The sequence below is a fragment of the Pseudomonas parafulva genome, assembly GCF_000800255.1.
GTDB classification, from domain to species: Bacteria; Pseudomonadota; Gammaproteobacteria; order Pseudomonadales; family Pseudomonadaceae; genus Aquipseudomonas; species Aquipseudomonas boreofloridensis.
On the sequence record NZ_CP009747.1, the window covers coordinates 3,823,313 to 3,880,983 of the forward strand.

General features: G+C 65.3%; 48 protein-coding genes (2 of these 48 running past the window's edge). 21 read left to right on the top strand and 27 right to left on the bottom strand.

From position 1 onward, the window contains the following. Positions 1 to 1,027, top strand: the 3' portion of a protein-coding gene (gene pqqE, locus NJ69_RS16730) for a pyrroloquinoline quinone biosynthesis protein PqqE (RefSeq protein WP_039581190.1). Its footprint begins 122 nt before the window's first position; 1,027 of the gene's 1,149 nt are visible here — the last part of the coding sequence; its start codon lies beyond the left edge, outside the window; the stop codon is at positions 1,025 to 1,027. Then, entirely contained in the window at positions 1,020 to 2,813 is a 1,794-nt protein-coding gene (locus NJ69_RS16735; RefSeq protein ID WP_039581193.1) for an alpha/beta hydrolase family protein, read from the top strand. Before pqqE ends, NJ69_RS16735 begins: the two co-directional genes overlap by 8 nt. A gap of 36 nt (positions 2,814 to 2,849) precedes the next feature. Here the strand turns inward: NJ69_RS16735 and NJ69_RS22470 are convergent, their stop codons facing one another. The 8 genes from NJ69_RS22470 to bioB all read right to left on the bottom strand — a co-directional run bounded on the left by NJ69_RS22470 (position 2,850) and on the right by bioB (position 10,052). Continuing rightward, positions 2,850 to 3,008, bottom strand: coding sequence for a YqaE/Pmp3 family membrane protein (locus tag NJ69_RS22470; protein ID WP_033727371.1), 159 nt, complete (start codon positions 3,006 to 3,008; stop codon positions 2,850 to 2,852). Between the two features lie 152 nt (positions 3,009 to 3,160). Continuing rightward, entirely contained in the window at positions 3,161 to 4,966 is a 1,806-nt protein-coding gene (locus NJ69_RS16745) for a phenylacyl-CoA dehydrogenase (protein WP_039581197.1), read from the bottom strand. A gap of 208 nt (positions 4,967 to 5,174) precedes the next feature. Beyond that, positions 5,175 to 5,471, bottom strand: coding sequence for a hypothetical protein (locus NJ69_RS16750; protein ID WP_029614020.1), 297 nt, complete (start codon positions 5,469 to 5,471; stop codon positions 5,175 to 5,177). Between the two features lie 130 nt (positions 5,472 to 5,601). Next, a complete protein-coding gene (gene bioD, locus NJ69_RS16755) occupies positions 5,602 to 6,282 on the bottom strand; it encodes a dethiobiotin synthase (protein ID WP_039581200.1) in 681 nt (226 codons plus the stop codon). Between the two features lies 1 nt (position 6,283). Beyond that, on the bottom strand, positions 6,284 to 7,102 hold the full coding sequence (gene bioC / locus NJ69_RS16760; protein ID WP_029614018.1) for a malonyl-ACP O-methyltransferase BioC: 819 nt from the start codon (positions 7,100 to 7,102) through the stop codon (positions 6,284 to 6,286). Further along, positions 7,095 to 7,826 (bottom strand): alpha/beta fold hydrolase, encoded by a 732-nt coding sequence (locus tag NJ69_RS16765; RefSeq protein WP_029614017.1) that lies wholly within the window; start codon positions 7,824 to 7,826, stop codon positions 7,095 to 7,097. Before NJ69_RS16765 ends, bioC begins: the two co-directional genes overlap by 8 nt. Then, the gene (gene bioF, locus NJ69_RS16770) at positions 7,819 to 8,991 is read right to left on the bottom strand and encodes an 8-amino-7-oxononanoate synthase (protein WP_039581204.1); all 1,173 of its coding nucleotides are present in this window, start codon (positions 8,989 to 8,991) and stop codon (positions 7,819 to 7,821) included. Before bioF ends, NJ69_RS16765 begins: the two co-directional genes overlap by 8 nt. A gap of 2 nt (positions 8,992 to 8,993) precedes the next feature. Further along, complete coding sequence (bioB, locus tag NJ69_RS16775) at positions 8,994 to 10,052, bottom strand: biotin synthase BioB (RefSeq protein WP_029614016.1); 1,059 nt, start codon at positions 10,050 to 10,052, stop codon at positions 8,994 to 8,996. A 90-nt stretch (positions 10,053 to 10,142) separates the two neighbouring features. Between bioB and NJ69_RS16780 the strand changes: the two genes are divergently transcribed. The 5 genes from NJ69_RS16780 to NJ69_RS16800 all read left to right on the top strand — a co-directional run bounded on the left by NJ69_RS16780 (position 10,143) and on the right by NJ69_RS16800 (position 16,214). Further along, positions 10,143 to 10,880, top strand: coding sequence for a ComF family protein (locus NJ69_RS16780; protein WP_039581206.1), 738 nt, complete (start codon positions 10,143 to 10,145; stop codon positions 10,878 to 10,880). Between the two features lie 57 nt (positions 10,881 to 10,937). Beyond that, positions 10,938 to 11,702, top strand: coding sequence for a TOBE domain-containing protein (locus NJ69_RS16785; RefSeq protein ID WP_039581209.1), 765 nt, complete (start codon positions 10,938 to 10,940; stop codon positions 11,700 to 11,702). Between the two features lie 72 nt (positions 11,703 to 11,774). Continuing rightward, positions 11,775 to 12,749 (top strand): serine/threonine protein kinase, encoded by a 975-nt coding sequence (locus tag NJ69_RS16790; RefSeq protein ID WP_039581212.1) that lies wholly within the window; start codon positions 11,775 to 11,777, stop codon positions 12,747 to 12,749. Positions 12,750 to 12,788: 39 nt separating this feature from the next. Further along, positions 12,789 to 13,676: an EamA family transporter RarD gene (gene rarD, locus NJ69_RS16795; protein ID WP_039581213.1), complete on the top strand. Its 888-nt coding sequence runs from the start codon at positions 12,789 to 12,791 to the stop codon at positions 13,674 to 13,676. A gap of 360 nt (positions 13,677 to 14,036) precedes the next feature. Further along, entirely contained in the window at positions 14,037 to 16,214 is a 2,178-nt protein-coding gene (locus tag NJ69_RS16800) for a malate synthase G (protein WP_039581215.1), read from the top strand. 43 nt (positions 16,215 to 16,257) lie between these two features. Here the strand turns inward: NJ69_RS16800 and NJ69_RS16805 are convergent, their stop codons facing one another. After that, positions 16,258 to 16,701, bottom strand: a complete 444-nt coding sequence (locus NJ69_RS16805; RefSeq protein ID WP_039581218.1) for a response regulator — start codon at positions 16,699 to 16,701, stop codon at positions 16,258 to 16,260. A gap of 215 nt (positions 16,702 to 16,916) precedes the next feature. Between NJ69_RS16805 and NJ69_RS16810 the strand changes: the two genes are divergently transcribed. The 8 genes from NJ69_RS16810 (at position 16,917) to NJ69_RS16840 (ending at position 27,910) form a co-directional block, all read left to right on the top strand. Continuing rightward, the gene (locus NJ69_RS16810; protein WP_039581220.1) at positions 16,917 to 18,854 is read left to right on the top strand and encodes a putative nucleotidyltransferase substrate binding domain-containing protein; all 1,938 of its coding nucleotides are present in this window, start codon (positions 16,917 to 16,919) and stop codon (positions 18,852 to 18,854) included. Further along, positions 18,851 to 19,561 (top strand): 3'-5' exonuclease, encoded by a 711-nt coding sequence (locus tag NJ69_RS16815; RefSeq protein WP_029614011.1) that lies wholly within the window; start codon positions 18,851 to 18,853, stop codon positions 19,559 to 19,561. The genes NJ69_RS16810 and NJ69_RS16815 overlap by 4 nt, the downstream gene beginning before the upstream one ends. Positions 19,562 to 19,676: 115 nt before the next feature. Beyond that, complete coding sequence (locus NJ69_RS16820; protein WP_039581223.1) at positions 19,677 to 20,195, top strand: RNA polymerase sigma factor; 519 nt, start codon at positions 19,677 to 19,679, stop codon at positions 20,193 to 20,195. After that, on the top strand, positions 20,192 to 21,148 hold the full coding sequence (locus tag NJ69_RS16825; protein WP_039581226.1) for a FecR domain-containing protein: 957 nt from the start codon (positions 20,192 to 20,194) through the stop codon (positions 21,146 to 21,148). Before NJ69_RS16820 ends, NJ69_RS16825 begins: the two co-directional genes overlap by 4 nt. A gap of 114 nt (positions 21,149 to 21,262) precedes the next feature. Then, positions 21,263 to 23,695: a TonB-dependent siderophore receptor gene (locus NJ69_RS16830; RefSeq protein ID WP_039581228.1), complete on the top strand. Its 2,433-nt coding sequence runs from the start codon at positions 21,263 to 21,265 to the stop codon at positions 23,693 to 23,695. A 63-nt stretch (positions 23,696 to 23,758) separates the two neighbouring features. Beyond that, the gene (locus NJ69_RS16835; protein WP_039581231.1) at positions 23,759 to 24,871 is read left to right on the top strand and encodes a PepSY-associated TM helix domain-containing protein; all 1,113 of its coding nucleotides are present in this window, start codon (positions 23,759 to 23,761) and stop codon (positions 24,869 to 24,871) included. Then, entirely contained in the window at positions 24,868 to 25,044 is a 177-nt protein-coding gene (locus NJ69_RS22785) for a hypothetical protein (RefSeq protein WP_167335974.1), read from the top strand. The genes NJ69_RS16835 and NJ69_RS22785 overlap by 4 nt, the downstream gene beginning before the upstream one ends. Positions 25,045 to 25,117: 73 nt before the next feature. Then, positions 25,118 to 27,910, top strand: coding sequence for a dermonecrotic toxin domain-containing protein (locus NJ69_RS16840; protein ID WP_039581234.1), 2,793 nt, complete (start codon positions 25,118 to 25,120; stop codon positions 27,908 to 27,910). On the opposite strand, the gene NJ69_RS16845 is transcribed toward NJ69_RS16840, so the two are convergent. The 8 genes from NJ69_RS16845 to glnE form a co-directional block, all read right to left on the bottom strand. Further along, positions 27,883 to 29,325 (bottom strand): lipopolysaccharide kinase InaA family protein, encoded by a 1,443-nt coding sequence (locus NJ69_RS16845; RefSeq protein ID WP_039581236.1) that lies wholly within the window; start codon positions 29,323 to 29,325, stop codon positions 27,883 to 27,885. The genes NJ69_RS16840 and NJ69_RS16845 overlap by 28 nt on opposite strands. Then, positions 29,325 to 30,077, bottom strand: coding sequence for a lipopolysaccharide kinase InaA family protein (locus NJ69_RS16850; RefSeq protein ID WP_039581239.1), 753 nt, complete (start codon positions 30,075 to 30,077; stop codon positions 29,325 to 29,327). Before NJ69_RS16850 ends, NJ69_RS16845 begins: the two co-directional genes overlap by 1 nt. After that, entirely contained in the window at positions 30,074 to 30,808 is a 735-nt protein-coding gene (locus NJ69_RS16855) for a lipopolysaccharide kinase InaA family protein (protein WP_029614008.1), read from the bottom strand. Before NJ69_RS16855 ends, NJ69_RS16850 begins: the two co-directional genes overlap by 4 nt. Continuing rightward, a complete protein-coding gene (gene rfaP / locus NJ69_RS16860; RefSeq protein WP_039581242.1) occupies positions 30,808 to 31,614 on the bottom strand; it encodes a lipopolysaccharide core heptose(I) kinase RfaP in 807 nt (268 codons plus the stop codon). The genes NJ69_RS16855 and rfaP overlap by 1 nt, the downstream gene beginning before the upstream one ends. Further along, the gene (locus NJ69_RS16865; protein WP_039581245.1) at positions 31,611 to 32,732 is read right to left on the bottom strand and encodes a glycosyltransferase family 4 protein; all 1,122 of its coding nucleotides are present in this window, start codon (positions 32,730 to 32,732) and stop codon (positions 31,611 to 31,613) included. Before NJ69_RS16865 ends, rfaP begins: the two co-directional genes overlap by 4 nt. Next, a complete protein-coding gene (gene waaC / locus NJ69_RS16870; protein ID WP_039581248.1) occupies positions 32,732 to 33,790 on the bottom strand; it encodes a lipopolysaccharide heptosyltransferase I in 1,059 nt (352 codons plus the stop codon). Before waaC ends, NJ69_RS16865 begins: the two co-directional genes overlap by 1 nt. Continuing rightward, a complete protein-coding gene (waaF, locus tag NJ69_RS16875; RefSeq protein ID WP_039581251.1) occupies positions 33,791 to 34,840 on the bottom strand; it encodes a lipopolysaccharide heptosyltransferase II in 1,050 nt (349 codons plus the stop codon). Positions 34,841 to 34,976: 136 nt separating this feature from the next. Further along, positions 34,977 to 37,907 carry a bifunctional [glutamate--ammonia ligase]-adenylyl-L-tyrosine phosphorylase/[glutamate--ammonia-ligase] adenylyltransferase gene (gene glnE / locus NJ69_RS16880; protein WP_039581255.1) on the bottom strand — a complete coding sequence of 977 codons (2,931 nt, stop codon included), beginning with the start codon at positions 37,905 to 37,907 and terminating at the stop codon, positions 34,977 to 34,979. A gap of 383 nt (positions 37,908 to 38,290) precedes the next feature. Between glnE and aceE the strand changes: the two genes are divergently transcribed. The 5 genes from aceE to NJ69_RS16905 all read left to right on the top strand — a co-directional run bounded on the left by aceE (position 38,291) and on the right by NJ69_RS16905 (position 46,955). Beyond that, positions 38,291 to 40,936 carry a pyruvate dehydrogenase (acetyl-transferring), homodimeric type gene (gene aceE / locus NJ69_RS16885; protein ID WP_039581258.1) on the top strand — a complete coding sequence of 882 codons (2,646 nt, stop codon included), beginning with the start codon at positions 38,291 to 38,293 and terminating at the stop codon, positions 40,934 to 40,936. Between the two features lie 13 nt (positions 40,937 to 40,949). Beyond that, the gene (aceF, locus tag NJ69_RS16890; RefSeq protein WP_039581261.1) at positions 40,950 to 42,599 is read left to right on the top strand and encodes a dihydrolipoyllysine-residue acetyltransferase; all 1,650 of its coding nucleotides are present in this window, start codon (positions 40,950 to 40,952) and stop codon (positions 42,597 to 42,599) included. Positions 42,600 to 42,867: 268 nt separating this feature from the next. Beyond that, on the top strand, positions 42,868 to 45,561 hold the full coding sequence (locus NJ69_RS16895; protein ID WP_039581264.1) for a GGDEF and EAL domain-containing protein: 2,694 nt from the start codon (positions 42,868 to 42,870) through the stop codon (positions 45,559 to 45,561). A 104-nt stretch (positions 45,562 to 45,665) separates the two neighbouring features. Further along, positions 45,666 to 46,331 (top strand): peptide-methionine (S)-S-oxide reductase MsrA, encoded by a 666-nt coding sequence (msrA, locus tag NJ69_RS16900; protein ID WP_039581267.1) that lies wholly within the window; start codon positions 45,666 to 45,668, stop codon positions 46,329 to 46,331. A 9-nt stretch (positions 46,332 to 46,340) separates the two neighbouring features. Beyond that, positions 46,341 to 46,955 (top strand): glutathione S-transferase, encoded by a 615-nt coding sequence (locus NJ69_RS16905; protein ID WP_039581269.1) that lies wholly within the window; start codon positions 46,341 to 46,343, stop codon positions 46,953 to 46,955. 247 nt (positions 46,956 to 47,202) lie between these two features. On the opposite strand, the gene creD is transcribed toward NJ69_RS16905, so the two are convergent. The 4 genes from creD to NJ69_RS16925 all read right to left on the bottom strand — a co-directional run bounded on the left by creD (position 47,203) and on the right by NJ69_RS16925 (position 51,393). Then, positions 47,203 to 48,531: a cell envelope integrity protein CreD gene (gene creD, locus NJ69_RS16910; protein WP_039581272.1), complete on the bottom strand. Its 1,329-nt coding sequence runs from the start codon at positions 48,529 to 48,531 to the stop codon at positions 47,203 to 47,205. 92 nt (positions 48,532 to 48,623) lie between these two features. Continuing rightward, entirely contained in the window at positions 48,624 to 50,057 is a 1,434-nt protein-coding gene (gene creC / locus NJ69_RS16915; RefSeq protein ID WP_039581275.1) for a two-component system sensor histidine kinase CreC, read from the bottom strand. Further along, positions 50,057 to 50,737, bottom strand: a complete 681-nt coding sequence (creB, locus tag NJ69_RS16920; protein WP_029615274.1) for a two-component system response regulator CreB — start codon at positions 50,735 to 50,737, stop codon at positions 50,057 to 50,059. Before creB ends, creC begins: the two co-directional genes overlap by 1 nt. A gap of 152 nt (positions 50,738 to 50,889) precedes the next feature. Next, positions 50,890 to 51,393: an ATP-dependent zinc protease family protein gene (locus NJ69_RS16925; RefSeq protein ID WP_029615273.1), complete on the bottom strand. Its 504-nt coding sequence runs from the start codon at positions 51,391 to 51,393 to the stop codon at positions 50,890 to 50,892. A 252-nt stretch (positions 51,394 to 51,645) separates the two neighbouring features. On the opposite strand from NJ69_RS16925, the gene NJ69_RS16930 reads away from it, so the two are divergent. Continuing rightward, complete coding sequence (locus NJ69_RS16930; RefSeq protein ID WP_039581278.1) at positions 51,646 to 52,533, top strand: acyltransferase; 888 nt, start codon at positions 51,646 to 51,648, stop codon at positions 52,531 to 52,533. A gap of 12 nt (positions 52,534 to 52,545) precedes the next feature. Here NJ69_RS16930 and NJ69_RS16935 read toward each other — a convergent pair whose 3' ends face one another. The 6 genes from NJ69_RS16935 to NJ69_RS16955 all read right to left on the bottom strand — a co-directional run. Continuing rightward, a complete protein-coding gene (locus NJ69_RS16935) occupies positions 52,546 to 53,109 on the bottom strand; it encodes a DUF2780 domain-containing protein (RefSeq protein ID WP_029615271.1) in 564 nt (187 codons plus the stop codon). Positions 53,110 to 53,341: 232 nt separating this feature from the next. After that, positions 53,342 to 53,527 (bottom strand): hypothetical protein, encoded by a 186-nt coding sequence (locus tag NJ69_RS22670; RefSeq protein ID WP_155290544.1) that lies wholly within the window; start codon positions 53,525 to 53,527, stop codon positions 53,342 to 53,344. A 214-nt stretch (positions 53,528 to 53,741) separates the two neighbouring features. After that, positions 53,742 to 54,941, bottom strand: coding sequence for a formaldehyde dehydrogenase, glutathione-independent (gene fdhA, locus NJ69_RS16940; protein WP_039581282.1), 1,200 nt, complete (start codon positions 54,939 to 54,941; stop codon positions 53,742 to 53,744). 262 nt (positions 54,942 to 55,203) lie between these two features. After that, positions 55,204 to 56,061: a formyltetrahydrofolate deformylase gene (purU, locus tag NJ69_RS16945; RefSeq protein WP_029615232.1), complete on the bottom strand. Its 858-nt coding sequence runs from the start codon at positions 56,059 to 56,061 to the stop codon at positions 55,204 to 55,206. Positions 56,062 to 56,073: 12 nt separating this feature from the next. Further along, positions 56,074 to 56,706: a sarcosine oxidase subunit gamma gene (locus NJ69_RS16950; protein ID WP_029615231.1), complete on the bottom strand. Its 633-nt coding sequence runs from the start codon at positions 56,704 to 56,706 to the stop codon at positions 56,074 to 56,076. A gap of 127 nt (positions 56,707 to 56,833) precedes the next feature. Further along, positions 56,834 to 57,671 carry the final stretch of a sarcosine oxidase subunit alpha gene (locus NJ69_RS16955; RefSeq protein WP_039581286.1) on the bottom strand. Its footprint extends 2,180 nt past the window's final position, so the window shows 838 of its 3,018 coding nt (coding positions 2,181-3,018); the start codon falls outside the window, past its right edge; the stop codon is at positions 56,834 to 56,836.

Genomic DNA, 57,671 nt, shown 5'->3' on the forward strand with positions numbered 1-57,671 from the left:
CGAACAAGGCAAGGAACTGAGTACCGAGCAGTGGTTCAAGGTGATGGCCGAAGCCCGCGAAATGGGCGCGGCGCAGATCGGTTTCTCCGGCGGTGAGCCGCTGGTGCGCCAAGACCTTGCCGAGCTGATCGGCGAAGCTCGGCGCCTGGGCTACTACACCAACCTGATCACCTCCGGCATCGGTTTGACCGAACAGAAGATCGCCGCCTTCCGCCAGGCTGGGCTGGACCACATCCAGATCAGCTTCCAGGCCAGCGACGAGCAGGTGAACAACCTGCTGGCCGGCTCGAAAAAAGCGTTTGCGCAGAAGCTGGAGATGGCGCGGGCAGTGAAGGCCCATGGGTATCCGATGGTGCTCAACTTCGTCACGCACCGGCACAACATCGACCGCATCGACCGCATCATCGAGCTGTGCCTGGCCCTGGAGGCCGACTTCGTCGAGCTCGCCACCTGCCAGTTCTACGGCTGGGCGCACCTCAATCGCCTCGGCCTGCTGCCGACCCGCGAACAGCTCGAACGCGCCGAACGGATCACCAACGAGTACCGTGACCGGCTCAAGGCCGAAGGTCATCCGTGCAAGCTGATCTTCGTCACCCCGGATTACTACGAAGAGCGCCCCAAGGCCTGCATGAACGGCTGGGGCAGCCTGTTTCTCACCGTCACCCCGGATGGCACCGCGCTGCCCTGCCACGGCGCGCGGCAATTGCCGGTGCAGTTTCCCAACGTGCGCGAGCATGACCTGCGCCACATCTGGTACGACTCCTTCGGTTTCAACCGCTTCCGCGGCTACGACTGGATGCCCGAGCCTTGCCGGTCGTGCGACGAAAAGGAAAAGGACTTCGGCGGCTGTCGCTGCCAGGCCTTCATGCTCACGGGTGATGCCAGCAAGGCCGATCCGGTGTGCGCCAAGTCGCCGGACCACGGCATCATTCTCAAGGCGCGCGAAGAGGCGCAGACCGCGCAAATGGAGATCGAGCAGATGACCTTCCGCAACGAGCGCAACTCCCGGGTCATCGCCCGTGGCTGAGTTCAGCGCCGCCCAGGCCGTGGCCGCTGGCACCGACTTCGCCGAGCTCAAGGTGAGCGCGCAGGGGCTGTTCTGGAACGAGTTTCGGCCGGCGGATGGCGCCTGCCGGATCTGGCGCTGGCACCAGGACCAGGCCCAATGCCTCACGCCGGACGGGTTCAGCGTGCGCAGCCGGGTGTACGAATATGGCGGCGGCAGCTTCTGCCTGGCGCATGACGCCGTGTTTTTCGTCAATGAACAGGACCAGCAAGTCTACCGACAGGCGCTCGACGGCGCGGCGCCGCAGGCACTCACCTCCATGGCGGACTGCCGCTACGGCGACCTGCTGTGGCACGACGGTCAACTCCTGGCAGTTGAGGAACGGCATGCCGAGCGCGTCGAGCATCGGCTGGTGGCGTTGACGGTCGAGGGCCGCGAGGTGCTGGCCGAAGGCGCAGATTTCTACGCCTCGCCGACGCTGAGCGCCGACAGTAAACGCCTGGCCTGGATCGAATGGGATCGGCCCGCGCAGCCTTGGACCGTGACGCGACTGATGTGCCGCGAACGGCAAGAAGCCGGACATTGGGGCACGCCACGCTGTGTCGCTGGCCTGGACGAATCCTTGCAGCAGCCGCGCTTCGACGCCGAAGGTCGCTTGTACTGCCTGTCGGACCGCCACGGCTTCTGGCAGCCCTGGGGCGAAATCGACGGCCGCTGGCAAGCCCTGCCAGCGCTCGCCGCCGACCACGCCGCAGCGCCCTGGCAACTGGGAGCCTCGACTTGGCTGGTGCTCGGCGCGCAGCAGTACGTGGCCACCTGGTTCGAGAACGGTTTCGGCGTGCTGGGCCTGCGCGAGGGCAACGATGTCCGGACCTTCGCCAAGCACTACACCCGTTTTCGCAGCCTGGCGCTGGATGCGCAGCACGTCTACGCGATTGCCGCCTCACCCACGCGGCCTCCAGCGGTGCTCGCCATCGCCCGCGACGGCTCCGACTGCCATTTACTGGCCGGCGGCAGTCAGATACTGCCCGATGCGCACATCAGCCAGCCGCAACCGATCAGCTATCCCAGTGGGGACGACCAGGCCCACGGTTTCTTCTACCCCGCCCAGGGCGGCGACCCCCTGCCGCCGCTGGTGGTCTTCATCCATGGCGGCCCAACCTCCGCCTGCTACCCGGTTCTCGACCCTCGTATCCAGTACTGGACCCAGCGTGGCTTCGCCGTCGCCGACCTCAACTATCGCGGCAGCAGCGGCTATGGCCGCGCCTATCGCCAGGCCCTGCACCTGCGCTGGGGCGAAAGCGACGTGCAGGATGCCTGCGCCGTGGTCGACTACCTCGCCGGCCGTGGATTGATCGATCCGCACAAGGCCTTCATCCGCGGCGGCAGCGCCGGTGGCTACACCACCCTGTGCGCATTGGCCTTCGCCGACGTGTTCCGCGCAGGCGCGAGCCTCTATGGGGTCAGCGATCCCATCGCCCTGGGCAAGGCCACGCACAAGTTCGAAGGGGATTATCTGGACTGGCTGATTGGTGACCCACAGGCCGACGCTGACCGTTACCGCGCACGCACGCCGCTGCTGCATGCAAGGCGAATCAAGGCGCCGGTGATTTTCTTCCAAGGTGAACTGGATGCGGTGGTGGTGCCGGAACAGACCCGCAGCATGCTTGAGGCCTTGCAGGCCAACGGCGTGGAAGCGGTCGGGCATTTCTACGCAGGCGAGCGTCATGGCTTTCGCCAGGCAGGTAACCTGGCCCATGCGCTGGAGCAGGAATGGGTGTTCTATCGCCGGGTGCTGCAACGCTGAAAACACGCCGGGGCCGCAAGACGGCCCCGGCTTCGTTCAGCGCTTGGCGATGATGTACACCGCATGCACGATGCCCGGGATGTAACCAAGCAAGGTCAGCAGGATGTTCAGCCAGAACGCACCGGCGAAACCGACCTGCAGGAAAACACCCAGTGGCGGCAGAAGAATAGCGATGATGATGCGAATGAAGTCCATGGGAATCTCTCCTGAATAGTCTTCAACACAGACTAGCCCGGCGCCCCGGAGGTTCAACCGCTGAAAGCGAAGCGGGTTGAAGACCTGAAATAAAAAAAGACCGCCTGCCGATCAACGGCAGGCGGTCTTTTCGTTTCAGGCCGATTCGGCTATCAGCACGACAGGCCGAAGTCTTCCTCTTTCATCGCCATCAGGTTGTCGGCACCGGACAGGATCGCTGCCACGTGGGCACGAGTGCGCGGCAGGATGCGCTGGAAGTAGAAGCGCGCGGTCTGCAGCTTGGCGGTGTAGAAGGCTGCTTCGCCGGTGCCGGCGGCGAGCTTCTCGGCGGCCACACGGGCAATGTCGGCCCAGAAATAGGCCAGGCAGGCGTAACCGGAGTACATCAGGTAATCCACCGACGCCGCCCCCACTTCCTCGCGGTCCTTCATGGCCGCCATGCCGATCTTCATGGTCAGCTCGCCCCATTCCTTGTTCAGCGCCGCCAGCGGCTCGACGAACTCTTTGGTGGCGTCGTTGCCTTCCTGGCCCTGGCAGAACTTGTGCACGATCTTGGTGAAGCCCTTGAGCGCCTCGCCCTGGGTCATCAGCACCTTGCGCCCGAGCAGGTCGAGGGCCTGGATGCCGGTGGTGCCTTCGTACAGCATGGAGATGCGGCTGTCGCGCACGTTCTGCTCCATGCCCCATTCGGCGATGAAGCCGTGGCCGCCGTAGATCTGCACGCCGTGGTTGGCGGCCTCGAAGCCGACTTCGGTCATGAACGCTTTGGCGATCGGGGTCAGGAAAGCCAGCAGGGCGTCGGCCTTCTTGCGCGCCTCTTCGTCCTGGCTGTACTTGACGATGTCCACCTGCTGGGCGGTGAAGTACACCATCGCCCGGTTACCCTCGGCGAAGGCCTTCATGGTCAGCAGCATGCGGCGCACGTCGGGGTGCACGATGATCGGGTCTGCGGCTTTTTCCGGGGCCTTGGGGCCGGTCAGCGAACGCATCTGCAGACGCTCGCGGGCATACTTCAGGCCACCCTGGAAGGCCACTTCGGCGTGGGCCAGGCCTTGCAGCGCGGTGCCCAGGCGTGCGGTGTTCATGAAGGTGAACATGCAGTTCAGGCCCTTGTTGGCAGGGCCGATCAGGTAGCCGGTGGCCGCGTCGAAGTTCATCACGCAGGTGGCGTTGCCGTGGATGCCCATCTTGTGTTCCAGCGAGCCACAGCTCACCCCGTTGCGCTCGCCCACGCCGCCCTCGGCGTTGGGCAGGAACTTCGGCACGATGAACAGCGAAATGCCCTTGGTGCCGGCCGGCGCATCGGGCAGGCGAGCCAGGACGATGTGCACGATGTTGTCGGCCATGTCGTGTTCACCGGCCGAAATGAAGATCTTGGTGCCGGACACTTTGTAGCTGCCGTCAGCCTGAGGCTCGGCCTTGGTGCGCAGCATGCCCAGGTCGGTGCCGCAATGCGGCTCGGTCAGGCACATGGTGCCCGTCCATTCGCCAGACACCAGCTTGGTCAGGTAGACCTGCTGCTGCTCAGGCGTGCCGTGCTCGGAAATGGTGTTCATCGCGCCGTGGGACAGGCCTGGGTACATGCCCCAAGACCAGTTGGACTCGCCGACCATCTCGCTCAGGGTCAAGCCCAGCGATTCAGGCAGTCCCTGGCCGCCGTGATCGACATCGTGGGCCAGGCTCGGCCAGCCACCTTCGACGAACTGCTTGTAGGCTTCCTTGAAGCCGGTCGGCGTCTTCACGCCCGACTCGCTCCAGGTGCAGCCTTCCAGATCGCCGACGCGGTTCAGCGGCGACAGGACCTGCTCGCAGAACTTCGCGCCTTCTTCAAGGATGGCATCGACCATGTCCGGGGTGGCGTCCTGGCAACCCGGCAGGCTCTGATAATGCGCTTCATACCCGAGCAGCTCGTCACGGACGAAGCGAATATCACGCAAGGGGGCTTTGTATTCGGGCATGGCGATGAACCTCTGGCTAGTTCGTTGGGGACCGCAGGCACCGACCAGCTCTTGGCGGCTTTCGGTCAAACAGTTGTTTGAAACTTACGTTTAGCCCGGAACAATGTCAAGGAGGGACCATGGTGCCAATTTGGTCGCGCAAGAGGGCGTTTCGGTCATGGCAAGGCGGCAGCAACGCCCGAAGAGCGGGCGCGCTGGGAAAGAGGGATCAGGCGTAGGTATCGATGAACTTGCCGAGCATTTCGTCGGATGCCTTGGCGACTTTCACGCCCAGCTCGACCTCGTGCTTGCCCAGGGCGAGCTGCACGGTGCTGGTGGCCAGGTCTTGCTGCTGGCTGCGATCCACGCCACGCAGACGCTCGGCCTGGAAATCGGTGGACTGGTTGCTGGTCGCGCGTTCGACGCCATTGCTGGCGATCTGATTGGCGGCCTGGTCGAGGCGGTTCTGACCGTTCTGGATGGCGCCCAGACCTGCGTAGAAAGCAGAGCTGCCGTTGATTTCCATGTCAGGACTCCACATGACGGATTGAGAAACGAGCCCTGATTAAACCAGCCTGGCGGCAAAAAGGCCCGTTTAAATCCCTAATAGCCCAGTGCCATCCAATAGAGAGAGGGCATTTGCCCGCCCGCGACCGCTATAGCAGCACGTCCAGATGCAGATATTCGGCCACCGTCTGCGCCTGGGCCGTTTTCAGCCAGGGCACGCGCCCCAGACACGGCGCGGGCAAGCGCTCAGCGAGGCTGGCGAGGTTGTCTTCCAGCCGTGCCGTTCGCGGATCCACCACATTGGCCACCCAGCCGGCCAATTGCAGACCGTCGCGGGCGATAGCCTCGGCGCTGAGCAGGGCATGGTTGATACAGCCCAGGCGCACACCCACCACCAGGATCACCGGCAACTTCAGCGCAACCGCCAGATCGGACAGGTTGGCCTGGTCGGACAACGGCACCCGCCAGCCACCGGCGCCTTCGATCAGGGTGAAGTCGGCGCCCTGTGCCAGCACCTGTCGCATGGCGTCGCGCAGGGCTGGCACGGCCAGCGCCACACCTGCCTCGCGGGCGGCCACGTGCGGCGCGATGGCGGGCTCGAAGGCACAGGGATTGACCTGCTCGTACGGCAGCTTGATCGAGCTCTGTTCGATCAGCGCCAGCGCATCGCTGTTGCGCAGGCCCTGGGCGCCGAGCACGCAACCGGAGGCCACCGGCTTGGCGGCCAGGGTGCTCCAGCCCTTTCGTTGCGCGGCATTGAGCAGGCCGGCGGCGATGGTGGTCTTGCCGACATCGGTGTCGGTGCCGGCGATGAAGTAGGCGTGGTTCATGTCAGTGCTCTTGATCGTTGCGCAGGACGCCATAGACCACTTGGTACGTGGCGGGCAGCCCTTGGGCGTCGCGGAACTGTTCGTAGGCCTGGAGCATGCCCTGCACCCGCGCCCGCCCTGTCAGGCCCGAAGGGCGTCCGGGATTGAGGTTGTGCGCACCGAGGGCCTTGAGTTCGTGGGTCAGGCTGCGCACGTCCGGGTAATGCAGCACATGGGCGCGACGCTCCAGGCCAAGCACGGTCAGGCCACTGTCGGCGCACAGGCGTTGGTAGTCGTCGAAACGGCGGAAGCGGTTGACGTGCACCTGCCCGTCCACCGTCTGCCAACTGGCGCGCAGTTCCTCCAGCGTGCCGACGCACAGGCTGCTGAACGCCAGCACCCCGCCCGGGCGCAACGCCCGCTGCGCCTCGGCCAGCACGCTGGCAAAGGCGTCGCACCATTGCACTGCCAGGCTACTGAAAATCAGGTCGAAGACCTGGTCGCGCACCGGCAGGCGCTCGGCATCGCCCGCCGCATGATGATGCGCCCCGCCGTGCTGACGCGCGTGCGCCAGCATGCCTTCGGCGATGTCCAGCGCCAGGCCGTGGGCGCCCGGGAAGCGTGTGGCCAGGGCTCGGCTGAAATGGCCGGTGCCGCTGCCCAGGTCGAGCCAGCGCGCGGGGGCCAGCGATGCCGGCAGGCGTTCGAGCAGCGCCTCGCCCACCGCGCGTTGCAGCGCAGCGACGCTGTCGTAGCTGGCCGCTGCGCGGGAAAACGAGGCCGCCACCTGGCGCTTGTCGGGCAAGGCGCCGGGCAACGGCGGATGGGAAAGGTCAGTCATCGCCACTCTCATGCAAAAAACTCTTGATGCCCGACGCCAGCTCCTGCGGGTACTCCAGCAGGAACGCGTGGGAACTGTCTTCGACCAGGCCCACTTCGACGTCTGGCAGCAATTCGCTGAGGGCCTTGGCCGCATCGGCCGGCACCAGCGCGTCGCTGCCGGCGTACAGGTGCAACTGCGGCCCGGCGTAGTGCTCCAGGGCCTGTCGGGTGTCCAGTTGCGCCAGCACCTCCAGGCCATTGGCCAGGTACAGCGGGTCGGTGTCCGGCACGCCCACGCCGAGTTGACGCAGCAGCGTGCGCGGCTGCTGTGCACCTTCGCTGCACAGGCTGCGAAAGCGCTTGAGGGTCACCTGCGGATGGCTGCGACAGCCGTCGAGGAAGGTGCCGAAGGTGTCCTCGGCCATGCCATGGGGCCAGTCGGGGCGCGCCACGAAACTGGGGTTGCTGGCCAGGGTCAGCAGGCCGCAGCAATGATCGCCGCGTTTATGCGCCAGGGCGCTGGCGAGCATGCCGCCCAGCGACCAGCCGCCCAGCCAGACATCGGTGGGCAGCTTGCGGTCCAGGTAGTCGATCCAGACCTGCGCACTGGCCTCGGCCAGCTCGGGCAAGGGCGCCAGTTCGACGTGCAGGCGCGGGTCCTGGGCGCGCAGGCTGGCGGCCAGGGGTTGCAGTGAAGCGGTGCCCAGCCCCCAGCCGGGCAGGAGGATCAGTCGATTACGCATGGGCGGACTCCAGCTGTGCATGACACTCGGCCAATGCATTCAACAATAGCTGGACCTGCGCCTCGCTGTGCGCCGCACTCAGGGTCACGCGCAGGCGAGCGCCGCCAGCCGGAACCGTGGGCGGACGAATCGCGGTCACCAATAGCCCGCGCTGGCGCAGCATCGCCGACAACTTCAACGCCCGCGCCGCATCGCCCACCAGGATCGGCTGGATGGCCGTGGGACTGTCCATCAACACCAGGCCGATCTGCTGCGCGCCCGCGCGGAACTGGCCTATCAGCGCCGCCAACTTCTCCCGCCGCCAGGTTTCGTCGCGCAGCAGTTGCAGGCTTTTCAAGGTGGCGCAGGCCAGCGCCGGGGGCTGGCTGGTGGTGTAGATGTAGGGCCTGGCGAACTGCACCAGCGCCTCGATCAGGTCGTCGCTGCCGGCCACGAAGGCGCCAGCCGTGCCGCAGGCCTTGCCCAAGGTGCCGATCAGCACCGGCACCTCGTCCACGCCCAGGGAGAAGTGCTCGACGATGCCGCCGCCCCGGGCGCCCAGCGTGCCGAAGCCATGGGCGTCGTCGACCATCAGCCAGGCGCCCTTGGGCCTGGCCACGGCCGACAGCGCGGGCAGGTCGGCCAGGTCGCCGTCCATGCTGAACACGCCGTCGGTGATCACCAGCGTGTCGCCACTGGCCTTGCCCAAGCGGTTCGCCAGGCTGGCCGCATCGTTGTGCAGGTAACGGCTGAAACGCGCGCCGCTGAGCAGCCCGCCATCGAGCAGTGAGGCGTGGTTGAGGCGGTCGTGTAGCACCGTATCGCCCTGGCCCACCAGCGCCGTGATGGCGCCCAGGTTGGCCATGTAGCCGGTGCTGAACAGCAGCGCACGCGGGCGTCCGGTGAGTTCGGCCAGAGCTTCTTCGACCGCATGGTGCGGCGTGCTGTGACCGATCACCAAATGCGAGGCTCCGCCGCCGACGCCCCAGCGCTCGGCGCCGTCGCGCCAGGCCGCGATCACGTCGGGGTGATTGGCCAGGCCCAGGTAATCGTTGCTGCAGAAAGCCAGCAGGCGCTGGCCATCGACGATGACCTCCGGGCCTTGCGGGCTTTGCAGCAGCGGCCGTTGCCGGTACAGGTCCGCGGCGCGGCGTTCGGCCAGACGCGCCGCCAGATCGAACGCCATGTTCAGGCCGATGCGGCGTCGTAGAACAGTTCGCTGCTGCGCTGCTCGACCAGTGCCTGCTCGATGGCCGCCTGGTGCACCTCGTCGGCGTGCTCTTCGCGCGCTTCGGGCTTGATGCCCAGACGGGCGAACAGTTGCATGTCCTTATCGGCCTGCGGGTTGGCGGTAGTCAGCAGTTTCTCGCCGTAGAAGATGGAATTGGCCCCGGCCATGAACGCCAGCGCCTGCATCTGCTCATTCATCTGCTCGCGACCGGCGGACAGGCGCACGTGCGACTTGGGCATCAGGATGCGCGCCACGGCCAGCATGCGGATGAAGTCGAACGGATCGACATCGGCCTCGTCGGCCAGCGGCGTGCCGGCGACCTTGACCAGCATGTTGATCGGCACCGACTCCGGGTGCTCGGGCAGGTTGGCCAACTGGATCAGCAGGCCCGCGCGGTCGTCCAGCGACTCGCCCATGCCGAGGATGCCACCGGAGCAGATCTTCATGCCGGCGTCACGCACATAGGCCAGGGTCTGCAGGCGCTCGCTGTAGGTGCGGGTGGTGATGATGCTGCCGTAGAACTCCGGCGAGGTGTCCAGGTTGTGGTTGTAGTAGTCCAGGCCGGCCTGGGCCAGCGCCTGGGTCTGCTCCTGGTCGAGCTTGCCGAGGGTCATGCAGGTTTCCAGACCCATGGCCTTGACGCCTTTGACCATTTCCAGCACGTAGGGCATGTCTTTGGCCGAGGGGTGTTTCCAGGCAGCGCCCATGCAGAAGCGGGTCGAGCCGATGGCTTTGGCCCGCGCGGCTTCCTCCAGCACTTTCTGCACTTCCATCAGCTTCTGCTTTTCCAACCCAGTGTTGTAGTGACCGGACTGCGGGCAGTACTTGCAATCTTCCGGGCAGGCGCCGGTCTTGATCGACAGCAGCGTGGAGACCTGCACGCGGTTGGGGTCGAAGTGCGCGCGGTGGACGATCTGGGCTTGGAACAACAGGTCATTGAAGGGTTGCTGGAACAGCGCTTTGACCTCGTCCAGGGACCAGTCGTGACGTGTTGTTGCAGTTGCGCTGGCGCTCATCGGCGTTTCCTTATCTAGGCTCTGACAGGCGCCGGGACAGGTAGAGCCCGCCAGCGCATCACGGATAGCGCGCATAGTCAGGGAAGGTCCATGCACTGTCAACCACGCTTAAAACAACTGGTCAACAACTGGTTAAATAGTAACCATATCTGTTTGCTGTGCGATGCGCGGGCCGAACAGCCTTATCCACTCTGTCCGGCCTGCGAGCACGACCTGCCCTGGCTCGATGAGCAGTGCTCGCGCTGCGCCCTGCAACTGCCGATGCGCGGCCTCACCTGTGGCCCGTGCAAACGCCGACCGCCGCCGTTCGAGCAGGTGGTGGCGCCATGGCACTTCGGTTTCCCGCTGGATACCGCCATCAGTCGCTTCAAGCACCGTGCGCAGTGGCCGCTGGGGCGGCTGCTGGCGCAGTTGCTGGGGCACGCCTTGCAGCACCGCTATGACCAGGACCTGCCCCGACCCGACCTCCTGCTGCCGGTGCCCCTGTCCAGGCGACGGCTGCGCCAGCGCGGTTTCAACCAGGCCGGCATGCTCGCGCGCTGGTTGTCCGGCCCGTTGCAGATCCCCTGCGAAGAGCGCTGGCTGCTGAGACCACGCGACACCGTGGCGCAACAGAGCCTCGACGCCAAGGCGCGCTGGCAGAACTTGCGCCAGGCCTTTGCGCTCGCCCCACAGGCGGTGCTGCAAGGGCGGCATGTGGCGCTGGTGGACGACGTGCTGACCACCGGTGCCACGGCCCGCGCGCTGGCCAGCCTGCTGCGCCAAGGCGGCGCGCGCCGCGTCGATGTCTACTGCCTGGCCCGCACGGCCAGGCCCGAGCAGGCTTGACGTGCCTGGCCGGCAGAGGCAAGTTTCTGCCCCATCGCCTTCCTGGTCATCGCACCCATGTCACTGCCCGCCCTGCTCGCTCAACACATCCTGCGCCGCCCCCAGCGCATCGGCCTGCTGCAGCACATCGCCGAACAAGGCTCGATCACCGCGGCCGCCAAGGCGGCGGGCATCAGCTACAAGAGCGCCTGGGACGCCATCGACGAGCTCAACAACCTGGCCGCGCAGCCGCTGGTCGAGCGCAACGCCGGTGGCCGGGGCGGTGGCGGTGCGCGGCTGTCGGCAGAAGGCGAGCGCGTGCTGCGCCTGTATCAGCGGTTGCAGGCCCTGCACAGCGAAATCCTCGAGTCCAGCGATGAGCCAGGCGACTTGGACCTGCTGGGGCGGTTGATGCTGCGTACCAGTGCCCGCAACCAGTTGCGCGGACAGGTCGCCCGGTGGGTGCGCGACGGGCGCCATGACCGCGTGACCCTGACCCTCGGCGGCGGCCTGGAAATCGATGCGCTGATCACCCCGGACAGTACCGAGCGCCTGGAGCTGGCGCCGGGCAGCACGGTGGTGGCGCTGCTCAAGGCCGGCTGGGTCACGCTGCTCGGCGCCACGGCGCAGGCCGACCCGCACAGCAACTGCGTACAGGTGCGAGTCGAAGAGATCCTCGCCGATCAGGCCGACACCCGCGAACTGCGCCTGGCCCTGGGCAACGGCCAGACCCTCTGCGCGTTCGCCGAAGCCGCTTGGCTGCAACAGGAAGGGCTGACGGCGGGCAGCACGGTGCGGGCGCAGTTCCACCCCTCGTTCGTGCTGCTGGGCGTGCCGGTCTGAGCACAGGCGCCAGGGTTGGCCGCAGCGCAATGGGTTACCATGATCGGCCTGCCTTCCCTTGCCGGAGCTTTCATGTCCCACCCCTTCGACACCCTCACCCCCGACCTGGTCCTGGACGCCGTCGAAAGCCTGGGCTTTCTCAGCGACGCGCGGGTACTGGCGCTCAACAGCTACGAGAACCGTGTCTATCAGGTGGGCATCGAAGGCCAGCAGCCACTGATCGCCAAGTTCTATCGCCCGGACCGCTGGAGCGATGCGGCGATCCTCGAGGAGCATGCGTTCAGCTTCGAGCTGGCCGAGCACGAAGTGCCGATCGTCGCGCCCTTGCAACATGAGGGTCGCAGCCTGTTCGCCCACCAGGGTTTTCGCTTCGCCCTGTTCCCGCGCCGCGGCGGACATGCGCCGGAGCCCGGCAACCTCGATCAGTTGTACCGCCTGGGTCAATTGCTCGGGCGCTTGCATGCCGTGGGGGCGACGCGACCGTTCGAGCACCGCGAAACCCTGGCGGTGGACAACTTCGGCCATGCCTCGCTCAAGACCCTGCTCGACGGCCACTTCGTGCCCCGCGAACTGCTACCGGCCTTCGAGTCCGTAGCGCGCGATCTGCTGGCGCGGGTCGAGGCGATCTACGCACGCACCCCGTGCCAGGCCATCCGCCTGCACGGCGACTGCCATGCCGGTAACCTGATGCACCGTGACGACGTCTACCATGTCGTCGACCTGGACGACTGCCGCATGGGCCCAGCGGTACAGGACCTGTGGATGATGCTCGCCGGCAGCCGCGAAGAACGATTGGGGCAACTGGCCGAACTGGTGGACGGCTACAACGAGTTCCATGACTTCGACCCGCGCCAGTTGGCCCTGATCGAGCCGCTGCGCGCCCTGCGCCAACTGCACCACAGCGCCTGGCTGGCGCGGCGCTGGGACGATCCGGCGTTCCCGCGCAGCTTCCCCTGGTTCGGCCAGCCCCGTTACTGGGGCGATCAGATCCTGGCGCTGCGCGAACAGATCGCCGCGCTGGACGAAGCGCCACTTAAAGTGTTCTGACCCCAAAGTCCCACCCAGTCGTTCAAGCAAGGACTCTGCATGCAAGCCGCCAACCCGCAACGCGGGTACATCCTGGGCCTGAGCGCCTACATCATCTGGGGCCTGTTCCCCCTGTATTTCAAAGCCATCCAGAGCGTGCCGGCGGTGGAGATCATCGTCCACCGGGTGCTGTGGTCGGCACTGTTCGGCGCGCTGCTGCTGGCGGTCTGGAAGCATCCGCAGTGGTGGCGCGAACTGCGTGACAACCCGCGCCGCCTGGGCATCCTGGCGCTGAGCGGGACGCTGATCGCCGCCAACTGGCTGACCTACGTGTGGGCGGTGAACAACGGACGCATGCTGGAGGCCAGCCTGGGCTACTACATCAACCCGCTGATCAACGTGCTGTTGGGCCTGCTGCTGCTCGGCGAGCGCCTGCGCCGCCTGCAATGGCTGGCGGTGGGGCTGGCGGCCGCTGGGGTGGCGCAGCAGGTCTGGCAGGTCGGCGGCTTACCGTGGGTGTCGCTGGGCCTGGCCTTGTCGTTCGGTTTCTATGGCCTGATCCGCAAGCAGGCACCGGTGGCGGCGCTGCCGGGTCTGGTGGTGGAGACCTGGATGCTGGTGCCGTTGGCCCTGGGTTGGCTGCTGCTGCATCCAGAGGCCAATAGCGCGCATGTGGCGTTCTTCGGCAGCAGCGAAGCGCTGTGGCTGATGGCCGCGGGCCCGGTGACCCTGGTGCCGCTGCTGTGCTTCAACGCGGCGGCGCGCCACCTGCCTTACACCACGCTGGGTTTTCTGCAGTACCTCGCACCGACGCTGGTGCTGCTGCAGGCGGTGCTGCTGTTCGACGAGCACCTGTCGTCGAGCACTCTGGTGGCCTTCTTCTTTATCTGGGCAGGCTTGGCGATCTATAGCGTCGATGCCTGGCTGACCCTGCGCAAGCGCAGATGATCGACGCGCCGCAGACAGGAACGCTCTAGCAAAACGAAACGGCCCGAGAATCGTGTACCGTTTTTAGATTTATCTGGAACAATCTGTCTGTTTTTTGCGAACATGCCTTTTCCTAGCGTGACCCCAAGCGACCGAGCGGTCGCGGGACGACGCTTTTAGTCTGATGTTCACGTGTCTGGCGCATCATGTAGTATTCGCCAGCGCAGACTACAAAACGTCGTCCGGGGGTCTGCCGAGGCGCCTGTGACACCATGCGATCCGTCCTCCAGCCCGCTGGCAGGCCGGACACTTCGCGTGTTGGGAGAAGCGCTACAGGCTCAATACAGAAGAGCGAAACAGCTGAGCAGAGTGAGGCAAGCAATGACTGGATACGTTCAAGTCGGTGGCCTTCAGGTCGCCAAGGTTCTCTACGACTTCGTCAACGACGAAGCCCTGGCGGGGACCGGCATCGTCGCCGAGCAGTTCTGGAGCGGTGCAGAGAAGATCATCAACGACCTCGCTCCAAAGAACAAAGCCCTGCTCGCCAAGCGCGACGCGCTGCAAGCCAAGATCGATGCCTGGCACCAGGCACGCCAGGGTCAGGCCCACGACGCCGCGGCCTACAAGGCATTCCTCGAGGAAATTGGCTATCTGCTCCCCGCAGCAGGCGACTTCCAGGCCACCACGCAAAACGTCGACGAAGAGATCGCCCAGATGGCCGGTCCGCAGTTGGTGGTGCCGGTGATGAATGCCCGCTTCGCCCTGAACGCCGCCAACGCCCGCTGGGGCTCGCTGTATGACGCGCTGTACGGCACCGACGCCATCAGCGAAGACGGCGGCGCCGAAAAGGGCCAGGGCTACAACAAGGTGCGCGGCGACAAGGTCATCGCCTTCGGCCGCGCCTTCCTCGACGAGGCCGCGCCCCTGGCGGCCGGCTCGCACGTCGACGCCACCGCCTACCGCATCGACGCCGGCAAGCTGGTCGTGGCGCTGAAGGGCGGCAGCAACAGCGGCCTGCGCGACGACGCGCAACTGATCGGCTTCCAGGGCCAGGCCAGCGCGCCGACGGCCGTGCTGCTCAAGCACAACGGCCTGCACTTCGAGATCCAGGTCGACGCCAACACGCCGGTCGGCAGCACCGATGCCGCCGGGGTCAAGGACATCCTCATGGAGTCGGCGCTGACCACCATCATGGACTGCGAAGACTCGGTCGCAGCGGTGGACGCCGACGACAAGGTCATCGTCTACCGCAACTGGCTGGGCCTGATGAAGGGCGACCTGGCCGAAAGCGTGAGCAAAGGCGGCAAGACCTTCACCCGCACCATGAACCCTGACCGCGAATACAGCGCGCCGAACGGCGGCACGGTCACCCTGCACGGCCGCTCGCTGCTGTTCGTGCGTAACGTCGGTCACCTGATGACCAACCCGGCGATCCTCGACGCCCAAGGCCACGAGGTGCCCGAAGGCATCCAGGACGGCCTGTTCACCAACCTGATCGCCCTGCACAACCTCAACGGCAACACCAGCCGCCGCAACACCCGTTCGGGCAGTGTGTACATCGTCAAGCCGAAGATGCACGGCCCCGAGGAAGTGGCGTTCGCCGCTGAAATCTTCAGCCGCGTCGAAGACCTGCTGGGCATGCCCCGCAACACCGTGAAGGTCGGCATCATGGACGAGGAGCGCCGTACCACGGTCAACCTCAAGGCCTGTATCCAGGCTGCCGCCGAACGCGTGGCGTTCATCAACACCGGCTTCCTCGACCGCACCGGCGACGAGATCCACACCTCGATGGAGGCCGGCGCCATGGTGCGCAAAGGGGCCATGAAGAGCGAGAAATGGATCGGTGCCTACGAGAACAACAACGTCGACGTGGGCCTGGCCACCGGCCTGCAGGGCCGTGCGCAGATCGGCAAGGGCATGTGGGCCATGCCGGACCTGATGGCGGCGATGCTCGAACAGAAGATCGCGCACCCGATGTCCGGCGCCAACACTGCCTGGGTGCCGTCGCCGACCGCTGCCACGCTGCATGCCCTGCACTACCACAAGGTCGATGTGCAGGCACGTCAGCGCGAGCTGGCCAGCCGTACCCCGGCGTCGGTGGACGACATCCTGAGCATCCCGCTGGCGACCGACCGCAACTGGTCGGACGACGAGATCCGCAACGAACTGGACAACAACGCCCAGGGCATCCTCGGCTATGTGGTGCGCTGGATCGACCACGGCGTGGGCTGCTCCAAGGTGCCGGACATCAACAACGTCGGCTTGATGGAAGACCGCGCCACGCTGCGCATCTCCGCGCAGTTGCTGGCCAACTGGCTGCGCCATGGCGTGGTGACCCAGGAGCAGGTGCTGGAAAGCCTCAAGCGTATGGCAGCGGTGGTCGACCGGCAGAACGCCGGCGATGCGCAGTATCGCCCGATGGCGCCGAACTTCGATGACAACATCGCGTTCCAGGCCGCCGTGGAACTGGTGATCGAAGGGGCCAAGCAGCCCAACGGTTATACCGAGCCGGTGCTGCATCGTCGTCGTCGCGAGTTCAAGGCCCGCAACGGGCTGTAAGCCGTTCCGGCCCCGCCGCGCTCACTGCGCGCGCGGGGCCGGACTAATCAAGCCGCAACTCCGTCTTCACCAACTCCAACAGCTTGCCCAGGTCGACCGGCTTGAGCAGGAAGTCCAGCACGCCCAGGTGCATCACATCCACCGCTTCCTTCACGTCGGTGTCGCCCGATACCACGATGATCGACACTTGCGCGCAGTCCGACTCGCGCACCTTGCGAATCAGCTCCAGTCCATCCACCGGCAGCATGCGCAGGTCGGTGATCATCAGCGCGATGCGCGGCTCGTAATGCAGCTTGAACAGCGCTTCTTCGGCACCGTCGGCCGTCATGCAGTCGATACCGCGGCTTTTCAGGTACAGGCTCAACGCCTCGCTGTTCACCGGATTGTCGTCCACCACCAGCACCACCGGCCTGGGTGGGGTCGGCGCACTCACCACGGCCAGGGCCTCGCGCTCGGCGTCACTCAATATGTCGTCATGCTCAGCCATGGCCATCTCGTCAAAAAAATCCCGCAGTGTTGTTAAGACCGTCGAAACCGTCGTAACGGCCTTCCTTTCGTCGGAACCTTGACGGAGCCCTCGCCCGCTAGACTTACGTCCAATGGGCATCCCCCGACGCTCGGCCGACCATGGGGTTCGACAACAACAAAGCCGCCCCTATAGATAGATATATATAGTTCGGCATAAGGCAGACGGTCAGCCCCATGAGCAAAAAGGACGCCTTCACCCAGGCCGGCAGGACAGCCGTCCTGCAGAACGTTCAAGGCACGTTGCAATTCCTGCAGCGCTTTCCGCCCTTCAACCAGATGGAACAGGGTCACCTGTCGTACTTGGTAGAGCAGTGCCAACTGCGCTTCTATGCCAGCGGCGAGAGCATCATCAAGCCCGCCGACGGCCCCGTGGAGCACTTCTACATCGTCAAGCAGGGCCGGGTGATGGGCGAGCGCCAGCACGTCACCGGCCCCGGCGTGGAAACCACCTTCGAGATCGCCACCGGCGAGTGCTTCCCCCTGGCCGCGCTGCTCGGCGAACGGGCCACGCGCACCGAGCACCTGGCCGGCGAAGACACCTTCTGCCTGCAACTGAACAAAGCCGCGTTCATCCGCGTGTTCTCGCTGTCCGACGTGTTCCGCGACTTCGCCCTGCGCGGGGTCAGCAGCCTGCTCGACCAGGTCAACCAGCAGGTGCGCCAGCGCGCGGTGCACACCCTCGGCACCCAGTACTCGCTGAATACGCCACTGGGCGAACTGGCCATGCGTCACCCGGTGGTGTGCCCGCCGGACATGCCGCTGCGCGATGCCGTGCGCCTGATGCACGAGCAGCAGGTGGGCAGCATCGTGATCGTCGATACGCAGCGTTTCCCCATCGGCATCTTCACCCTGCGCGACCTGCGCCAGGTGATCGCCGACGCCAGCGCAGAGCTGGATGCGCCGATCCAGCGCCACATGACCGCCGCGCCCTTCTCGCTCGGGCCACAGGCCAGTGCCTTCGATGGCGCCCTGGCGATGACCGAGCGGCACATCGCCCACATCTGCTTGGTGGATAACGGGCGGCTGTGCGGCGTGGTCTCCGAGCGCGACCTGTTTTCCCTGCAGCGCGTCGACCTGGTGCACCTGGCGCGCACCATCCGCCACGCGCCACGGCTGGAAGCGCTGGTGGCCCTGCGTGGGGAAATCGGCCAACTGGTCGAGCGCATGCTCGCCCACGGCGCGTCCTCGACGCAGATCACCCAGATCATCACCCTGCTCAACGACCACACCGTGTGCCGGGTGATCGAACTGGCCCTGGCCGAACACGGCGATCCGGGGATCGCCTTCAGTTGGTTGTGCTTCGGCAGCGAAGGCCGCCGCGAACAGACCCTGCACACCGACCAGGACAACGGCATCCTCTTCGATGCCGCAGACGCCGCCGAGGCCGAAGGGTTGCGCGCGCGCCTGCTGCCGTTGGCGAACAGCATCAATCAGGATCTGGCCCAGTGCGGCTTCAGCCTGTGCAAAGGCAACGTCATGGCCGGCAATCCCGAGCTGTGCCTGTCGCGCGCCGAATGGGCACAACGTTTCGCCGGTTTCATCCGCGAGGCCAGCCCGGAGAACCTGCTGGGTTCGAGCATCTATTTCGACCTGCGCGTGGTGTGGGGCGATGAGCAGGGTTGCGAACAGTTGCGCCAGAGCATCCTGGCGCAGGTCGCGGACAACCGCATCTTCCAGCGCATGATGGCCGACAACGCCCTGCGCCAGCGCCCGCCCGTGGGGCGCCTGCGCGACTTCGTGCTGACCCGGCAGGGCAACGACAAGACCGCCACCCTCGACCTCAAGGTCCAGGGCCTCACTCCCTTCGTCGACGGTGCGCGGCTGCTGGCCCTGGCCAACGGCATCGCCGCCAACAACACCTTGGAACGCCTGCGCCAGCTGGTGGCCAAGGGGGTCATCGACGCCCTCGACGGCGCCGCCTTCGAGGAGGCCTATCACTTCATCCAGCAGACCCGCATGCAGCAGCACCAGCGCCAGAGCCGCGACAACCAGCCCTACTCCAATCGCCTCGACCCGGACAGCCTCAATCACCTGGACCGGCGCATCCTGCGCGAATCGCTGCGCCAGGCTCAGCGCCTGCAAAGCAGTCTGGCCCAGCGGTATCAACTGTGAAACTGTTCCCCTGGCTGCGCCCGCGCACGCCGACGCTCGACGTCGATCTGCAACAGCGCCTGGCCAGCCTGCCACGTCCGGCCGCGCTCGGTGTGTGCTCGCTGCGCGAGCAGCGCTGGGTGGTGCTGGACCTGGAGACCAGCGGCCTGAACCTGCAACGCGACCAGGTGCTGTCGATCGGCGCGGTGGCCATCGAGGACGGCGCCATCGCCCTGGGCGGGCAATTCGAGCGCACCCTGCGTCGGCCAGAGCAGAAGACCAACGCCAGCGTGCTGATCCACGGTCTGGGCCCCAGCGCCCTGGCTGCCGGCAGCGATCCTGCCCAGGCGCTGGTCGAGTTGCTGGAGTTCATCGGCGACAGCCCGGTGCTGGCCTTCCATGCCCCATTCGACCAAGGCATGCTCGGCCGGGCACTCAAGGACACCCTCGGTTACCGCCTGCAACAGGTGTTCATCGATGTCGCCGAACTGGCGCCCATGCTCAACCCCGACACGGTGCTGCGCGAGGCGGGGCTGGACGACTGGGTGGCACGCTTCGGCCTCGAGGTGCAGGCGCGTCACCACGCCAGCGCCGACGCCCAAGTGACCGCCGAGCTGGCGCTGATCCTGTTCAGCCAGGCGCGGCGCCAGCAACTGGATAGCCCCCTGCAACTGGAGCAGCGGCTGCGCCAATGGCGGCGGCGCGCGCTGCAGCCTCACGGTCTGTAAAAGCCGCGGAGCAACGTCGAGCATTCTGACAAGCGTCAATTGCATCCTCCGGTGCAGCTCTGCCACAATCGCGAATCATTATCGTTATTTAACGCATTCTTTTCGGGGAACGCCCTTGTCGTCCGTGCACAGCCCACATGCCGAGCTGGTCGGCAGCCTGTACCGCGACCATCGCGGCTGGCTGATGGCCTGGCTGCAGCGCAGCACCGCCTGCCGCCAGCGCGCCGAAGACCTGAGCCAGGACACCTTCGTGCGCCTGCTGGGGCGCGAGCAGTTGAGCGCGCCACGCGAGCCGCGCGCGTTCCTCGTCGCCGTGGCCAAGGGTTTGCTGTTCGACCACTTCCGCCGCGCCGCGCTGGAGCAGGCCTACCTCGCCGAACTGGCGCTGCTGCCCAGCGCCGAACACCCCTCCCCGGAAATGCAGCACCTGATCCTCGAAGACCTCAAGGCCATCGACCGGTTGCTGGGCAAACTGTCGAGCAAGGCGCGCGCGGCGTTTCTGTACAACCGCCTGGACGGCCTGGGCCACGCCGAGATCGCCGAGCGCCTGGGCGTCTCGGTCTCGCGGGTGCGCCAGTACATCGCCCAAGGCCTGCGCCAATGCTACGTGGCGCTGTACGGAGCGCCGACGTGAACAACCTGCCGGTCTCGGCCAAGGTGCTGGAAGCCGCCATCGCCTGGAAGCTGTGCCTGGAAGGCGGCGATGGCACGGCCGATGAGCGCGATGCCTTCAAGCGCTGGCAGGCCGCCAGCGAGGAACATGCCCGTGCCTGGTTTCAACTGAGCCTGCTCGACCAGCGCGTCGGCGCGGCGACCGGTCCGGCGCGCCATGCCCTGCTGCAATCGCGTGCGGGCCTGCGCCAACGGGTCGGCAAGCTTGGCGGCGGGCTGGCCGGCATGCTGCTGCTCGGCGGGCTGCTGGCCTGGAGCGCAGCACCCTCGTTGGCGCCCAGTTACTGGCTGGCCGACCAGCGCACCGGCACCGGGGAACTGCGCACCCTGCGACTGGAAGATGGCACGTTGCTCAGCCTGGACACCCACACGGCGGTGGACATCGACTTTGCCGGCGAACAGCGGGTGATCGTGCTGCACCAGGGCGAGATTTCGGTCGAAACCGGTCACGACGACCCGCGCCCGCTCTGGGTACGCACCGACGACGGCCGCCTGCGTCCGCTGGGCACGCGCTTTTTGGTCAAGCGCGAGACCGCCGGGACGCGGCTGGAAGTGCTGCAGGCCCGGGTCGCGGCGCAACCGCGTGATCAAGGCAACGAACAGGTGCTGGAGGAAGGCCAGCAGGTGCTGATGAATGCCCAGGGGCTGGGGCTGGTCGGCCCGGTCCAGCCCGGCGCCGATGCCTGGACGCGCGGCATGCTGGTGGTGGACAACGTGCGCCTGGGCGACCTGGTGGCCGAGTTGAGCCGCTACCGCAGCGGCCACCTGAGCGTATCCGGCAAGGTCGCGCAACTGCGGATCAGCGGCAGCTTCCCCTTGACCGACACCGACCTGGCGCTGGCCTCGCTGGTACCGGCGTTGCCGGTGAAGATCGAACGGCGCACGCCGTGGTGGGTGACGGTCGAGGCCAAGTGAACCTTCGACCACCCGCCTTCTGTAGCCACCCAAAAATTTTCAGACAGCCCTGTCACTTTTCATCGCTCGTTCGGCAAGGAAGCAGTCAGCACTTATCCGTCGAGGAGCCCCTGCATGTCCCGCGCTGTCGAGTCTTACCTGCGTCCCAGCCTCATGGCCCTGGCCATCGGCCTTGCCACCCCTGTGTTCGGTCCGCTGGCGTTCGCCGCCGAACAGGCCGCCGTACGCACCTATGATGTGCCCAGCGGCCCCTTGGCCGCGACGCTCAACCGCATCGCCAGCGAAGCCGGCATCGCCCTGGCCCTGGACCCGAGCCTGGCCAGCGGCCGCACCTCGGCGCCGGTCAAAGGCAGCTTCAACGGTGTCGGGGCCTTGCAGGCCGCCCTGCGCGGTACCGGCCTGCAACTGCAACTGGGCAGCGCCGGCAGCTACAGCCTGGTGAGTGTGCCGCAGGGCAGCGTGGCGCTACCGGAAACCACCGTGAATGCCAGCGGCGACAGCGAGAGCGCGTGGGGCCCGGTCGACGGTTACCTGGCCAAGCGCACCGCAGCCGGCAGCAAAACCGACACCGCGCTGGTGGAAGCCCCCCGCTCGATCTCGGTGGCCACCCGGCAACAGATGAGCGACCGCGGCGTTCACAGCCTGGATGACGCGGTGAAGTACATGCCCGGCATCGTTTCCTCCAGCTTCGGCAGCGACACCCGCTACGACTGGATGCGCGTGCGCGGCTTCGAGCCGACCCAGTTCCTCGACGGCCTGCCGCTGCCGCGCGGGGTGTATGCCAACCCGAAACCGGAAACCTGGAACCTTGACCGCCTGGCCCTGCTGCGCGGCCCGGCGTCGTCGGTGTACGGCCAGACCCCGCCAGGCGGGCTGTTGGACATGGTCAGTCGTCGCCCGCAAGCCGAAAGCCTGCACGAAATCGAAGTGCAGTACGGCAGCGACAACCATCGCCAGATCAACTTCGCCAGCACCGGCAAGATCGACGACGACGGCCGCCTGCTCTACGGCGTCAGCGGCGTGGTGCGCGATGGCGGCACGGCCATCGACCATATCGACGACAAACGCTACAACATCGCCCCGAGCCTGACCTGGCATATCGACGAAGACACCTCGCTGACCTTGTTGAGCCAGTTCACGCGGGACGATACCGGCGCGACCAGTCAATTCCGGCCCATTCAGGGCACCAAGATCGACATGCCTTTCGGCAAGATCTCCCGTCACAAGAATCTCGGCGATCCGGACTACGAGTTTTACGACCGCACCTACTACGCATTGGGCTATGCCTTCGAGCATCGCATCAACGATGTCTGGCAGTTCCGTCAGAACCTGCGTTACACCAAGTCGGACCTCGCTTTCCAGACCATCACACCTGGCAGCTACTACCAGCCCGGTGGTCCGGTGAAGGACGACGGCACCGTCAGCCGCATGTCCACCAATACCGATGAGGACATCAGCCAATTCGCGGTGGACAACAACCTTCAGGGCGACTTCGCGACCGGAGACATCACCCATACGTTACTGCTCGGCCTGGACCATCAGCGCGTCAACACCAATTACTTGTCGATCTTCGGCTTCAACGTACCGGACAGCAACGTGCTCCGACCGATCTACGGCTTACCGATCACCCGCCCGGATCGTTCAACGGCGTTCTATGACTACGACCAGAAGTCGCGCCAGACCGGTTTGTACGTTCAGGACCAGATGGCCTTGGACAACTGGCGTCTGACCCTTGGCGCAAGGGAGGACTGGGTCCATACCGGCACCAAGTTCTTCAACCGGGGCGATGCCACCAGTACCCGACGAGACAAGCAGTTCAGCGGTAATGCGGCGATCAGTTATGTCTTCGACTCGGGATTGGTTCCGTATCTGTCCTACGCCGAGTCGTTCCAGCCGGCCATCAATGCCAGTGCATCGGCCACTGAGTCGCTCAAGCCCACCGAAGGTCAACAATGGGAACTGGGCATCAAGTATCAGCCACCAGGCTCCAACACGTTGCTCAGCGCAGCCGTGTATGACCTGACCCAGAAAAACGTCGCAGTCACCAACAACATCGGCGGCATCACCTACACCAGCCAGACCGGCGAAGTAAAAGTCCGCGGCCTGGAACTGGAGGCCACCTCCGAGGTGACCGAGAACCTCAAGGTGATCGCCGCCTACACCCTGGCCAAATCCGAGGTGCAGAACGGCCTCTACAAAGGCAACCGCCTGCAACTGATGCCCAATCAGCAAGCCTCGCTGTGGACCGACTACACCTGGCACAGCGGTGTGCTCGACGGCTTCGGCGTCGGCGCCGGGGCGCGCTACACCGGCAACACCTACGGCGACCAGGGCAACACCTACCTGGGCAAGGCCAAGGCCTACACCGTGTTCGATGCCGCCGTGCACTACGACCTCGGCCGCCTGGACAACAGCCTCAAGGGCGCCTCGGTGGCGGTCAACGCCACCAACCTGCTGGACAAGAACTATTTGTCCACCTGCGACAGCTACTACTGCTACTACGGTGACCCACGCAGCGTGGTGGTCAGCGCCAAGTACCAGTTCTGACCGACTGCGCCCTCGCAAACCCGCTGCGCGAGGGCGCGGCCCAAGACCCCTGCGGGACCTGAGATGAAAAGCCAAACCCTGCGCCGCTGGTCGGCGATCCATACCTGGAGCAGCCTGGTCTGCACGCTGTTCCTGCTGCTGCTGGCCCTTACCGGCCTGCCGCTGATCTTCCACCACGAACTCGAACACCTGCTCGGCGACGCGCCCGAGCTGCGCGAATTGCCGTCCGGCACGCCTCACCTGGACCTGCAACAACTGGTGCTCAAGGCCGAGCAGCATCGACCCGGCGAGGTGATGCAGTATTTCGGTTTCGATGAGGACACTCCCGACGGCGTGGTGGCGATCACTGCCGCCACGGCGGGCAGCGATCCCAACTCATCGCACACCTTCATGCTCGACGCGCGCACGGGCGAGGCGGTGGCCATGCCGGCGGCCAACGGCGGTCTGATGATGGTGCTGCTGCGCCTGCATGTGGATATGTTCGCCGGCCTGCCCGGCAAGTTGCTGTTGGCCTTCATGGGTCTGCTGTTCATCGTCGCCCTCGTGTCCGGCACCGTGCTCTATGCGCCGTTCATGCGCCGCCTGCGCTTCGCCTCGGTGCGCACCGACAAGTCGTCGCGGGTGCGCTGGATCGACCTGCACAACCTCATTGGCATCGTCACCCTGACCTGGGCGCTGGTGGTGGGCGTGACCGGCGTGATCAGCGCCCTGTCCGACCTGGTCATCGCCGCCTGGCGCAACGACAGCCTGGCCGCGATGGTCGCGCCCTATCGCGAGGCCGCGCCGTTGACCGAACGCGCCCCGGCCACGCAGCTACTGAGCATCGCCCAGCAAGCCGCGCCGGGCATGCGCCCGGACTTCATCGCCTTTCCCGGCACCCGCTTCTCCAGCGAGCACCACTACGCGGTGTTCATGAACGGCGCCACGCCCCTCACCTCGCACCTGTTCACCCCGGTGCTGATCGATGCCCGCACGCTGCAAGTGACAGCCGTCGGCGAGCGTCCCTGGTACATGGACGCCATGGGCCTGTCGCAACCGCTGCACTTCGGCGACTACGGCGGACGACCGATGCAGATCCTCTGGGCGGCGCTGGACCTGCTGACCATCGTCGTGCTGCTCAGTGGCCTGTACCTGTGGTGGGGCAAGCAGCGCAAACGGCGGGAGGTGCCAGCATGAGTCACAGATCGCAAAGCACGCGACGCATTTTCGCCTGGCCGCTGGTCATCGCCGTGCTCGGCGGCGCCGGGCTGTTCGCCGCACTGCTGGGCGACGGGGCCTGGGACGCGCTCGCCTGGGTGGGCCTGGGCGTCCCGGTGTATCTGGCTGCGCGCGGGTTGTGCGCCAAGTGAGGTAATCGACTAACGCGCGCGCCGCAGCAAGGCGCGCCAGGCTCGCACGCTCCCTCACCACGGAGCGCCGCTCATGAGTCTTCAGCAGTTCATCGCCTTCGATCAACAATTGAGCGACCTGCTCGCCTCGCCACCCAGCCCCGACGCTCAACTGCCCTGGCTGAGTGCGCGCCAACGCTACTTTGCGGACCTGGCCCAGTACTGGCTCGACACGGACTCCACCGGCCAGACCCGCCAGGCGCGGATGACGGCCGTGCTACGTGAACAGATGCTGGCGCAGATCACCCTGCGCGTCGGCGATCACACCTTGGGCTCGAACCACGCCGAACTGATGGAAACCTGCATACGCCTGCCGTTGCCCTGGCAGCGTCAACACCTGGGCAGCGCGGCGCGCCCGCAGGTATACCGGCCCGTGCTGGACATCGGCACGCCCAGTTGGCGCAGCTACCTGCCCGGTGCTTTCGTCATCATCGAGGGAGGCCCCGAGGGCCGCATGCCCGATCCGCAACAACCCAGCGAGTACGCACTGCTGTGCAGCCTGTCCCATGGCATCGAGGCCTTCGATGACCTGGCAGAACTGCATGTCGAGCTGTGCGAGCGGCTGGACGATCCGCAGCAAAGCCAGCCACTGCTGCGGCATATGGCCAGCGACCGCGATCTAGCGCTCAATGCCGAGCGTCTGCGCTACGAATGGTTCAGCGATGATCTGCTACTGGCCCAGGCACAGGTCCTGATCGACGGGCAACGCACACGTTTGACCCAGGTGTGGGAAGAACTCGCCCAGCGCGATCCGCTCGACCGCGCGCAGTTGGCAAGCCGACTGCAACAGGCCGTCGACCTGCTGCCCTGGGCCGGCAGCCAGTCGGCCCTGCAGACACGCTATGGCCTGCTGCTGGAGCGCAACTCACCCGCCTGGCTGAAGAACGCCTCGCCCCAGGCCCTGACCCACATCATGCAGACCATGCAGGAGCTGGTGATCGCCATCGACCGTGCAGCGGCACCGGGTATCCTCAGCCACGAACAATTCCTCGATCAGAACGCCCTGAACATCTGGACATGCCAGCAATTGCGCGCCCGATTGCGCCATCAGTACCAATTCGATATCGATCCGTTGGAGGTTCATGTGAGCGTGACCTTGGCGCGACAACGCGGCCCGGTCATGCATCCAGGCCTGACCAGCGGCTACATCCCCGTCGCCAGCCGGCCGCAGGTGGGCGATACCATCGAACTGGTGCCACGCACCTACCGCCTCGACGAGCTGGCCGCGCTCAATGTCGCCTGGCTCGACGTGGACTATTGGTTGACGGCACGCGTTCACCGCAAAGACGGCAGCCCCATCCCCGAGATCACTGCCGGGCAGGTCAAGCAACTGGTGCGCGAGTTGAACGTGGGCGAAAGCTACAGCCAGTACCTGCGTCTGCACCTGCTGGAATCGCCGACCGGCCACTGGCGGCAAGAGCGCTTCGTCGCCATCGGCAAAGCACGCATGAACGCCGAGGCGGCCAAGGCGCGCTATGCCGGTCACTACCTGGAGGATCCGTTCGAGCGCGGTTATGCCTGGAGTCGCACCGTCATCGACTACCCTGCCAGTGCTCAACGCGGCGCGCTGGGCCATCGACTGAAAGTGCGCCAATGGATGATCGACAACCACACGGTGATGGGCGTGCTTTTGATCACACCCGAGATCGCCGGCCTGCAGCGCTTCGTGGTGTACACCCCCGACGCCCCGGATCGCCGCGCCTGGCGTGAATACCGCAATGCCCGGCATTTGCTGCGCACGCTGCGTGACAAGCCGGCGTTGCGCGATTACCTGAAGGAGCGACTCCCGTTGACCGACCCTGCGGCACTTGAACGCGGGATACTCAATGGGCGACTCGGCCCGCGAGTGAGCACGCCGGAGATCGTCGGTGATTTCCAGCAGGCGCGTTATCGGGCCGAAGTGCATGCAGCCCTGGCATTGGTGGATGCCAGTACTCACACCAAACTGGAACTGTTGGGCGAGTTCAGCCTGCACGCGCTGTGGGTCACGCTCGACCTGATCAGCCTGGTGCTGCCTAACCGTGCCCTGACCCCGCTGTCGTTCGCACGGGCGGCACTCTCGGTGTTCGACATGGCCAAAGCCTACCGCCAAGACGACCGTGTCGGCGCGCTGAAGCACTTCGTCGAAGCCTTCACCCATGTCAACGATGCCTTCAATAGCATCGGCGGCTCGACTGTGGTTCGCCGTGCGATCCGCGGCATGCCGCCCACCCCACCGCTGACCCTGCCGCCCGCGCTGGCCCTGAAAGTCGACACCAGCAAGCTGCGTTATCGGGTGGATGGGGTCCACAAAGAAGGGATCTACGAACAGGCCTCACCCTATCCGGGACTGACCTTCTATTTCGTCAAGGACTCGGCCGGCCGTATCTACCAGGTCGCCTTCGATGGCTACCGCTGGCGGGTACTCGACCCCCGTCAGCCCGACGCCTACACCAAGGTGCCCATCAAGCGCCGCGAGGATGGTGAATGGGTCGTGGACTCGCCGGTGCTGTGGTACGACGGCTTGCCGGATCTGCACGTGCTGCTCGATGACTGTCGCCTCGCCGAAGTGCCCAGCGGCATCCGCGAAGCGTCGGCCGCTGGCCTGCATCGCGCAGGCGACAGGCTTTACCTGCTGGCCGGCGAGCATGCCTTGCCGCTGCGCGGTCACCTGCTGAGCGACCACTATCACCTGCTGATGCGCAGCGAGCCGGGTGCTGCGGTGAAGCCCTGGGCGATCCTGCGCTGGCAAGACCAGCAATGGCGCATTCGCGTGCGCCAGGCCGGGCGCAGCAGCGACTGGCTGGCGCTGCCGCCCGCCTACTCGGTGAGCCTGGGCAGACGCTGATCCAGCCGCTGATACAGCGCGCTGCGGGTCGGCCAGTTGCGCAGCAGCCGCGCGCGGTCGCGTGCGTAGGCCGGGGCGAAACTGAGCTGGGTGGCGTGCTGGGTCATGGCGTCCAGGTCGATGAGCGACCACTGGCCGTCCTGCCAGAACAGGTTGTGGCCTTTAAAATCGCCATGGCTGATGCGCTCGGCGATCAGCCGCTGCATCAGCTCGATCAGCGCCTGTACCTGTTCTTCGGGCGCCTCGCCGCTCTCGACGAAGGGCGCGAAACAGGCGCTCAAGTCAGGGCCATCGGCGTATTCGGTAATCAGATAGGCCGTGCTGCGCAGCCCCATCACGCGGCGTTCCAGCACCGCCAGCGGGCGCGGCGTGGGGATGTCGAGGAAGGTCAGGCGATTGCCTTCGATCCAGGAATGCCAGGCCCGGCTCGGGCGCCAGAAACGCTTGAACCAGTGGGCGGTGTTCTTGATGTTGTAGCGCTTGAGCACCAGGGTACGGCCGCCGACGTCCACGCGCGCGACGCTGGCTGCGCCGCCGGTCTTGTACAAGTGGCCCTGGTCGATCAGCGCATCGGCTTGCGCCAGCGCCGGGGCAAGGGCTGCGTCTTCCTCACGGCGAATCGCCTGTAGCCCTGACAGGCTGCGCTGCACGCTGAACAGGCTGCAGTCGCGCCCGGCCTTGTCCAGGTAATCCTTAAGGCGCCAGGTGCGCACTTTGTCGATCTGCTTTTGCAGTGCCTCCAGCGGCAGCGCATGCTCGGCGTTGGCCAGCAGGTAATGCACCAGGGCTTCTTCGATGAACGGCTGCAAGCGCTTGGGCAACTGAGCGAAGAACACCCCGAGGTTTTCCAGCACGCGCTGACGCGACAGCTGCTGACCCGGCGTCTCGGCCTTGATCCCGGCGCCGTCGATCAGGTACAGGCGACCATCGTGGCGCAGCAGGTTGTCCAGGTGCAGGTCTTCCTGCCACAGGCCTTTGGCATGCATCTGCGCCACCGCCGTCAACGCATCGCCGAGCACTGCATGTTGCTCATCGGCAAGCATCGGCAGGTGCTCGACCTTGGCCCAGGCAGCGCCCAGGCTTTCGGCGTGCTCCAGGAACTCGAACAGCAGCCAACCGCCTTCGCCGTCTTTCAGGCCATCAGCCAGCAGGCGCGGTGTGACCAGGCCCTGGGCGGCCAGCAGGCGCACGCCGTCCAGTTCGCGCTGGAAGTGTCGCGCAGCGTTGCCGCCCACCAGCAACTTGGCCAGCACCGGCGTACCGCGCCACAGGCCGGCGCCGACGTAACGCTGGCCAGGCAGCACGCGCAGCAGGCTGAACAGCTGCAGTTCGGCACTGCCAGCGGCATCCTCGAGGATCACGTTCAGGGGCAGAGTCGGGCTGCGCCCGGCGTTCTTCAATTCGGACAGGCGCATCAACGGGCCTCTTTCTCACGACGACGTGTGCTCAGGCGCTGCAACCAGGCAGACACCGGCGGGCTATCGGCCGGTTGTGCCAGGTAGGCGGCGAGCAGGTGACGCAAGTCCGCCTCGCTCCACACCGGCGCACGACGCAGCAGCGGTTCCAGGTCCTTGAGACGGTCACGGCGACCGAGCAGCAGCGGCCGGGTCTTTTCCAGGTCGATCAATTGCGCCTGCCAACCTTCCCGGCGCTCGCGCAGGAAAATGTGCTTGGGGTAGAAACAGCCATGCACCTGACGGGCGCCGTGCAGCGTGCGCGCCAGCTCGCCACAGGCACCGAGAACGCCCTGGCGTTGCGCGGGATCGAGCTGCGGCCATTGCAGCAGCAGGCTGTCCAGGTCGCGCCACTCGTCCAGCGCACGGGTCATCAGGATCGCCCGATACTGGCCACCTTGCTTGCGCTCACCGTAGAACACCGCCTGCAAAGCCGGGATGCCGAGCGCCTGATAGCGCTGGATATTGCGAAATTCGCGAGCGAAGGTGGGCTCGCCCAACGGCCGGTGCAGGGTGTGGGTGAGGTAGTCGCTCTGGCGCTTGAGGTAATAGCCCTTGCCCTCGAGCTCCAGGCGGAACACGCTGCTCCAGCCGCCGCGCCCGGTGTTGGGCTCGTCGACGGCCTCCAGTTGCAGCGCCCACAGCGCCTCGAAATCGTCGAGGCCATGGCGTTGCAGCAGCGCCGCTTCGGCGCTGGCCAGGTAATCGGTCATTCCCTTCCCTCGAAAAAGCTCACCACCTGACGGATACGCCGCTTATCGCGCGCGTTGAGTCGGGTGTGCCCGCGGTACTGCAGGTAGAAACGCAGACGCTGGGTCGCGGACAGGTGGTACTTGGCCACCTTGTCCAGGCAGGCCAGGTCCTTGATCAGTCGATGACGCAGCATGAAACCGCGCCAGAAGTCGCCGGTCGGGCAGTCGATGAAGAACACCGTGGCCTGGTCGTCCACCAGCAGGTTGCGCCACTTCAGGTCGTTGTGCGCGAAGTGGTGGTTGTGCATCACCCGGGTGTGCCGGGCCAGTTGGCGACTGATGTGATCGACCCAGGCACGGTCCGCCAGGCGTGGATCGTTGCGATCGGCCAGTGCCGACAGGTCCTCGGTGCGCGGCAGCTCGCGGGTGATCATCGCCCCACGGCCGAACGCAAGGCCCTTGCGCTCAAGGCCCCAGGCCACCACTTCGGCGGTGGGAATGCCCCACTTGGCGAACTGCTTGAGGTTCTGCCATTCGGCCTTGATACGAGGCCGTCCGAAGAAGCGGCGCATGTGCTTGCCGGCCCCGGTGTAGCGCTTGACGTAATAGCTGACGCCCTCGCGCTCGATGCGGATGACCTCGCTGAGCGGGTCGCGGGTCAGGCGTTCGCCTTCCAGGGCGAACACCGCCTCGAGGCTGCCGAAGTCGGCGGCCAGCCACGCGTAGTCCGGCGCCAGTGTCCAACTCGCCATCAGAGCGCATCCCCATAGCGTTGCTTGCGGTCGTAGAGTTTGCGCGCCTTGCGCTCCAGCCAGGCGAGCAACGCGGCTTCCTCGGCCAGCACCTGGCGCAGCGGGCGCTGGAAGTAGCCTTTGAGAAAGCGCAGTTTGTCGCGACGCGTCAGGCCGATGTCCAGTGCCGAAAAGTACAGGGCGGCCAGGTCCTTGTTGCGCCAGCGACGGGTGATTGTGGCGCGGGTCTGTGCGCGGTGCAGGTCGATGACCGACAGTTTGAAGTCTTGCGCCGTCACCGGGCGGTCGGTGTGCAGCAGGAAGTGGCAGATGTAGCAGTCGCGGTGGTTGACCCCGGCGCGGTGCATGGTGCCGGTCATCTTCGCCACTTCGGCGATGAGGGCGCGCTTGAGCGCCGGTGGCGGCGGCTGGCGGCGCCAGTCGAGGCTGAAGTCTTCCAGGCTGACGGTAGGCGCCAGTTCTTCGGTGACGATGAACGAGTGCTGGGTCGCAGGATTGGCGCCGCGCTCGCCATAGGCCACCGCGGTCATGGTCGGCACCCCGGCTTGATGCAGGCGCTCGATGGCTCGCCATTCCTGGCCGGCACCCAGCACCGGCAGCTTGGCGCTGAACAGGTTCTTGAAGATCTCGCCCCAGCCGATGCCGCGGTGAATCTTCACGAAGTAGCCCGCGCCGGCCACCTCGGTGCGCAGGGTCCGACGCCCTTCCAGTTCGCGGTACACCTCGCCCTGCAAGGCCTCGACGGCCTCGAAGGGATCGCGCCCGGCCCACAGGCGCTTGAACGGTTCGGCCAGCATCAGTTTCATGCGCGCTCCTGGAGAATCACGTCAGCGGCGTGCTGAGGCATGCTGTACAGGTCGGCCGAGGCGGCGAAGGCCAGGCCATTGCGCGCCCAGTGGGCACGCGCCTGCGGATCGTCGAGCATGCGCTGCAGGTAGGCGTCGAGCTGCGACTGCTCGAACGGCTCGTCGAGCACCAGGCCGCTGTCGGCCTCGGCGATGTAATGGGCGTAACCACACACCTGCGAGACCAGCACCGGCAGGCCGGCCACCAGCGCTTCGAGCAGCACCGTGCCGGTGTTCTCGTTGTAGGCCGGATGGATCAGCAGGTCGGCACCGAGCAGGAAGCGTGGAATGTCGCTGCGCCCCTTGAGGAACTGCACCTGATCGCCCAGGCCGAGGGTAGCGCTCTGCAACTGGAACACCTTGGGGTCGTCCTGGCCGATGACCATCAGCCGAGTGCGCTTGCGCAGGTCCGCCGGCAGCGCGGCCAGGGCCTTGAGGCTGCGGTCCACGCCCTTGGTCTTGAAGCCCGAACCGATCTGCACCAGCAGCAGGTCGTCCTCGCCCAGGCCGAATTCCTGGCGAAACGCCGCGCGAATGTCTGCCGCGTTGGCCGGCGCCCGGCGGTCCTGGGAAATACCTGGCGGCAGCAGATGGAAACGCTCGAGGGGCGTGCCGTAGTGCTTGATGAACAGCGGCTGCTGCACTTCGGAGATCATCAGGATTTCAGTGTTGGCGTGCGGGTCGAACACCGCGCGCTCGTACTCGGCAAAGTGCCGGTAGCGGCCCCAGCGCCGGTACAGGCCGCCGCGCAAGGTCTGGGCCTTGTCTTCGAAGCAACCGTCGGCGGCGTAGTACACGTCCAGCCCGGGCATCTTGTTGAAACCGATCAGCCGGTCGACCGGCTCTCTGGCCAGGTCCTCGGCCATCCAGGCACTGAGCTTCTCGTTGCGCCGGTGATTGGACAGCGCCTTGACCGGCGCCACCCGCACGTCGAAGCCCGGTGGCACATCACCTTCCCAGATCAGCGTGTAGACACGGATCTGGTGGCCACGCTGCTGGCACTCCAGGGCGATGCGCATGAAGTCGCGCTGCAGGCCACCGAAGGGGAAATATTTGTAAAGCACGAAAGCCAGTTGCATCAACGAACATCCTCAGCCAGCAGCAGCGCGCTCAAGCGGCCCGCCACATGCTCGGGATTCAGGCGAGTGAAGCACAACGGCCACTCGCGTTTGAGATCGAACCGGCGCAGGTCTTCGGCGCTCGGTTTGTAGGTGCACTTCTTCTGCAGGCAGGGGGCGCAGGGGAAGTCGCTGGCCTGGTGGATTTGCGCGCGTCCGTAGGCGCCGGTCAGGCCGGGGTTGGTCGGGCCGAACAGGGAGATGGTCGGCACGTCCAGCGCGGCGGCCAGGTGGCCGAGGCCGGTGTCCACCGCGACGCAGGCCTTGGCCGCCGCCAGAATGCGGGCCACGCCTGCCAGGTTCAACTTGGGCAGTACCTGGCAGTGCTCCAAGCCCTGGGCGATGCGTTCGGCGCGCGCCTGTTCGGCGGCGTTGCCCCAGGGCAGCACCACCTTCATGCGACGCCGCCCCATGCGCTCGGCCAACTCGCGCCAGTAGGCCTCAGGCCAGTGTTTGGTGGCCCAGGTGGTGCCATGCAGAAACACCACGTAGGGGGCGGTGGGCGGCAGTTGCAGGCGTTTGAGGTCCAGGCCGTACTGGCCGAGCCCCTCGGGCAGGTCGTAGGCCAGGGCCAGGGCGAACAGTTGGCGCACACGCTCCACCGCATGCTGACCCACGGCCACCGACAGACGGCGGTCGTAGAATCGGCTGGCCAGGCCTTCGCGCGCCGAATAGCGGTCGAGCCCGGCCACCGGCGCCTTGATCAGACGCGTCAGCCAGGCCGACTTGACCAGCCCCTGGGCGTCGATCACCAGGTCGTAACGGCGCTCGCGCACGCGCTGCTTGAAGGCCTTCCATTCGCCGCTCTTGAGGGTCTGCCAGAGGTTCTTGCGCCAGCGCCGAATGGCCACCGGGATGACCTGATCCACCGCCGGGTGCCAGCTCGGAATCTCGGCGAAGCCCTCCTCCACCACCCAGTCGAAGCGGATGCCGGGGACGGCGTGGGCCGCATCGGTGAGGGCTGGCAAGGTGTGGATCACGTCGCCCAGCGACGAGGTCTTGATGATCAGTACCCGCACTTAGTCGACCTCGACACGGGTATCGATCAGGCCCGGCGCGGCCAGACCGTGCAGGGCGGCGATGACCTTCTGCGGCTCGAGCAGGCGCAGGCAGTTGTAGTGCCCGAAGCGGCAGGTACGGTCGAAACAAGGGCTGCAGTCGATGCCGGTGCGCACCACTTCGACCTGATCGGCCAGCGGCGGCGTGAAGCCCGGCGAGGTGGAGCCGTAGACCGCCACCAGCGGGCGATTCAGGGCGGCGGCGACGTGCATCAGGCCGGAGTCGTTGGACACCACGGCATCGGCGCAGGACATCAGGTCGATGGCCTCGGCCAGCGAGGTGTCGCCGGCCAGGTTGCACGACTCTTCGCGCAGCCCTGGGATCAGGCGCTCGCGGATCTGCTCGCCGACCGGGTGATCGTTCTTCGAGCCGAACAACCACACTTGCCAGCCCTGGCGAATCATCGCCTCGGCCACGGCGGCATAGTGCTCCACAGGCCAGCGCTTGGCCTCGCCGAATTCGGCGCCCGGACACAGTGCCAGCACTGGACGGTCGAGCTGCAGGCCGAACTTGGCCAGCGCAGCCTCTCGGCTGGCGGCTTCGATGCGCAGGCTCGGACGTGGATAAGGTTGCGGCAATTCGGCGCCCGGCTCGAAGGCCAGGGCCATGAAGCGCTCGATCATCAACGGGTAGCGCGCCTTGTCGAGCTTGCGCACGTCGTTGAGCAGCAGGTAGCGCATCTCGCCGCGCCAGCCGGTGCGCTTGGGGATGCCGGCGAACCACGGCACCAGCGCCGACTTCAGCGAATTGGGCAGCAGGATGGCCTGGTCGTACTGGCCGGCCAGCGATTTGCCGATACGTCGCCGCGTGGCCAGCTCGAGCGCACCGTGGCCGAGCGGGAAGCTCAAGGCCTGGCGCACCTCGGGCATGCGTTCGAGGATCGGCCGGCTCCACTCGGGGGCCAGCACGTCGATCACGCATTCGGGATGACGTTGGCGCAGGCACTGGAACAGGGTCTGTGCCATCACCATGTCGCCGACCCAGCTGGGTCCGATGATCAGTATTCTCATGCTTTATCCAGAAACAGTCGGGGAGGCTGCAGGCTGCGTTTCAACCTGGCCTCCCCTCTTTATATTCAGGCTATTTGGCGGACAGTGTATCACCGGTGCTGCGCCATGGACCTTCGCGCCTGACAGGCCGCCCCGGCTACAGGCCCAGCTCGCTCCAGATCCGCCGCACCTGGCGACGCTCATCGACGAACTGTCCGGCATCGATCACCCCGGCCTGCTTCTGCAGGGCCTGGCGGTGCGAGGCCGAGCGGAAGGTCTTGTACACCTCGCGCAGCAGCACGGCGTCTGCGGCGGGCATCAACCCGGCCTGTTCGAGCTCTTCCAGAATGCGGATGTTATCGGTCCAGCGCAGCAGGGCCGGGTGCTCGTGGGACCAGGCCAAAGCGGCGTATTGCACCATAAATTCGATGTCCACGATACCACCGGCATCCTGCTTGATATCGAACGGTTGGCCCGGTTCGAAGGCGTTGTCGGCGGTGCCGGCGACCGTCGCCTTGCTGCCCAGGCTGGCGCGCATCTTGGCGCGCATCTCGCTCACCTGCGCGCGCAGCGTGTCCAGCTCGCGGGGCTTGCCCAGCACCGCCGCGCGCACGCGTTCGAAGGCGGCGCCCACCTGCGGGCAGCCCACCAGCACCCGGGCGCGCACCAAGGCCTGGTGCTCCCAGGTCCAGGCTTCCTGCTGCTGGTAGCGCTCGAAGGCCCCCAGCGAGCTGACCAGCAGCCCCGACGCGCCGGAGGGGCGCAGGCGCATGTCGACGTCGTAGAGCTGGCCGGAGTTGGTCTGGGTGGTCAGCAGGTGAATGATGCGCTGGCCCAGGCGGGTGAAGAACTGCGCGCCGTCGATGGGCTTGGCACCGTCGGTCTCGGCATTGGCATCGCCGTCGTGGATGAACACCAGGTCAAGGTCCGAGCCGTGCCCCAGTTCGATACCGCCGACCTTGCCGTAGCCGACGATGATGAAGCTCGGCGCGCACAGGCTGCCGTCGCTGCGCTTGGGTTGACCGTGGCGGGCCACGGTATGACGCCAGGCCAGGGCCAGCACTTGGTCGAGAATGGCTTCGGCGAGCCAGGTCAGGTAGTCGCTGACCTTCATCAGCGGCAGGTTGCCGCTGATTTCCGAGGCCGCTACGCGCAGGCTGTGGGCCAGCTTGAAATGCCGCAGCGCCTCCATCTGCTGCTCCAGGTCGTCCTCGGGAATTCGGGTCAGACGCTCACGCAACTCCGAGGCCAACTCCGGCGCCAGCGGCGGACTGAACAGCCGCCCTTCGTTGAGCAATTCGTCGAGCAACAGCGGGAAACGGGCGATCTGCTCGGCGATCCAGGGACTGGCCGCGCACAGCGTCAGCAGGCGGCGCAGTGCCCCTGGGTTCTCACTGAGCAGCACCAGGTAGGCCGAACGCCGCGCCACCGCTTCGACCAGCGGCAGCACGCGCTCGAGCACCAGGTCCGGATCCTGGTGCTCGACAGTCTGCGCCAGCAAGCGCGGGATGAAGGCATCCAGACGTTCGCGACCGAGGCGCTGCATCGAGCGCAACGATGGACTGGTGCGCAGCACCGAAAGACGCCGCAACGCTTCGCCGGCCTGCTTGAAACCGGCCTCCTCGAGCTGCCGACTGGCAGCCTCCTCGTCCTGGGCCTGCTCCCACAACGGCGACCACTCGCCCCCGACCACCAGCTCGCCTTCACCCTCTTCGTCGTCGGGGTCGGCGATCACCTGGCGGAAGTGCCAGTCGACGCGACCGCGCCAATGCATCAATTGCGCGTGGAAGGCGTCCCAGTCGGCGAAACCGAGCATATAGGCGATGCGCGCGCGGTCCAGCTCGGCGTCCGGCAGCATCTGTGTCTGCCGGTCGGCGATGGCCTGGATGGCATGCTCGGTGTAGCGCAGGAAGCGGTAACCATCGCGCAGCTCGCTGACCACCGCCGGCGGCAGGTAGCCCTGGCCTTCCAAGGTGGCGAGAACGTTCAGCAACGGGCGCTGCTGCAGGCTCAGGTCACGCCCGCCGTGAATCAACTGGAACGCCTGGGCGATGAACTCCACCTCGCGGATGCCGCCCGCGCCGAGCTTGATGTTGTCGGCCATGCCCTTGCGCCGCACCTCCTGCTGGATCAGCTGCTTCATGGTGCGCAGCGCCTCGATGGCGGAGAAGTCCAGGTAGCGGCGGTAGACGAAAGGCCGCAGCATGTCCTGCAACTGAGCGCCGGCCTGCTGATCGCCCGCCACCACCCGCGCCTTGATCATCGCGTAGCGCTCCCAGTCCCGCCCCTGGTCCTGGTAGTACTGCTCCAGGGCATTGAACGACAGCACCAGGGCACCGGCCGAGCCGTAGGGGCGCAAGCGCATGTCGACACGGAACACGAAGCCGTCGACGGTGACCGGGTCCAGCGCCTTGATCAGCCGCTGGCCCAGGCGGGTGAAGAACGCCTGGTTGTCCAGTGCCCGCTTGACGCCCTCGGTCTCGCCGCCTTCCGGGAAAGCGAAGATCAGGTCGATGTCCGAGGACAGGTTCAGCTCCACCGCGCCCAGCTTGCCCATGCCCAGCACCACCATGTGCTGGGGCTGGCCACTGCGGCTGCCGATGGGCGTGCCGAACTGCTGGCAGTGACGCGGGTACAGCCACTGGTAGGCTTCGTCGATCGAGGCGTCGGCCAGGTCCGAGAGGTCGCGGCAGGTCTCGCCGAGGTCGGCCTGACGGCTGAGGTCGCGCCAGATGATCCGCACCTGCTGGCGGTTGCGCGCACGGCGCAGGTTGCGCGCCAGCTCGTCTTCGCTCTGCGCCGCGTCGGCCGCTGCCTTTATATGGCTGCGTAATTGTCCGGGGGCGTAGCCCTGCGCCAACTCACCGCGTGCGACCAGCTCCAGCAGCATGCCTGGCTCGCGCTGCACCTGCTCGAGCACGAACTCGCTGGCGGCAGCGACCTGGTCGAACTGAGCCCAGTGGGCATCGCTCAGGACGGCAGGGTCGAGGTCGGCGTGTGCCGCCAGGGCCTCGCGCAGGAATTGGCGGTTACGGGCGACCAGCGGTTGCAAGGCGGCGGGCAGATCGGACGGCAAAGGCAGGCGCATGGTCTATCCTTGATCGGCGTGAAAGGAGGGGTAGTCGCGGTGGAGGGGGAGAAGCGCCAAGGTTGGACTGTCATACAAAAGTGGTAAATAGCTGAAAAATACGAATCATTGGTACGATTCATCAGCAAACCTCGCACTAGCGTGCACATCCAACCACGAGGAACGATTTTCTCCACAACCCGGAAGGCGGCCACATGCCGCATTCCTGTAGTGTTACTACTCCCATGTATGCTCAAAAGCATGAAATGCCGAAGCATTTGTAGTAAAACTACACGGCGCCGGAAGACGCTCCGGCAAATCCAAGAATTCACGACGTCTGCCCAAAAGGCCAGTCGCAAACTCAGGCTTCCGATTCTGGTTGCCTTTCCGCCCTGGAGCAAGCCATGCAAGACCTCGATCCTATCGAAACCCAGGAATGGCTGGATGCCCTGGAGTCGGTCCTCGACAAAGAAGGCGAAGACCGCGCTCATTACCTGATGACCCGTATGGGCGAGCTGGCCACCCGCAGTGGTTCGCAGCTGCCCTATGCCATCACCACGCCATACCGCAATACCATCCCTGTCACCCACGAAGCACGCATGCCTGGCGACCTGTTCATGGAACGCCGCATTCGCTCGATGGTACGTTGGAACGCTCTGGCCATGGTCATGCGTACCAACCTGAAGGATTCGGACCTGGGCGGACACATCTCGAGCTTCGCCTCCAGCGCCACCCTGTACGACATCGGCTTCAACTACTTCTTCCAGGCCCCGACCGAAGAACACGGCGGCGACCTGATCTTCTTCCAGGGCCATGCCTCCCCCGGCATCTACGCCCGCGCCTTCCTCGAAGGTCGCATCAACGAAGACCAGATGAACAACTTCCGCCAGGAAGTGGACGGCAATGGCCTGTCCTCCTACCCGCACCCCTGGCTGATGCCTGACTTCTGGCAGTTCCCGACCGTATCCATGGGTCTGGGTCCGATCCAGGCCATCTACCAGGCACGTTTCATGAAGTACCTGGAAGCCCGTGGCTACATTCCTGCCGGCAAGCAGAAAGTCTGGTGCTTCATGGGCGACGGCGAGTGCGACGAGCCGGAATCCCTGGGCGCGATCTCCCTGGCCGGCCGCGAGAAGCTGGACAACCTGATCTTCGTCATCAACTGCAACCTGCAGCGCCTCGACGGCCCTGTGCGCGGCAACGGCAAGATCATCCAGGAACTCGAAGGCGTGTTCCGTGGCGGTGGTTGGAACGTCAACAAGGTGGTCTGGGGCCGTTTCTGGGACCCACTGCTGGCCAAGGACACCAACGGTGCCCTGCAGCGCCGCATGGACGAAGTCATCGACGGCGAATACCAGAACTACAAGGCCAAAGACGGCGCCTACGTGCGCGAGCACTTCTTCAACACCCCAGAGCTCAAGGCCATGGTCGAAGACCTGTCCGACGACGAGATCTGGAAGCTCAACCGTGGCGGCCACGACCCGTACAAGGTGTATGCGGCCTACCACCAGGCGGTGAACCACAAGGAACAGCCGACCGTCATCCTGGCCAAGACCATCAAGGGTTATGGCACCGGTGCTGGCGAAGCCAAGAACACCGCGCACAACACCAAGAAGGTCGACGTCGACAGCCTGCGCAAATTCCGCGACCGCTTCGACATCCCGGTCAAGGACGCCGAGCTCGAGAACCTGCCGTTCTTCAAGCCTGAGGAAGGTTCTGCCGAAGCCAAGTACCTGGCCGAGCGTCGCGCCGCCCTGGGTGGCTTCGTGCCGCAGCGTCGCGCCAAGAGCTTCAGCGTGCCGACCCCGCCACTGGAAACGCTCAAAGCGATCCTGGACGGCTCGGGCGACCGCGAAATCTCCACCACCATGGCCTTCGTGCGTATTCTGGCGCAGCTGGTCAAGGACAAGGAAATCGGCCAGCGCATCGTGCCGATCATCCCGGACGAAGCCCGTACCTTCGGTATGGAAGGCATGTTCCGTCAGCTGGGCATCTACTCCTCGGTCGGTCAGCTCTACGAGCCTGTCGATAAAGACCAGGTGATGTTCTACCGCGAGGACAAGAAGGGCCAGATCCTCGAGGAAGGCATCAACGAAGCCGGCGCCATGTCGTCGTTCATCGCGGCCGGTACCTCGTACAGCTGCCACAACCAGCCGATGCTGCCGTTCTACATCTTCTACTCGATGTTCGGCTTCCAGCGTATCGGCGACCTGGCCTGGGCCGCTGGCGACAGCCGCACCCGTGGCTTCCTGATCGGCGGTACCGCCGGCCGTACCACCCTCAACGGTGAAGGCCTGCAGCACGAAGACGGTCACAGCCACATGATGGCGGGCACCATCCCGAACTGCCGCACCTACGATCCGACCTACGGCTACGAGCTGGCGGTGATCATCCAGGACGGCATGAAGAAGATGACCGAAGAGCAACAGGACATCTTCTACTACATCACCGTGATGAACGAATCCTACCAGCAGCCTGCCATTCCGGCCGGTGCCGAGGAAGGCATCATCAAGGGCATGTACCTGCTCGAAGAAGACACCCGCGACGCCGCACACCACGTGCAGCTGATGGGCTCGGGCACCATCCTGCGCGAAGTGCGCGAGGCAGCGAAGATCCTGCGTGAAGAGTTCAACGTCGGTGCCGACGTGTGGAGCGTCACCAGCTTCAACGAACTGCGTCGCGACGGCCTGGCCGTGGAACGCGCCAACCGCCTCAAGCCTGGCCAGAAGCCACAGCAGACCTACGTCGAGCAGTGCCTGAGCGGCCGCAAAGGGCCGGTCATCGCCTCCACCGACTACATGAAGCTGTTCGCCGAGCAGATCCGCCAGTGGGTGCCGAGCAAAGAGTTCAAGGTCCTGGGTACCGACGGTTACGGTCGCAGCGACAGCCGCAAGAAGCTGCGTCACTTCTTCGAAGTCGACCGCCACTTCGTGGTGCTGGCTGCCCTGGAAGCCCTGGCTGACCGCGGCGAGATCGAACCCAAGGTTGTGGCTGACGCCATCGTCAAGTTCGGCATCGATCCGGACAAGCGCAACCCACTGGACTGCTGAGGAGTATTTTTAAGTGAGCGAACTCATTCGCGTACCTGACATCGGCAGCGGTGAAGGTGAAATCATCGAGCTGTTCGTCAAGGTCGGCGACCGCATCGAGGCCGACCAGAGCCTGCTGACCCTGGAGTCGGACAAGGCCTCCATGGAAATTCCAGCTCCCAAGGCTGGCGTGGTCAAGGAACTGAAGGTCAAGCTGGGCGACCGCCTGAAAGAAGGCGACGAACTGCTGGTGCTGGAAGCCGAGGGCGCCGCTGCGGCGCCTGAGGCGGCCGCCGCCGAAGAAAAACCCGCAGCCGCCCCCGCAGCTGCCGAGAAGCCGGCCGAACAGGCCGCTCCAGCGCCGGCGGCTGCCCCTGCGGCAGCCAGCGTGCAGGACATCCACGTGCCGGACATCGGCTCGTCGGGCAAGGCCAAGATCATCGAAGTGCTGGTCAAGGCGGGCGATACCGTCGAAGCCGACCAGTCGCTGATCACCCTGGAGTCGGACAAAGCGTCCATGGAGATCCCTTCCCCCGCCGCTGGCGTGGTCAAGGAAGTGATCGCCAAGCTGGACGACGAAGTCGGCACCGGTGACCTGATCCTCAAGCTGGAAGTGGCCGGTGCTGCGCCGGCAGCCGCTGCGGCCCCGGCCGAAGCACCCGCTGCCGCCAAGACCGAAGCCGCCCCAGCCGCAGCGCCCGCGCCGGCCGCTGCCCAAGCGGCGGCACCTGCGCCGGCTGCCAGCGCACCTGCCGCTGCCAGCAACGCCAAGGTCCACGCCGGCCCGGCCGTGCGTCAGTTGGCCCGTGAATTCGGTGTCGAGCTGGGCGCCGTCAGCCCGACCGGCCCGCACGGCCGCATCCTCAAGGAAGACGTGCAGGTCTACGTCAAGGCGATGATGCAGAAAGCCAAGGAAGCGCCTGCCGCAGGCGGCGCGACCGGCGGTGCTGGCATCCCGCCGATCCCGGTCGTGGACTTCAGCAAGTTCGGCGAAGTCGAAGAAGTCGCCCTGACCCGTCTGATGCAGGTCGGCGCCGCCAACCTGCACCGCAGCTGGCTGAACGTGCCCCACGTGACCCAGTTCGATTCGGCCGACATCACCGAGCTGGAAGCCTTCCGCGTTGCGCAGAAGGCCGTGGCGGAAAAGGCCGGCGTCAAGCTGACCGTTCTGCCGCTGCTGCTCAAGGCGTGCGCCCACTTGCTCAAGGAGCTGCCGGACTTCAACAGTTCGCTGGCGCCGAGCGGCAAGGCCATCATCCGCAAGAAGTACGTCAACGTCGGCTTCGCCGTGGACACCCCGGACGGCCTGCTGGTCCCGGTGATCAAGAACGTCGACCAGAAGAGCCTGCTGCAACTGGCTGGCGAAGCGGCCGCACTGGCCGAGAAGGCGCGCAACAAGAAGCTGTCGTCCGACGACATGCAAGGCGCCTGCTTCACCATCTCCAGCCTCGGTCACATTGGCGGCACCGGCTTCACGCCGATCGTCAATGCACCGGAAGTGGCGATTCTCGGCGTCTCCAAGGCCACCATCCAGCCGGTCTGGGACGGCAAGGCCTTCCAGCCCAAGCTGATGCTGCCGCTGTCGCTGTCCTACGATCACCGGGTGATCAACGGTGCCGCCGCCGCGCGCTTCACCAAGCGCCTGAGCGACCTGCTGGCGGACATCCGCACCCTGCTGCTGTAACGCAGCAACCGCCTCCCCTCGCTGGGGAGGCGGGCATCGATTTCGAGCTGCCACGCTCGTACCTCAACCCCGCCATGTTCTGGCGGGGCTTTTTTTGCAGGCTGTCCATGCGGCCCCGTGCTTCAGATTCCTGCGCCCCCGCCGATAACCCGACAAAGCCCGTGTTATGGCCGCTTGCCAGCTCAGGGGACATGATGCACCCTTGCTCAACGCGTCGTCGCACCTCTGCGGCAGTCCGCGCCAACCGCCTTGTTCAAGCGAGTTCTCGATGAATAGCCAACCCGATGTCGCCAGCTGTGTGGCGGCCGAGGTCGTGACGCAGTTACCCGTGCCTTCGCGGCTCGGCATGCTGCGTTACGAGCGGCTGAACGAAGCGAGCTGGGCGATGCTGTACCTGGATCCGGCCTGCGACCGCCAGTTCGGCCTGCCCGCCGCCGAGCTCTGCGCGCTGGTCGGCTCGCCCTACGCCAGCCTCATGGAACCCGAGGCGCGTTATCAGTTGCACGACGAGATCCAGCGCCAACTGGCCCGGCGCAAGCACTACCGGGTGCGCTACACCTTGCACGGCGCTCGCGGTCCACTGCGCGTGCTCGAAGCCGGCGAAGCCTATGCCCAGCACAACCGTCAATTGCTGCGCGGCTACCTGACGGTGCTCGACGATCAGGTCGAAGACCTCTCGACCCAGGATGCCAACGCTCTGGAGTCGCGCAACAGCCACCTGCAATTGGCCCTGCAGCTCAACCAGCGCGCCCAGCAGGAACAACTCGAACACCTGGAGCGGGTCCGTGCCCAGCAGGACCTGATCCTGCGCCTGGCGCGCCAGCGCTACAGTGCCAGCAACTCGCTGCTCGAAGCCGCCGAGCTGATCACCCGCAGTGCCTGCGAGATCTATCGACTCGACTGCGCGAGCATCTGGTACCTCAACGAACAGCGCCTGGAACCCATCACCGCCTGGTATCAGGGCGAACAGGCCCACCGCCTGCCGCAGCCGATCGACGCCAGCCATTACCCCGACTACCTCGAGGCGCTGCACGCCAGCCGCGCCATCGACGCGCACAACGCCAGTCACGACCCGCGCACACGCGATCTGGTGCAAGGCCTGTCGAACACCCTCGACAACGCCATGCTCGATGCCAGCATCCGTGTCGACGGTCAGGTGGTCGGCGTGCTGTGCCTGGAGCAGACCGGCCAGCCGCGCGCCTGGCAATCCGACGAGATCGCCTTCGCCGGCGAGCTGGCCGATCAGTTCGCCCAGGTCATCACCAACCACAACCGGCGCACCGCCACCAGTGCCTTGCACCTGTTCCAGCGCGCGGTGGAACAGAGCGCCAGTGCCTTCCTGCTGGTCAACCGCGACGGCGTGGTGGAGTACGTCAACCCCAGCTTCACCGCCATCACCCAGTACAGCACCGAGGAAGTCCAAGGCCATCACTTGGCCGAACTGCCGGCGCTGGAGAACCTCAGCCACCTGATCTTCGACCCACCCTCCAGCCTGGCTGCCGGCAACAGTTGGCAGGGTGAGTTCAAGAGCCGGCGCAAGAGCCTGGAGCCCTACTGGGGACAACTGTCGATTTCCAGGGTGTACGGCGACAACCGCGAGCTGACCCACTACATCGGCATCTACGAGGACGTCACCCAGAACAAGCTCGCCCAGCAGCGCATCGAGCGGCTGGCCTATACCGACAACCTCACCAGCCTCGGTAACCGCCCAGCGTTCATCCGCAGCCTCGACGAACGCTTCGCCCGCGAGGGCAGCATTCCCATCTGCCTGCTGCTGGTGGACATCGACAACTTCAAGCGCATCAACGACAGCCTCGGCCATCAGACCGGCGACAAGCTGCTGATCAGCCTCGCCCGACGCCTGCGCAACAGTTTGAACAGTGGTGGCAGCCTGGCGCGCTTCGCCAGCAACGAGTTCGCCGTGCTGCTCGACGACACCAGCCTGGAAGACGGTCAGGCCGTGGCGCTGCAACTGCTGCGCACCCTCGACAAACCGATGTTCGTCGACAACCAGTTGATCAACGTCACCGCCTCCGTGGGCCTGGCCTGCGCACCGCTGCACGGCGCCGACCCGCAGACCCTGATGAAGAACGCCGGCCTGGCGCTGCACAAGGCCAAGGCCAACGGCAAGCATCAGGTGCAGATCTTCACCGAAGTGCTGAACGCCGAGGCCAGCTACAAGCTGTTCGTGGAGAACAACCTGCGCCGCGCGCTGACCCAGAACGAGCTGGAGGTGTTCTACCAGCCCAAGCTGTGCCTGCGCACCGGGCGTCTGCTGGGGCTCGAAGCGTTGCTGCGCTGGAACCACCCGGAACGCGGCATGATCCGCCCGGACCAGTTCATCAGCGTGGCCGAGGAAACCGGACTGATCATCCCCATCGGCAAGTGGGTGGTGCGCCAGTCCTGCCGCATGAGCCAGGAGCTGCGCGAGGCCGGGTTGGGCAACCTGCACGTGGCGATCAACCTGTCGCCCAAGCAGTTCTCCGATCCCGAGCTGGTCAGCTCGATTGGCACCATCCTCAAGGAAGAAGCCCTGCCCTCGCACCTGCTGGAGCTGGAGTTGACCGAAGGGCTGCTGCTGGAGGCCACCGAGGACACGCGGCGCCAGTTGGACGAACTCAAGCAGTTGGGGCTGACCCTGGCCATGGATGACTTCGGCACCGGTTACTCGTCGCTGAGCTACCTGAAGAAGTTTCCCATCGACATCATCAAGATCGATCGCAGCTTCATCAGCGAGATTCCGGCCAACCAGGACGACATGGAGATCACCTCGGCGGTGGTGGCCATGGCCCACAACCTCAAGCTCAAGGTGGTCGCCGAAGGCATCGAGACGTCCGAGCAACTGGCCTTCCTGCGTCGCCACCGGTGCGATGTCGGCCAGGGCTACCTGTTCGACCGGCCGATCCCCGGCCGCGAGCTGGTCGACAAGCTCAAGCGCTACCCACGCGGTCCGGTGGCCTGACAGCCGCTCAAAGCTCGGGCACTATAGGTCTATTCGCAGTTGATCGCGCAATTGTCGGCGATCAGCCCACCGCACTGTCCCACTGCCAAACAGAGGAGCCTTCCATGGTCCTGCGCTCGGAAATCCTGGTGAACAAAAACGTCCTGCCCACCGCCGAACAGGCCCTTCCCGGCCGTGAAACGCCGATGGCGCTGCCTGAGTTCCACTACGTGTTCGAAGGCACGCCGCTGCTCGGCCCGTTCTTCCAGGACGTCGACTTCGCGATCTTCGGCCTGGGCTGTTTCTGGGGCGCGGAGCGGCGCTTCTGGCAGCGCGACGGCGTGGTCAGCACGGTGGTCGGCTATGCCGGCGGTTTCACCCCCAACCCCACCTACGAAGAAGTATGCTCGGGCCTGACCGGCCACACCGAGGTGGTGCTGGTGGTGTTCGACAAGGACAAGGTCAGCTACCGCGAACTGCTGGCGATGTTCTGGGAGTTGCACAACCCAACCCAGGGTATGCGCCAGGGCAACGACGTCGGCACCCAGTACCGCTCGGCGATCTTCTGCACCTCGCCCGAACAACTGGAGCAGGCCAAGGCCAGCCGTGAAGCGTTCCAGGCCGAGCTGGACAAGGCCGGTTTCGGCCAGATCACCACCGAGATCGAGCAGGCGCCGACGGTCTACTTCGCCGAGGCCTATCACCAGCAGTACCTGGCCAAGAATCCGGAAGGGTACTGCGGCATCGGCGGCACGGGCGTCTGCCTGCCACCCAGCCTGCAAGGCAACTGAACCGTGGGCATGGTGCTGTTTCATTCGCCGCTATCGCCGTTCGTGCGCAAGGTCATGCTGGTGCTGCACGAAACCGGGCAGTTGTCGCGCGTGACCTTGCAGGCGGTCAACATCAGCCCGGTCAATGGCGATGCGCAACTCGACCAGGACAACCCGATCGGCAAGATCCCGGCCCTGCGCCTGGCCGACGGCACGGTGCTGCACGACAGCCGGGTGATCTGCGAATACCTCGACACCCAGCACGTCGGCCAGCCACTGATTCCGCGCGAGGGCTCGGCACGCTGGCGGCGCCTGACCCTGGCGTCACAGGCCGATGCGATCCTCGACGCGGCGGTGTCGAGCCGCTACGAAAGCTTCCTGCGTCCCGAAGACAAACGCTGGGACGGCTGGTTGCAGGCACAATCGCAGAAGATCCGTCGCAGCCTGGCGAACCTGGAACAGCAGCACCTGGCGGAAATCGCCTCGGGCTTCGACATCGTCGCCATCGGCGTGGCCTGTGCACTGGGTTATCTGGACCTGCGCCAGCCTGCGTTCGGCTGGCGCGAGCAACAGCCAGGGCTGGCGGCCTGGTATGCCGAGGTGAGCCAGCGACCCTCGCTGCTGGCTACCGTGCCGGTGGCCTGACAGCAGGAGTAAGATGGGGCCGCTTAGCGGCCCTTTCGCGGCACAAGGCCGCTCCCACAACGTCCGCGTAATCCCTGAAACATGAGGCTGCCTTGTGTCGCGATGGGCTGCACAGCAGCCCCAATCCCAGCCATACATCGCTTGAGTGAACACCATCAGGGGCGTTTCAGCCGCAGTGGCCTGGGTCTGAGCGCAAACAACAACCCCACCCGCAGCGCCAACCAGCGCCCGATCTCTTTGTCCTCCCTCATGCGCCCCTCCCCACCCGCGACCAGTCCAGCCGGCGGGTCAGCACCATGAATACGCCCAGCAGACCGAAGCACAGCAGCGAGCCCATCAGCAGCGCATAGTCCTCAGCGCTGAGCAGGCCATAAAGCAGCCCGTACAGCGCCGCCAGCCCGGCCGCGAAGCCGATCCCGCGGGCGAGGCTGTGCAGCACATGACTCAGGTAGAAGCCGATCAACAGCACGCAGGCCGCCGCCGACAGCGCATACGCCAGGGCAAAGCCCAGGTGCTCCGACAACGACAGCAGCAGCAGGTAGAACAGCGCCAGCGCCACCCCCACCAGCACGTATTGCACCGGGTGCACGCTGAGGTTCTTGAGTACCTCGAACAGGAAGAAGCCGGCAAAGGTCAGGGCGATGAACAGCAGCGCGTACTTGATCGCCCGCTCGCTCTTGAGGTACTGGTCCACCGGGTCGACGAAGCTCACGCCGAAGGTGCGCTCGCTGAACGCTGCGCATTTGTCGGACTCGGCACACTGGCGCAAGGCGTCTTCCAGGTTGGTGGCGAAAATCGAGGTCTGCCAGTGCGCGGTGAAGCCGTTGGCGTCGATGTCGCGGCTGGCCGGCAGGTAGCTGCCGACGAAGCTGGGGTGCGGCCAGTTGGCGTGCATCTGCACCCGGCTGCTGCGGCCCACGGGCAGCACCTGCAGTTGCCCGGTGCCCTGCAGGCCGAGGTCGAAACCATAGTCGAACGCGCGGGCCTGCTCACCGTCGAGCTGCGGCAGGGCGACATGCAGGCCGCCGCTCATCCAGTCCAGACCGGTCCCGGCCTCGAACGGCAGGCGCTGGCCGTCGAAGCTGAACTCGGTGGCGTGCTCAATACCGCGGATATCGCTGACGCCCACCGCCACGAACGGGGTGTCGAAACGGTAGTCGTCGAAGTCTTTCTCGATGCCCCAGCGCGCGGGCAGCTTGAAGCGCCCGCCGATCTGGTTCTTGGCATGAAACAGCCGCGCCTGATAGATCCCGCGAGCGCGCAGCTCGGTGTCCACCTGGCTCTGCACGTCGAAGGTTTCCGGCAGGAAATACAGGTGACCGGCGATGGAGCTGGTTTCCTCGACGCGCTTGCCGTCCTTCTCGATCCAGCGCCGCTGCAACTTGCGATAGGGCACCACCAGCAGCGGGCCGCTGATCTGCTGGTCGAAGCTCGAGCGCTGGGCGATGTCCTGCAACACGCTATCGCGCAGGTTCTGGCGCTCGTCGATCAGGTTGCCGATCATCAGCAGGGGAATGAGCAACAACAGCATCAGCACGCCGATCAGGCCGAGCTTGAAACCGAGGGTCTTGTTCATGGGGGTTGGGCTCCGAGGGTGATGGACGCAGGTTGCGCCCGGCACGTGGAGCCAATGGGGAGGTTCTGTGGAGAGTGTGTGGAGTTGGGGTGTCAGCTGATGCGTCGCATCGGCAGCCACAGGCGAACCCGCACACCGCCTTCGATGTTGTCGACGGCCAGCGTGCCGCCATGCAGGTGCATCACCTCGGCGACGAAATTCAGCCCCAGGCCGGTACTCTTGCGCCCGGTGCCCGGCCGCGGCAATGAATAGAAGCGCTCGCTGACCCGCTCCAGGGCGTAATCCGGAATGGGCTCGCCCTGATTGAACAGACTCAGGGCCACGCGCTCGCCTGCACGCTCCAGGGCGAACACCAGCGCACCGCCCGGCGGCGTGAAGTCCAGAGCGTTATCCAGCAGGTTGGCCAGGCTCTGACGCAACAGGAAGGGGTCGCCCAGCAAACGCAGGCCCTGCGGCACCTGCTGGGCGACCTGCACAGCGGCGCTCTCGATACGTGGCGCATAGCTGTGCAGCATGTCTTCGATCAGCAGCGCCACCGAGACCTGCTGCTCATCCTCCAGCGTCTGCATCTGCTCGACCCGCGCCAGATTCAGCAGGCGCTCGATCATCTGCTGCAAACGCTCGCTCTCGCGCTCGATATTGCCGGCGAAGCGGGCGCGCTGCTCGTCGGCCATCGGCGCCTGCAGCAGCTCCGACGCTGCGCGAATCGCCGCCAGCGGGCTCTTCAACTCGTGGGTCAGGGTATGCACGTAGCGCTCGACATACGCCTTGCCCTCCAGTTGCGTGCGCATGCGCTCGACCGCCGTGGCCAACTGCAGCAACTCGCCCCCTTTGTAGTGCGGCAGCGCCGCCCGCTGGCCCTCGCTGACGGCCTGGGCATAGCGGGTGAGTCGGCGCAGCGAGCGCGCCAGCCACCAGGACAACGCCGCGCCCACCAGCAGGCCCAGCACGATCAAGCCCAGGCCGAGCGTCAGCAAGCGCCGCTCGGAACGGTCGATGTAGGGTTGCAGCGAGCTGTTGGGCTTGGCCACGGTCACCACGCCGATGATGCGCCCGGCGTCGAGGATCGGCGCCGCCACATGCATCACCGAAGTGCTTTCGTCGTTTGGGTCGCTGCGGGTCGAGCGGGCGCCGTACTGGCCGCGCAAGGTCAGGTAGACGTCGTTCCAGCGCGAGTAGTCCTGGCCCAGCGCCTGACCGCTGGAATCGAGCAAGACGATGCCTTGGGCGTCAGTGACATAGATGCGGTGGCTGACCTGATTCTTCGCCAAGCCCCAGATCTCGGCGCCAGGGCGGCGCTGCCCGTAGGACTTCATCACCTGCGGCAGGTGACTTTGTCCAAGCGTGCCAGCCTTGACGTCGTCATGGACGATCTCGGCCAGCAGGTTGGCGGTGTCCACCAGGGTTTCCTCGGAGGACTGGCGCACCACCGGGCGAATCTGCTCGCGTACGGTGTTGAGCAGAAAGTAGCCCGACAGCCCGACGAACAGGAAATACACCAGGAAGATGCGAATACCCAGGCGCATCAGGCGTGATCCGGGCTGTAGCTGTAGCCCAGCCCGCGATGGGTCTGGATCGGCTCTGCCTCGGGCGCTACCTGACGCAGCTTGGCGCGCAGGCTCTTGATGTGGCTGTCGACGGTGCGCTCATAGCCGACATCGGACGGCACGCCCAGGCCGTCGAGCAATTGCTCGCGACTGAACACCCGCCGTGGCTGCTCGAGCAGGCATTGCAGGAGGCGGAACTCATGGCGCGTGAGCGTCAACGCCTGGCCTTGGTAGAGAATGCGCATGGCCAGGGTATCGACCTCGAACGCAGCCACCGCTGCGCTCGCCTCCACGCGCGGGGCCATGCGTTTGAGGATCGCCCGCACCCGCGCACTGACCTCACGCGGGCTGAACGGCTTGACCACGTAGTCGTCGGCGCCGATCTCTAGGCCCACCACGCGGTCGATCTCGCCGTCGCGGGCACTGAGAAACATCACCGGCACTTCGCTGAAGCGCCGCAGTTGCCGACAGGTCTCGAACCCGCTGATGTCCGGCAGCCCGATGTCGAGGATCACCAGATCGGCCGGCCGCAGGCGCATCTGCTCCAGCGCCTGCCCACCCAGGCTCACCCAGGTGGTGCTGTGCCCGTCGGCCTGCAGGGCGTAAACGAGCGTATCGGCAATGGCGGATTCGTCTTCGACGATGAGGATGTGCGGCACGGGAAAGCCTCGGGTTGCAAGCCACAAGCGGCAAGCTTCAAGCTTCAAGCGACAAGCTTCAAGCTGCAAGCTTCAAGAAAAAGCGCTGCGCACGAGCCTATACCGATCCGCTTTTTCTTGCAGCTTGCAGCTTGCAGCTTGCAGCTGCTGCATCAGCAGCCCGGCTTGTCGGCGGTGTAGCGGCGGGCGGGGTTCACGGCGGCCTTGAACTCGCGCAGGGCCTTGGCGCCGATCAGCAGCGGATAGTTGAAGTTGCTGCGGTCGGTGAGGTTGACCTCGACCGTGCGCTTGACGTCGCCCAGGCACAGCTCCAGGTCCACCACCGGGCGGCGCGCGGCTTCGGAGGGTTCGTCCTCGTCCTCGTCATCGCCGACACGGGCCTTGATCTTGCTGATGCGCGCCACCTTGTGCTCGTAGACCTTGCCATCGGCATCCTTGGTGGCGAGGCGGAAACGCACCCAGTCCTCGCCATCACGGGTGAAAGTCTCGATGTCCTTGGCCGACAGCGAGGCGGTGTATGCACCGGTGTCCATCTTGGCCTTGAGGGTCTGGCCGATCTCGGGGAGCTTGATGTACTCGTAGCGGCCATACAGGGTCGGCTCGGCCGCCATGACCGGCAGCGCGAGCAGTGAAAGGAGAGCAAGCATGGATTTCACAGAACACATTTCCTTGAGGTCGAACGGAGGGGGCTTCAGCTGCAAGCTGCAAGCTGCAAGCTGCAAGCTGCAAGCTGGACAGGGTGCGACGGCTTTGTCTTGCCGCTTGCCGCTAGCAACTTGCCGCTGCCTCTAACCTACCCCACATAATGTGAAACATTTGTCCGTGCCGTCGAGCAACGGGCGTTTGGCGTAAGGCGTTGGCCTGCTTATCATTGCCAACCAGAAATTTCACACAACAAGAGTTTATCTATGCGTCGCCTGCTGACCGGCATTCTCACCACCGCCCTGCTGCTGCTCAACACCGTGGTGTTGATCTGCCCTTTGCTGGTCTTTGCCCTGCTCAAGCTGGTGCTGCCTGGGCGTGGACGCGATTACGCCTCGATGGCGGTGATGTGGATCGCCGAGACCTGGTCGGAAATCGACAAGGCCATCTTCGCCCTGTGCATTCCCACCCAATGGGACATTCGCGGCGTCGACGAACTGCACCCGCACACCTCCTACCTGTGCATCAGCAACCACCAGAGCTGGGTCGATATCCCGGCGCTGATCGAAAGCCTCAACCGGCGGGTGCCGTTCTTCAAGTTCTTCCTCAAGAAAGAACTGATCTGGGTGCCGCTGCTGGGGCTGGCCTGGTGGGGGTTGGACTATCCGTTCATGAAGCGCTACAGCAAGGCCTTCCTGGAGAAACACCCCGAGCTCAAAGGCAAGGACCTGGAAATCACCAAGGCGGCCTGCGAGCTGTTCAAGCGCCAGTCGGTGACCGTGGTCAACTACCTCGAAGGTACCCGCTTCACCGAGGCCAAGCGCGCTGAGCAGCAGTCGCCCTATCGCCACCTGCTCAAGCCCAAGGCCGGCGGCGTGGCCTTCGTGCTGGCGGCCCTGGGCCAGCAGCTCGATGCCCTGCTCGATGTGACCATCGTCTATCCGGGGAACAAGGCACCGGGGTTCTGGGCGCTGCTCAATGGCAGCATCGAGCGGGTGATCATCGATATCCGCGTGCGCGAGCTGGACCCGGCACTGTGCGAAGGCGACTACGAGAGCGATCCAGTGTTCCGGCAGAAGGTTCAGGCGTGGGTGAACCAGTTGTGGGCAGACAAGGACCAGCGCATCGAGCAACTGCGCGCCGAACTGCGCTGAATCGCACCGCCCTCAGACTGACGGCACCGTGCGCGCAGGTGTCGTCCACAGGCTACTCAGGTTCTGCAGCAGCGACCCAGCAACGCCCTGTTGACCCAGGTACTGCAGAATCAGCGGCGCGAACTGGCCGATCATCCCGGTATCCATGCCCAGCGCCTTGAACGCGCTGTCCAGGTCGTTGCGGTTTTCCACATTGCCCAGCGCGCTGCTCAACGCCGACTGATGCCCACTGCCCTTGCCAAGCAATGCGTCCAGTCCCTGCAATCCACCCAAGGCATTGGCCCCAGTCAACTGGTCAAGGCCCGGCACGGCCTGGGTCAACTGGCCGTAATCGGCTTTGCTCAGGTTGTTGCGTGCCAGGCCCAGCATGGCACCCGCGCCGCCGACGGCCTGTTCGGGGGTGATCTTCAGATCGCGACCCAAGGTATTGAGCAAGTTGGCTTGAGGCGCCGGCGCCTCGGTCTTCTGATTCGGCCCTTGCAGCGCGGAGACCACATCGGCGGCGTCATTGAGATTGAAGGCGAACACCGGGCTTGCGGCCAGGGTCATCAGGGTTGCCAGGGTGATGGCTTTCATTGCGCGGACCTCGTCGGCCGGGATGGCCTGGGAAACGAGGCATTTGACTGGGCGATAAGAAGGTTGTTCCGAAGCCTGCGACGTGTTTCGAGTACCGCGCCGAGAATTAAGTGCGACTGGAATGCACCTGCGCGGGCATGTTTCATGCTCGAACTGCTTCTCATCTCCAGCGATACCATTGACGGGACGGCCCCCTTGGAAAGAGGGCCTGGGTCTTGGGTCTATAGACCTCTTAGCTTAGAAATCCCGCCGCCAGCAGCGTGACGTGCGCCGAGGCGACCACCGGAATGGTTTTCTGCACCTGGGTAGGCACCCATCCACTGTCATCGTCAGCCGGTTTTGTAGGGGCCGGTGCCGCGTGAGCAGTGCTCATGAGCAGGAACAGAACGCCCGCGCTGACAGCCATTGAAGTTTTCATGTGCGAAGCCTCGTTGTCGATGGAAGAGCTGTGCCGCTTGAAGTGCTCAAGACGGCTTCAGTGACATGCACTTCCAAACTAGAAGACAAACGAACAGAGGCACACTGATAAAAATATCAGTTTGGATGAATGGTATTGTCCAACGGGGTGCACAACCGCCGAGGGCTGCAGCGGTTGTGCAAGGCGGTGGGGCCGCAGAGCGGCCCCTGTAGCGTCAGGCAGCGCTAAAGGTCTTGTGCGGATCGATGACGAATTTCTTCGGTACGCCGGCATCGAACTCGCCGTAGCCTTCCGGCGCCTGATCCAGGCTGATGACCTGCACACCGACCACTTCGGCGATGTTGATCCGGTCCCACATGATCGCCTGCATCAGCTGGCGGTTGTACTTCATGGTCGGCGTCTGGCCGGTGTGGAAGCTGTGCGACTTGGCCCAGCCCAGGCCGAAGCGGATGCTCAGCGCACCGATCTTCGCCGCAGCGTCCACGGCACCTGGGTCTTCAGTCACGTACAGGCCCGGGATACCGATGCTGCCGGCCACGCGAGTGACTTGCATCAGCGAGTTGAGCACGGTGGCCGGGGCCTCGTGCTTGGCGCCCTCGTGGCCGTGGCCGCGGGCCTCGAAGCCCACCGCATCGACCGCGCAGTCCACTTCCGGCTCGCCGAGGATGTCGACGATCTGCTCGTGCAGCGGGGTATCCTTGGACAGGTCGACCACCTCGAAGCCCTGGGCCTTGGCATGGGCCAGACGCGCCGGGTTGAGGTCACCCACGATCACGCACGCCGCACCCAGCAGGCGCGCCGAGGCGGCCGCTGCCAGACCGACCGGACCGGCACCGGCCACATAGACGGTGCTGCCCGGGCCGACGCCTGCGGTGACGGCGCCGTGATAGCCGGTGGGCAGGATGTCGGACAGGCAGGTCAGGTCACGGATCTTCTCCATGGCCTTGTCGCGCTCAGGCAGTTTGAGCAGGTTGAAGTCGGCATAGGGCACCAGCACGTACTCGGCCTGGCCACCGGTCCAGTCGCCCATGTCGACATAGCCGTAGGCGCCGCCAGCGCGAGCCGGGTTGACGGTCAGGCACACGCCCGTGTGCATTTCCTTGCAGGAACGGCAGCGACCGCAGGCCACGTTGAACGGCACCGAGACCAGGTCGCCGATCTGCATGCGCTCGACGTCGCGGCCTTTCTCGACGATTTCACCGGTGATTTCGTGACCCAGGACCAGGCCGACCTGAGCGGTGGTGCGACCACGGACCATGTGCTGGTCGGAGCCGCAGATGTTGGTGGAAACCACCTTGAGGATCACGCCGTGCTCGATCTTCTTGCCGCGTGGGTCCTGCATTTTGGGGTAGTCGATCTTCTGCACCTCGACCTTGCCTGCGCCGAGATACACCACTCCACGGTTACCAGACATGCTCTTACCTCGCTTGATTTGTACTTATGCAGCGGTGGTTGAAGCGCCGCCATCCATGGGCGGCATGCGTTACTGGAATGGGGGAATTGTGGGCCTGATGGGTGTCGCTGCACTGACTGGATGCGACAGAGGGATGCCTGTTTACGGCAGGTCGAAAGCGGTGCAGCCCATCGCGGGGCAAGCCCGCCCCCACAGGGCGTTCAGCGGATTCGAAACCCGTGGCATTCCTGTGAGGCGGCGACTTGTCGCGCGATGAGACCGATCAGAGCACGACAGTGCGATTGGCGTTGAGGAACACCCGCCGCTCGATGTGATACCCCACCGCCCGCGCCAGGGTCAGGCATTCGATGTCACGCCCCTTGGCGATCAAGTCCTCGGGGTAGTGGCTGTGGTCCACCACCTCGACGCCCTGGGCGATGATCGGGCCTTCGTCCAGGTCGTTGTTGATGTAGTGCGCCGTGGCGCCGACCATCTTCACACCCTTGTTGTAAGCCTGGTGATAGGGCTTGGCGCCCTTGAATCCAGGCAACAGCGAGTGATGGATGTTGATCGCCCAGCCGTCGAGACGACGGCACAACTCCGGCGACAGCACTTGCATGTAGCGGGCGAGGATCACCAGCTCCGCGCCCGTTTCCTCGATCACCTTGATGACCTTGCGCTCCTGACCCGGCTTGTCTTTCGGGTCGAGGGCGAAATGGTAGTAGGGGATCTTGTGCCAGTGCGCCAGCGGCTCCAGGTCGGGATGATTGGAAATCACCGCGACCACCTCCATGCCCAGCTGACCGATGCGCTGACGGTAGAGCAGGTCGTTCAGGCAGTGGTCGGCCTTGGACACCATGATCACCACCTTGGGCCGATGATTCGGCGCGATCAGCTCGAAAGCCATGCCGAAGCTGGCGCTGCGCTCGCCGAGCCCGGCACGGAAGGCCTCTTCATCGAAGCCCTCCGGCGCGCGGAACTCGACGCGGATGAAAAAGCGCCCCGACAGCCGGTCATCGAAGGAATGGTGCTCGGTGACATAGCAGCTCTGCTCGAACAGATGGCGCGTCACCACATCCACCGTGCCCAGCTTGCTCGGGCAATCGGCGGTGAGAATCCAGGTATCCGGTGCCCGACTCATGTGCTGCGCTCCTTAGGCCTCGATGGCCAGACCGTACTCGGCCGAGGCGTCCTGCAGCCACAGCCACCAGTAATCGGAGAAGCTGCGGCGGATCACCAGCTCCCAGGTGTCTTCAGCCGTGCGGCGAATCACCAGTTGCGACTTGGCGAACACCGTGCCGACCGCCTTGCCCACCGGGAAATTGTTGGGGTGTACGTCGTAGCTGGTGGACTTCATCAGCACGTCGCGCACGTTCGGGCCGCGCAGCTCCAGCAGGCTTTGCCCGCCGCTGACGTTGACCACCTGGATGTGCTGGCCTTCGAGGGCCGCGCGCAGTTTCTGCTCGACGGCCAGTTCCTGACCGCCGGGGACGATCAGCAACCATTCGTCCGGGCCGACCCATTGCAGCGACATCTCGTCGTTGGCGACGACGGTCAGGGCCACCGGCAGTTCCAGGCCCAGGGCCTTGTGCACACCGGCGGCGAATTCGGCGTCGTGACCATCGCCACGCAGGGTCAGGTGACCGAGGAACTTGCGTTCGCGCAGGGTCACGCCTGCGTTGTTGCGGCCTTTGCCGACCAGGCTGGCCAGATCGGCATGGTGCAGCGGCGACTGGGCCTTGGCCTCGCTGCCGGGATTTTGCTGGAAGACGTTGATAGCGCTCATTTCTTACCTGCCTTGAATTCTTGTGCCAGGAACGACACCGAACCTGTGGGCGATGGGGCCGGGAGGCCACCCTCGCATCGCGGGGCAAGCCCGCTCCCACAGGGTCCGGTGCGGTCTTCCAAAGTCCTTAGACGTTCTGCCGCTCACCCTTCGGATCGAAGAACACCGAAGACACGATCTCCGCCTCGATCACGCTGCCATCGGCCTGCGGCGAGTAGACACGCTCGCCCATGCGCTTGAGGCCGCCCTTGACCACACCCATGGCGAACGAATAGCCCAGGGAGTTGGCTTTGTAGCTGGAGGTGACGTGGCCGACCATGTCCATCGGGATGGGCTGCTTGGGATCGAACACCAACTGGGCGCCTTCGGGCAGCCAGACATTCGGGTCCACCGGCTTGAGGCCGACCAGTTGCTTGCGGTTCTCGCGCACGCAGTCTTCACGGTTCATGCCACGCAGGCCGATCCACGAGTACGGCTTGTTGCGGCCCACGCACCAGCTCATGTTCAGGTCGTCCGGGGTCATCGAGCCGTCGGTGTCCTGACCGACGATGATGAAGCCCTTCTCGGCGCGCAGTACGTGCATGGTCTCGGTGCCGTACGGGGTCAGGTTGTATTGCTTGCCTGCCTCGATGATCTGTTCCAGCACGCCCATGGCGTAGTTGGCCTGCACGTTGATTTCGTACGACAGCTCACCGGTGAAGGAGATGCGGAACACCCGAGCCGGTACACCGCCGACGTTGCCTTCCTTCCAGGTCATGAACGGGAAGGCTTCCTTGTCCATGTCGATGTCGGTCAGCTCGCTGAGCAGCTTGCGGCTGTTCGGACCGGACAGGGTCATGGTGGCCCAGTGGTCGGTGACCGAGGTGAAGTACACCTTCAGGTCCGGCCATTCGGTCTGGTGGTACAGCTCCAGCCACTGCAGGACGCGGGCAGCGCCGCCGGTGGTGGTGGTCATGATGAAGTGG

Bases quoted from the DNA above. Each gene is read 5' to 3' on its own strand.
- NJ69_RS22470 (WP_033727371.1), bottom strand. From the start codon at position 3,008: ATGGACTTCATTCGCATCATCATCGCTATTCTTCTGCCGCCACTGGGT.
- creC (WP_039581275.1), bottom strand. From the start codon at position 50,057: ATGCGCCTGGGTATTCGCATCTTCCTGGTGTATTTCCTGTTCGTCGGG.
- NJ69_RS16750 (WP_029614020.1), bottom strand. From the start codon at position 5,471: ATGGAAATCAACGGCAGCTCTGCTTTCTACGCAGGTCTGGGCGCCATC.
- purU (WP_029615232.1), bottom strand. From the start codon at position 56,061: ATGAGTCGGGCACCGGATACCTGGATTCTCACCGCCGATTGCCCGAGC.
- NJ69_RS16950 (WP_029615231.1), bottom strand. From the start codon at position 56,706: ATGAGCGCTATCAACGTCTTCCAGCAAAATCCCGGCAGCGAGGCCAAG.
- NJ69_RS16745 (WP_039581197.1), bottom strand. From the start codon at position 4,966: ATGCCCGAATACAAAGCCCCCTTGCGTGATATTCGCTTCGTCCGTGAC.
- NJ69_RS16855 (WP_029614008.1), bottom strand. From the start codon at position 30,808: ATGGCGAGTTGGACACTGGCGCCGGACTACGCGTGGCTGGCCGCCGAC.
- NJ69_RS16905 (WP_039581269.1), top strand. From the start codon at position 46,341: ATGGTGCTGTTTCATTCGCCGCTATCGCCGTTCGTGCGCAAGGTCATG.
- NJ69_RS16850 (WP_039581239.1), bottom strand. From the start codon at position 30,077: ATGACCGATTACCTGGCCAGCGCCGAAGCGGCGCTGCTGCAACGCCAT.
- rarD (WP_039581213.1), top strand. From the start codon at position 12,789: ATGCAAGCCGCCAACCCGCAACGCGGGTACATCCTGGGCCTGAGCGCC.
- NJ69_RS16935 (WP_029615271.1), bottom strand. From the start codon at position 53,109: ATGAAAGCCATCACCCTGGCAACCCTGATGACCCTGGCCGCAAGCCCG.
- aceE (WP_039581258.1), top strand. From the start codon at position 38,291: ATGCAAGACCTCGATCCTATCGAAACCCAGGAATGGCTGGATGCCCTG.
- NJ69_RS16895 (WP_039581264.1), top strand. From the start codon at position 42,868: ATGAATAGCCAACCCGATGTCGCCAGCTGTGTGGCGGCCGAGGTCGTG.
- NJ69_RS16830 (WP_039581228.1), top strand. From the start codon at position 21,263: ATGTCCCGCGCTGTCGAGTCTTACCTGCGTCCCAGCCTCATGGCCCTG.
- NJ69_RS16835 (WP_039581231.1), top strand. From the start codon at position 23,759: ATGAAAAGCCAAACCCTGCGCCGCTGGTCGGCGATCCATACCTGGAGC.
- NJ69_RS22785 (WP_167335974.1), top strand. From the start codon at position 24,868: ATGAGTCACAGATCGCAAAGCACGCGACGCATTTTCGCCTGGCCGCTG.
- NJ69_RS22670 (WP_155290544.1), bottom strand. From the start codon at position 53,527: ATGAAAACTTCAATGGCTGTCAGCGCGGGCGTTCTGTTCCTGCTCATG.
- bioB (WP_029614016.1), bottom strand. From the start codon at position 10,052: ATGAGCGCCAGCGCAACTGCAACAACACGTCACGACTGGTCCCTGGAC.
- bioC (WP_029614018.1), bottom strand. From the start codon at position 7,102: ATGACTGACCTTTCCCATCCGCCGTTGCCCGGCGCCTTGCCCGACAAG.
- NJ69_RS16800 (WP_039581215.1), top strand. From the start codon at position 14,037: ATGACTGGATACGTTCAAGTCGGTGGCCTTCAGGTCGCCAAGGTTCTC.
- NJ69_RS16930 (WP_039581278.1), top strand. From the start codon at position 51,646: ATGCGTCGCCTGCTGACCGGCATTCTCACCACCGCCCTGCTGCTGCTC.
- NJ69_RS16805 (WP_039581218.1), bottom strand. From the start codon at position 16,701: ATGGCTGAGCATGACGACATATTGAGTGACGCCGAGCGCGAGGCCCTG.
- fdhA (WP_039581282.1), bottom strand. From the start codon at position 54,941: ATGTCTGGTAACCGTGGAGTGGTGTATCTCGGCGCAGGCAAGGTCGAG.
- msrA (WP_039581267.1), top strand. From the start codon at position 45,666: ATGGTCCTGCGCTCGGAAATCCTGGTGAACAAAAACGTCCTGCCCACC.
- NJ69_RS16845 (WP_039581236.1), bottom strand. From the start codon at position 29,325: ATGCGCCTGTCCGAATTGAAGAACGCCGGGCGCAGCCCGACTCTGCCC.
- NJ69_RS16765 (WP_029614017.1), bottom strand. From the start codon at position 7,826: ATGCGTAATCGACTGATCCTCCTGCCCGGCTGGGGGCTGGGCACCGCT.
- NJ69_RS16865 (WP_039581245.1), bottom strand. From the start codon at position 32,732: ATGCAACTGGCTTTCGTGCTTTACAAATATTTCCCCTTCGGTGGCCTG.
- NJ69_RS16785 (WP_039581209.1), top strand. From the start codon at position 10,938: ATGTCACTGCCCGCCCTGCTCGCTCAACACATCCTGCGCCGCCCCCAG.
- NJ69_RS16780 (WP_039581206.1), top strand. From the start codon at position 10,143: ATGCACTGTCAACCACGCTTAAAACAACTGGTCAACAACTGGTTAAAT.
- bioF (WP_039581204.1), bottom strand. From the start codon at position 8,991: ATGGCGTTCGATCTGGCGGCGCGTCTGGCCGAACGCCGCGCCGCGGAC.
- NJ69_RS16810 (WP_039581220.1), top strand. From the start codon at position 16,917: ATGAGCAAAAAGGACGCCTTCACCCAGGCCGGCAGGACAGCCGTCCTG.
- creD (WP_039581272.1), bottom strand. From the start codon at position 48,531: ATGAACAAGACCCTCGGTTTCAAGCTCGGCCTGATCGGCGTGCTGATG.
- glnE (WP_039581255.1), bottom strand. From the start codon at position 37,907: ATGCGCCTGCCTTTGCCGTCCGATCTGCCCGCCGCCTTGCAACCGCTG.
- waaF (WP_039581251.1), bottom strand. From the start codon at position 34,840: ATGAGAATACTGATCATCGGACCCAGCTGGGTCGGCGACATGGTGATG.
- bioD (WP_039581200.1), bottom strand. From the start codon at position 6,282: ATGAACCACGCCTACTTCATCGCCGGCACCGACACCGATGTCGGCAAG.
- NJ69_RS16840 (WP_039581234.1), top strand. From the start codon at position 25,118: ATGAGTCTTCAGCAGTTCATCGCCTTCGATCAACAATTGAGCGACCTG.
- NJ69_RS16790 (WP_039581212.1), top strand. From the start codon at position 11,775: ATGTCCCACCCCTTCGACACCCTCACCCCCGACCTGGTCCTGGACGCC.
- rfaP (WP_039581242.1), bottom strand. From the start codon at position 31,614: ATGAAACTGATGCTGGCCGAACCGTTCAAGCGCCTGTGGGCCGGGCGC.